This window comes from Mycobacterium saskatchewanense, from assembly GCF_010729105.1.
In the GTDB taxonomy this organism is placed as follows: Bacteria; Actinomycetota; Actinomycetes; order Mycobacteriales; family Mycobacteriaceae; genus Mycobacterium; species Mycobacterium saskatchewanense.
The window spans coordinates 569130-626800 of the sequence record NZ_AP022573.1 but is presented as its reverse complement, the minus strand read 5'-3'; the positions used below and the strand labels follow the sequence as shown (position 1 = coordinate 626800).

Below are 57671 nucleotides of genomic sequence, written 5' to 3'. Positions count from 1 at the left end.
GCTTTTCGCGGAGGACACCGGTGATCACCGGCCGGGGAGCCGCTAGCCCTGGACCGTCGGCCGGACGGTGAGGTCGCCGATCTCGACGTCACCGGGTTGTTCGATCGCGAATGCGACGGCGCGCGCGACGGCGGCCGGCGGCAAGCCGAACTCGCTCATGTCCTGGCGTATCCGCTGGCGCGCCGTCGGGTCGTCGATGGAGGTGTCCAGCTCGGTGTCGACGAATCCCGGTGAGATCGACGTCGTCCGGACCGCCCCGTCGGTGGACTCTTGGCGCAGCCCCTGCGGTCGCTTCGCCGATGCCGCTGCTCGCGCCGGTGACGGCGACGACTTGACCCTCGGTCCCCGCCATTGCCCTCCCCCATTCCGAGCCGGACGCCCCGCGCCGGGCGTCGGTCCAAGATAGGGAAAGCTACTCGCGTTCGCCCGGCGGCGGGGAGACGAATCAGTCCTTGCCGCGCGGGGGCGGCTGGACGGAGACCCCGCCGGAGTCGTGCTCGGGTCCGGCCGCCGGGTGCTCGGCCGGGACGCGGTCGCGGAACCGGTCGCTCTCGCTGGGCCGCTGTTCGGGCTCCGGGCGGCGAACCTCGCTGCGGTACGGTCCGGGCTTCGGCCGGGGCTTCCCTCCCGGGAAGGCCAACCGAAAGATGCTGCGGTGCACCATGAGCCACTGCTTGGAGAACCGGCCGGAGTTGTACGGCAGGTCGTAGCGCTCGCAGATGTCCTTGACCTGCGGCGCGATCTCCGAGTACCGGCTGCTGGGCATGTCGGGGTAGAGGTGGTGCTCCACCTGATACCCGAGGTTGCCGCTGATGACGTGGAACAACGGGCTGCCCTCGATGTTCGCGGCGCCGAGCAGCTGGCGGACATACCAGCCGCCGCGCGTCTCATTCTCGGTTTCCTCCGGCGTGAACGTGTAGGTCTGGTCGGGGAAATGCCCGCAGAAGATGATGGCGTGCGCCCACACGTTGCGGATCACGTTCGCGAGCGCGTCGGCGCCCAGCGTCCTCAGGTAGGTGCTCTCGACGCCCGGCGCCACCTTGTCGAGGAAGTTCGCGGCGGAGCCGATGCGGCCGCGGTTCGACACCCGGCGCAGCCGCCGGCCGAGGCGCGACTGCGACGGCTGGTCTAGACGGCCGCGCAGCGCCAGCTGGGCGAGCGCGAACGCGCCGGCGCTGATCAGCGGCCAGCCGAGGTAGTCCTTGATGACCTGCGCGCGCGCCTTGACCCCGATGCCCTTCAGGTCCTCGCGCACCTCCGACCAGGGCTTCTGGTGCTTGCGAATGGCCTCGATGTCCATGTCGTGGACGGCCACGCCCCACTCGAAGAGCACGGTGAGCAGGAGGTTGTAGAGCGGTTGGAAGAGGTATCGCGGAGCCCACTTCTGATTGGGGTCGATCCGCATGATCTCGTAGCCGAGGTCCTTGTCCTTGCCCAGGATGTTGGTGAAGGTGTGGTGGATGTAGTTGTGGGAGTGCTTCCACGACTCCGCGGTCGACGCGGTGTCCCAGTCCCACACCGAGGAGTGGATGTCCGGGTCGTTCATCCAGTCCCACTGGCCGTGCATGACGTTGTGGCCGATCTCCATGTTCTCCAGGATCTTGGCCATGCCCAGGCAGGCGGTCCCCAGCACCCAAGCCGTCCTCGAGCGCGAGGCCAGCAGGAGCACTCGGCCCGCGACCACGATCTGCCGTTGCACCGAGATCACGGTCTTGATGTAGCGCCGGTCGCGATCGCCGAGGTCGGCGAACACCTCGTCGTGGATCGCGTCGAATTCCTTCGCGAGTTTTTCGAGCTCTTGTTCGCTCAAGCGAGACAGTGGGCTCTCCACGCCCCTCTTCACGGCAGTTGTCACGAGCCGCTCCTTTCGGTCACAGTTGGAGTTCCACGTCGCCTTCGGCGGTGTTGATGCAGATCCGCACGTCCTGACCCGTCGGCTCGGTCACGTCACCCGACCGCAGGTCGCGCAGCTTCCCCGACTTCAGCGTCCCGACGCAGGTGTGGCAGATGCCGATTCGGCAGCCGTAGGCGAGGTTGAGGCCCGCCTTCTCGCCGGCCTCCAAAATCGATGTCCCGCCGTCACATTCGACCGACTTGTCACTGTCGAGGAAGCAGACTTCGCCGCCCTCGCCGGCGTTGGCGTCGCCGCCGATCTTGGGCTGAAACCGTTCGAAGTGCAGGCGATCTTTGACCCCGTTGCTTTCCCAGTGCTCGATCAGCGCGTCGAGCATCTCCTCTGGTCCCGAGCAGAAGGCCTCGCGCTCCCGCCAGTCCGGGCACACCTCGTCGAGGTCGCCGGGCTTCAGCCGGCCTCGTTCCGACGTCAGGCGCAGGTCCAGCCGCATGCCCTCGTGGCGGCCTTCGAGCTCTTCCAGGACCGAGAGGAACATGACCTGCTCGCGGGTGCGTGCGGAGTGGATGACCAGGACGTCGCCCATCTCGTCGCGATGGTCGAGGCTGCGCAGCATGCTGATGATCGGGGTGATCCCGCTGCCGGCGCTGATGAACAGCATCTTCGGCGGTGCGGGCTCGGGAAGGGTGAACTGTCCCTCGATCTCGCTCAGGCGCACCAGGTCGCCGGGCTGTATCCGCTCGACGAGGTAAGGCGACACCGCGCCGCCGTCGACCTTCTTCGGTGTGACGCTGATCAGCCCGTCTTCGGGGCGGGGGTCCGACGTCAGCGAATACGCCCGCCAGTGGTACACGCCGTCGATGACCACCCCGAGTCGTACGTATTGACCGGGCTTGTGGCCGGGCCATTCGTACCCGGGCCGGATCAGGATGCTGGCCGCTTCCGAGCCCTGCTGCTCGACCCGCTCGACCTTGCCGCGCAGCTCCTTGGTGGTCCACAGAGGGTTGATCATCTCGAGGTAGTCGTCGGGCTGCAGCGGGCTGAACAGCCGCCGGATGGCTCGCAGGAACAACCGGCGCCCGCGTGGGACCTGTGGTTCGGCACCTCGTTCCGCCATGTTCGTCAGAGTACACAGATGTACACCGAGTTTAAACAATTCGACGAACTACGTTGTTAATTAGGTGTTTTAACGGGATCAGCAGTGCGCTTAAAAGTCTTATGCGTTCACTCAAACGACCGGAGGGCGCTTTCTAAGCACTCGCCCAAACGCGTATGTGACTTGCCCCACACGCACCGTTCCCAAACATCCAGTTTTTCGCTGGTCGCCGGGCCGCGACCTATTGTCGGTATGTGCTGGTCGGCTTCTTCCTCGCGCTGGGATGCTCGGTGTGTTACGGCGCCGCGTCCGTCTTGCAGGCCGCGGCGACACGATCGGTCGAGGCGGGCAGCGGCTCGGGCGTCGACACGGTGCTGCTGATGCGCGCCGCCCGGCAATGGCGGTACGTGGCCGGTGTCGGTCTTGACGGCGTCGGCTTTGCGTTGCAGGTGGCGGCGCTACGCCTGGTGCCGATCTACGTCGTTGCGGCGGCGTTGGCGGCCTCGATCGCGGTCACCGGCGTCGTCGCCGCCTGGATGCTGTCGGCCCGGCTGACGCCGGCCGAGTGGACGGCCGTGGGCGTGGTCTGTACCAGCCTCGTCGTCCTCGCCCTCGCCGCGGGCCCAGGGCATTTTCGGCGGGCGCCGGCGGGACTGGGCTGGGCGCTGTTGGGCGTGGTGGCCGTCATTTTCGTCGCCGGTGCTGCCGCGGGCCGGCTGCCGGACCGGCCCCGCGCGCTCGCGCTGGGCCTGGGCGCCGGAAGCGGGTTCGGCGTGGTCGAGATCGGCGTGCGACTGCTCGAGGTGATCGACCCCACCAAGCGGTCCTTTTACACCACCCCCGCCCTGTACGCGGCGGCCGCGGGCGGGGCCGCGGGCTTCCTGTTGCTCACCTCGGCCCTGCATCGCGGGTCGGTGACCACGGCCGTCGCCGGGATGGTCGTCGGCGAGACGATCGCGCCCGCCTTCGTCGGGGTGGTGTGGCTCGGGGATCGGGCGCGCGACGGCCTCGGCTGGCTCGTCGTGCTCGGATTCGTCGTCGCGGTGGCGGCGACCCTGGTGCTGGCGCGTTTTGGCGAAGCCCCTCAACCGGAAGCCTGAACCGCGCGCCGGTACGTGGTGCCGCGCGCCCGCTTGAGGATCTTGTTGGTCGCCGTCGCCGGCAGCTCGTCGTTGATGCGCACGGGATCGCGATCGTGTGCGGCGCCAGCCTGATCGTCCAGTACGACATCACGGCCGACGAAGTCCGCTACCCGTCGCTGTTCCATTCCAACGGAATTGCCGCCGACTGGCCGCCATCGGCAGCGGTGCCGCCATGGCCCCGGCCCGGTTCTCGCCGTCCCGCTTCCTCGACGACGTGCGACGGCACCGCGTGACGTACCTGAACTACGTGGACAAGCCGCTGGCGCTCATCCTGTCCACACCCGAGCGGCCCGACGACGCGGACAAAACCCCGCGGGTGGCGATCGTGAACGGTTTCGATTATCGCGTCGTCAGAACCAGCCCGGCGTAGCCTTGCCGTGCCACCTCGTCGCAGTGGCGCCGGTAGGTGCCGAACCCGCCGGCGTAGGGCATGAAGGTCCGCTTCTTGCCTTCGATGTTGGCGCCCAGGTACCACGACGAGGCCGCCTTGAGGTACAGCGTCCGTTCGGCCGCCTGCGCGACATGGTCGGTCCAAGCCTGGGCGGCGTCGCGGCGCGGTTCCACCTCCGTCACCCCCCGGCGCCGGGCGGTCAGCATCAGTTCCATCACCCAGTCGACCTGTACCTCGGCGTGCAGCACCATGTTGGCCAGCACCGACGGGCTGCCGGGGCCGCTGATGGTGAACATGTTCGGCAGGCCGGGCACCATCAGCCCGAGGAAGGTCAGGGGGCCGTCGGCCCAGATGTCGCGCAGCCGCGCTCCCCCGGGCCCCTCGGGATCGATCCGCGTCAGCGCGCCGGTCAGCGCGTCGAACCCGGTGGCGAAGATGAGCACTTCGCACGGGTAGGTCGCGGCGCTGGTTCGCACGCCGTCGGCGGTGATCGCCTCGATGGGCTCGCGGCGCAGGTTGACCAGCCGCACGTTGTCGCGATTGAAGGTGGCGTAATAGCCTGCGTCGGTACAGATTCGCTTCGTGCCGATCGGATGGTCGACGGGAATGAGGTCGGCGGCGACGGCGGGGTCGTCGACGATCTCGCGGATGCGTTCCTCGGCGAACTCCCGGGCGATGTGGTTGGCGGCGAGGTCGGAATTCTGGTCGGGGAACGTCTTGGCGAACAGCACGCCGCCCTCGCGCCAGCGCCGCCACAGCGCATCGTCGCGCTCCTGCGGTTCGGTGTCGACCGCCTTCTTGTGATAGGTGCCGTGCGGTGTGCCCGACGTCGCGTAGGCCGAGGCGCGGCGGCGCTCGGGATACCGCTCCTGGATCTCTCGCTGCTCCTCGGGCGTCCAGGGGCGGTTGGGCATCGGGATGCTGTAGTTCGGCGAGCGTTGGAACACCACCAGGGCGTCCGCCTGGGCGGCGACGATCGGAACGGCTTGGATGCCAGACGATCCGGTGCCGATCAGGCCGACCCGCTTGCCGCGCAGGTCGGGTTCCTCGCGGGGCCACTCGGCGGTGAAGTACACCTCGCCGGCGAAGTCGTCGGCGCCGCCGATGGCGGGGCGATTGACCACGGACAGGCAACCCGTCGCGCAGATCAGGAACTGGGCGGCGTGGGTCCGGCCGTCCCCGGTGCGCACCCGCCACCGGCCGCGGTCGAAGGCGGCGCCGACGACGTCGACCCCGAACCGGTAATGGCGCCGCAGGTCGAACCGGTCGGCGACGTGGCGCAGGTAGGCGAGAATCTCGGCTTGGGCGGCGAAGCGTTCGGTCCATGTCCAGGTCTGCTGGAGTTCTTCGTCGAAAGAGTAGGAGTAGTCGACGCTCTCGACGTCGCACCGCGCGCCCGGGTACCGGTTCCAGTACCAGGTGCCGCCGACGTCGGGCGCGGCCTCGACGCCGATCACCGACAGTCCGGCGGACGCGGCCCGGTGCACCGCGTAAAGCCCGGCGAAGCCCGCGCCGATCACGATCACGTCGGCATCGGTCGGGGCTGTCATGGCGCCTCGCAGCGGGTCGGCTCCAGCAGGGCCCGCAGGTCCGCGTAGATCAGGTCGCGCGCCGAGGCCGCCGGCGGGAAGGACGCGATGGTGAGGAAACCGTGGAACAAGCCGGGGAAATCGCGGTGCACCACGGGAACGCCCGCGTCGCGCAGCCGGCGGGCGTAATCACAGCCCTCGCTGTGCAGGGGATCCAGGCCCGCGGTGACGATGACGGCCGGCGGCAGGTCCGCGTGTGACGCCGCGCGTGCCGGCGCGACCAGGTGCTGGTCGAAAGATGTTTTGCCGGAGAGGTATTGGCGCCAGTACCACCGCATGGCGGCGGCGGTGAGGAAGTAGCCGGTGCCGCAGTTCCGGTAGCTGTCGGTGTCGAAGGTGGGGTCGATCACCGGATAGATGAGGAGTTGCGCGGCGGGCCCGGCGACGCCGTGTTCGCGGCAGAGGATCGCGGTGACCGCGGCGAGGTTGCCGCCGGCGCTGTCTCCGGCGACGGCGGTGCGCGCCGGGTCGATGCCGAGCTCGGCGGCGTGGTCGGTCACCCACCGGAACGCGGCGCGGGCGTCCAGCGCGGCCGCCGGCGCGGGGTGCTCGGGTGCGAGGCGGTAGCCGACGGACACGACGACTGCGTCGGTACCGCGGGCCAGGGCGCGACAGAAGCCGTCGTGGGATTCGATGTCGCACAGCACGAACCCGCCGCCGTGGTAGAAGACGATCCCGGGCCGGTCGCGGCCGGCCTCGCCGTGCGGGTGGTAGACCCGCACCGGGATGGCCCCCTCGGGGCCCGGCACCGCGGCGTCGACGGTGCCGCGGACGTCGTCGGCGTTCGTGACCGGCACGCGGCGCTGGGCCACCGCGGCCCGGGCCTGCGCGCCGGTCATCGTCTCGATGCGCGGGAAGCCGGCATCGAGCTCGCGCAACAACGCCCGGACGGCGCCACCAATCGGGTCGTCCACGTCGTCCACGGCGGCCTCCGTCGGGTGCGTCGTTGCGGCCGGTACCTCAGCAGGGTGATTCCCGCGTCCGGCAGATCGTAGAACACCGGCGCCACCCGCATTCCGATCCGGATGTCGGTCGGATCGACGCCGACCAACTCGGTGCTGACCTTCGGACCCGCATCCCACCGCAGCACGGCGAGGAGCCGAGGGGTGGCGTCGGCCCTTCGGAGTCCGCGCCCTCAACGGCAGTTGCCTCCTCGGGCCAAACGTGCTGGCGATTTGTCGACTGCTTTGCCGGCCCCGTCTGGTTCGCCTATGTGACATAACCGGCTACTCGCCGGCCCAATCCGCGTGCTGTCCCCAGAGAGTGCACAAGTGCCGAGCGGTGAGGGTCTGCTCGTGCTCGGGCCCGAAGACCTTGCCCAACAACGGGACCAGCGTCGCCGCCTCTTCGGCGGCCGCGCGGGTGTCGCCGGCTTCACCGCGCCACGTTGCCAGCGCCAACCGACTCGCGAGTGTGTCCGGATGGTCGCGCCCCACGAGCCGCGCGCGCGACTCCACGACCTGTCCCATCTCGTCGACCGCGCCGACGATGTCACCTGCCCGCCGCCGCCAGATCGCCACGTTATGGCGCGCGCCCATTGTCAGTGCGTGCCCTGGGCCCAGGGTGCGTTGCTCGTCGGCGAACAACCGAAACCAGGTGGCCGCGGTTGCGGCGGGGTCCCCCTCACCTCCGGGCGAGCTCGCCAGCAGGTGGCGCGCGGTCACCGTGTCGGGATGGTCGCGCCCCAACTCGGCCTCCAAAAGCGGCACCAGCCAAGCCAATTCGTCGGCCGCCGCAACCACGTCGCCGAGGTGTTGTCGCCAGTTGGCAGCCGCGAGGGCCAGCGCCAGGCTGTCGGGATGGCGTGGCCCCAATGTCTGGCGGCTCTCGTCGAGGAGTTCCTCAGCGATGGCCAGCGCGCCGGCCAGATCGCCGGCCTCGCGACGCTCGGTCATCTGTTCGCGCAGCGCCGCGTTCGAGGCCATACCCCGATGAAAGGCCAGCGCGGCCCGCAAGGCAACTCACCCTCGAGGTCCACGGGGACGCCGGAACTGTAAATATGCTGTCAAACTCCCGTTAAATGACTCCCGCACCGTCGCCAACGGATGGGGGGACTGCGAAGATTTTGCCATCGACTGGCCGAGAGGTCGGGCGTCGTGTTCAGCCAAGAGCATCGGGAGACGTCATGGCAACCATCGAGACACGCCTACGCCAGCATCTGCGCGACTGCGCCATCGAGTTGCGGCAGCTGGCGTACACCATGCCCAACGGCGTGGGAGAGCACGGTCTGCTCCAGTTGTCGGACCGCATGCGCGCCGCCGCCGACGAGGCGATGCGCAAGGGAGCCTGACGGGGGTCAGCCGCCCTTGAGGCGGATCTTCCAACGCACGAATCCGAGATAGACGACGCTGAGCACCAGCAGCATCCCGACGTCGAACCACCAGGCGCCGGCGGTGTGACGCCAATGGGAGTCCTTCGGATTCACCGGGCCCGGCACCAACATCGTGAGATCGGCGGTGGACGCCGATGCGGCAAAACCCCATCGCGCCGGGGTGGCCCAGGACATCTGGTCGAGCCCGAGCCGGTTGGTGACGGGGATCATCCCGCCGGAGAACACCAGCTGCGACATCACCGCCACCACCAGCAGCGGCATGATCTGTTCGTTGGACCGGGCGATCGCCGACAGCACCAGCCCCAGCATCGCCGACGTGACGCAGGTCAGCGCGACGTCGGCGAACAGCTCCAGCGCCGGGCTGCCCAGCGCCACGGCGCCCTGGGTGGGTGCGCCCTTGCCGAGCACCGCGATCACCGTCACGATCGCCGACTGCACGACCGCGAAGATCGTGTAGACACACACCTTGGCCAGCAGGTACGCCGACGTGGACAGGCCGACCGCCTGTTCGCGCAGGAAGATGGGGCGCTCACCGATCAGGTCGCGGATGGTCAACGCCGTGCCCATGAAGACGGCGCCGACGTTGAGCAGCACCAGGATCTGCCCGGGCTCGTTCGGCGCGTCCCCCAGGGGGTTGGGGATCCCGAATCCGGCGTCCCCAGGCACCGACATCGACAGCGACCCCATGATGAACGGCAACACCGCGAGGAAGACGAAGTAACCGCGGTCCGAGACGATCAGCCGCACCTGCCGGCGCGCGATCGTGGAGAACTGCCGCAGCAGGCTGGTGTGGGACGGGTCGCCCAGGTCGGCGGGCGCTTCCGCCGGTGGTGGCGGCGGGGGCGGGCCGGTGCGCGCCAGGTACCGTGCCTTCGCCCCGTCGGGGTCGTTGGCCACCGTGCTGAAGATGTCGGCCCAGTTGGTCGTGCCCATCGCCGGGCCGATCTGGCTCGGTGGCCCGCAGAACGCGGTCTTGCCGCCCGGCGCCAGCAGCAGAACCTGGTCGCAGACGTCCAGGTAGGTCAGTGAGTGGGTGACCACGAGCACCACGCGGCCGGCGTCGGCCAGCTGCCGCAGCATGGTCATCACCTGCCGGTCCAGCGCCGGGTCCAGCCCGGAGGTCGGCTCGTCGAGGATCAGCAGCGACGGCCCGGTCAGCAGCTCGAGAGCCACCGACGCGCGCTTGCGCTGACCGCCCGACAGCTTGTCGACGCGGGTGTGCAGGTGCTGCGTCATCTCGAGTTCCTCGAGCACCCGGGCCACCACCTGCTCGCGGTCTTCCTTGGTGGTGTCCGGCGGCAGCCGCAGTTCGGCGGCGTACATCAGCGCCTGCTGCACCGTCAGCTGGCCGTGCACCACGTCGTCCTGCGGCACCATCCCAATCCTGCTGCGCAGCGACGCGTACTCGGCGTGGACGTTGTGGCCCTCGAACGACACCGTGCCCTTGGTCGGGTGGGTGTAACCGGCGACCAACCGGGCGAACGTCGACTTCCCGGCGCCCGACGGGCCGATGACCGCGGTCAGCGTGCCCGGTTGCGCGCCGAGCGAGATGTCGTCCAGCAGGACCTTGTTGTTCTCGATGGTCCATGTCACCCCGCGCACGTCGAGGCCGCCGGTGCGCGTCGCCGTCGCGCTCTCGTCGCGCCGCGCCAGCGTGCCGCCGGCGAAGACCAGGTCGATGTTGCCGATGGTGACGACGTCGCCGTCGCGCAGCACGGCCGACTCGACGCGCTGGCCGTTGACGAAGGTTCCGTTGATGCTGCGGTTGTCGTGGATCTCGGTGCCGTGTGCCGTCGGGACGAGCGTGGCGTGGTGGCGCGACGCCAGCACTTCGGGGATGACGATGTCGTTGTCGTTGGCCCGGCCGATCTTGATCGCGCCCGGCGCCGACTCCGCCGCCTTGCCCGGGCGCAGGATCTTCATCATCGACGTGGCGATGTTCGACGAGTCCCCGGAGACGCGGCCCGTCTCCGGTTCGTGCGGGATCGGCGGCACGTGCGCCGGTGGCGCCCGGTAGATCTGTGGCGCGTGCTGGGGTCCGCTGGGCGGGCCGGTGGGATGGCCTCCGGTCGGGTAGTGCGGCTGCGGCCCGGACGGCGGGGCCGGCGCCTGGCCGGTGGGCGGATGGCCCACGTGCGGCGCGCCCGGGTGCGAGGGCTGGCGGAATGACGCGGTGGACGGCTGCGGAGGCTGGGCCGGCCAGTGCGCGCCGGGCTGGGGCTGCCCGTGCGGCACCTGAGCACTCGGTCCGCTGGGCGGATTGAGGATCGGGATCGACGTCGTCAACGGGGGCCGCCCCGCGACGCCCTGGTGTCGGCCGACCTCGAACGTCACCGCGGGACCGTCCGGGTTGCCGATGTTGACCCGCAGGCCGTCCTGGATCTCGACGACCGGCACGCGCCGGTTGTTGACATACAGCCCGTTGAGGCTTCCGTTGTCGATCGCGATCCAGCGCCCCTGGTCGAAGCGCACGATGAGGTGCGTCCGGGAGATCAGCGGGTGCGCGACACGAACGTCCGCACGAAGATCACGCCCGATGACGACGTCGTTGCCCGCAGCGAAAGTCCTCTCCGATCCCTCGTACCGGACGGTCAGCACAGGGGGGGCTGGTCGGCTCACGAGGAGTAACTGTATCGGCCGCACCGCGATATGGGCGGCATGTCGCCCGGGCGAGTGGCATCGCCGGCAACGGGTAGCCTGCGGCCCTCGAGACCCCGCGAACAGACGCAAAATCGCATGAAACCTTGCAATCTGATGCGATTCTGCGTCTGCTCGCGCAGTCCGGGAGGCGTCAGCAAGCTACCCCGCCGCGGCGGCGAGTTGCCGCGGGGCCCGCCCGGCCGCTGCGGTCACCTGCTTGATGAAGTCGCCGATGTACCGGATCGCGCGACGTCCCTCGGGCAAAACGTCGGCGGCCAACGGGAAGTCGTGGATCTGCTTGTCCCAGAGGTGAAGCTCGCAGCGCACGCCGCTGGCCTCCAGCCGTTGCGCCATCAGCTCGGCGTCGGGCAGCAGCAGTTCGTCGGAGCTGGCGTGGATGGTCACCGGCGGCAACGCCGAAAGGTCGGCGTCGACGGGCGAGACGACGCGGCGCTCGGTGCCCTCGCCCGGAAGGTGCACTTTGCTGAGGTACTGCGCGAACATCGACAACGCCCCGCGGGTGAACATCGAGCACTTGCGCGCGTTGCGGTGCCTCAGCTTTCGGGCGGGATCGGCGTCGGTGAACGGCGAGATGGTGGCGACGCCGGCCGGCCTGGCAACCCCGTTGCGGATGGCGGCCAACGTGGTCATGAATGCCAGGTATCCCCCGGCCGAGTCCCCGGCGACGACGATCTGGTCACCGTCGTAGCCGAGGTCCTGCAGCCAGCGAATCCCGCTCAGGCCGTCTTCGATCGCGTCCGCGATCTGGTGAGTCGGCAGCTTGCGATATCCGACTGTGAGCACCGCGGCGTCCGCTGCGTGCGACAGGCGGGTCACCATCGACCGGTGGGTGTTGAGGCCGCATGTCAGGAAGGCGCCGCCGTGTAGGTAAAGCACGGCGCGTTGCGTCGACGCGCCGGATGCGCGGACCCATTCGGCGGCACAGTTATCCAGCCGCACCGGCTCTATTTTCGCAGAGGAGCCAATCCGCGGGAACAATCCCGCGAACTTGTCGACGTGCTGCAAATACCAATGCAAATCAGGTTGCAGGGCCCACGCGCGCACCGCATTCTTGACGATCAACCGGCTGGCCAGCGCCACCGCGACCGACTGCGGACTGTGGCGATGGTGAATGCGCCGGCTCATTGCCTGGCTGGGCAATACCCGCATTGGGTCAGTTGTCACCATTGGCATCAGCTCCTAAGTGCGAAGCGGATACCCACTCCCGCGGCCCAAAAACGGCGGGTTAATCCGCGGGGCGACCGACAACGTCACGTTTTGCGGCCGCAAGAAATGGGTACCGCCGACCGGCGCCCGGCGGTGGCCCAAGATATGAGGCATGGAAGAGCCGGGAACCGATCAGCTGCTCGTCGACCGGGTTGCGGTGGTGACGGGCGGCGGGGGCGGCATCGGCGCGGCGACCGCGCGGCTGTTTGCCCGGCATGGCGCGCGGGTGGTGATCGCGGACATCGATCCCGAGCTGGCTCGGCGGACGGCCGGGGAGATCACGGCGGCCGGGGGGTCGGCCCGGGCCCTGGTCACCGACGTTCGGGACTCCGACCGGGTGGCGGACATGGCGCGATCGGTGCTGGACCGCCACGGCCGCATCGACGTGCTGGTTAACAACGTGGGCCACTGGCTCCGCCATCCGGGCCACTTCGTCGATACCGACCCCCAGCTGTGGGAGGAGCTGTACCGGATCAACCTGCACCACGTCTTCCTGGTGACCCGCGCTTTCCTTCCCGCGATGATCGATCGACGCGCCGGGGCCATCGTCAACGTCTCGTCGGTCGAGGGGCTGCGTGGTTATCCCGAGGACCCGGTCTATGCGGCGTTCAAGGCGGCCGTCATCCACTTCACCCGCAGCCTGGCCGTCCAGGTCGGCCGCGATGGCGTGCGGGTCAATGCGATCGGACCCGACGTCACCGAATCCCTGCAGGTGCCGTACTCGAGGTGGCTGTCGCCCGAGGAGCAGGCGCAGTGGCCGCAATGGGTGCCGGTCGGCCGGATGGGCCTGCCCGAGGACCAGGCGCGCGTGATCCTCTTCCTGGCCTCCGACCTGTCGGGGTTCGTCACCGGCCACACCATCCCCACCGACGGCGGCACCGGCGCGGCGGGCGGGTGGTTCCGCTCGTCGCGCCGGGCCGACCGGGAATGGACGAATCGACCGATCGCCCCCTGACGCCTCAGGCGTACCCGAGCGCGGCGTTCTCGGCGCGGATCCGCACCGACAGCACCGACGCATTGGCCAGGCTGAAGACGATCGCCGTGAGCCAGGCCGAGTGAACCAGCGGGAGCGCCGTCACCTCCGCCGCGACCGCGGTGTAATTGGGGTGCCGAACCCATCGGTACAGCCCGTCGCGCACCAACGGCGCACCCGGTATGACGATGAGGCGCGGGTTCCAGTGCCTGCCCAGGACGCGGACGCACCGCCAACGGACGGCGGTACTCAGCGCCACGACGGCGAGCATCGGCCAACCCAGCCACGGAACGAACGGCCGGTGCAGGGCCCACACTTCTACGACGCACGAAACCAGCAGCAGCGCGTGCATACTGACCATCACCGGGTAATGGTCACGTCCGAATTCCTTGCCGCCGTGAGCGATCGACCACTTGGCGTTCCGCTGGGCGACCACCAGCTCGACGAGACGTTCCGCGGCAATAGCGAGAATGAACAGGTAGTAGTACATGGTCTCACCTCACCACTGCAGTAAGAGTAGCTCGAAGCTGAAGCCCGGACCCATCGCCAGCATGACCCCGAGGGATCCTTCCGGCGGCGGTTCTGCGACCGTTCGGCGCAGCACATCGAGCACGGACGCCGACGAGACGTTGCCGTTGTCCCGCATGGAGTTTCGGCTGTGCACCAGTGCCTCGGGAGACAGACCCAGCGCGTTCTCGATCGCATCGAGCACCTTCGGGCCGCCGGGGTGGCACACCCACGACGAGATGTCGCCGATCGACAACCCGTGGTCGGCCAGGAAGTTGTCGACCTCGGAGCGCAGGTAATCTTCGGCCATTTTCGGGACGTCGCGCGACATGACGAGCCGGAACCCGCTGGAGCCGACGTTCCAGCCCATCACGTCGACGGTCTCCGGGATCAGGCGACTGCGCGTCGCGAACACTCGAGGTCCCCGAATTCCCTTGTCGCTCAGATCGGTCCGATCAGCACCCGCGGCGACCACTGCGGCGGCGCCGTCCCCGAACAGCGACACACCGATGAGCGCGGGAATGGACGTGTCGCCGCGCTGCAGCGTCAGTGAGCACAACTCGACGGACAGCAGCACGGCAACATCCCCCGGGTAGCCGCGCAGGTAGTCGTGGACGCGCGCCATCCCCGCGGCGCCCGCGACGCATCCGAGCCCGAAGAGCGGGACTCGCTTGACGTCCGGCCGCAGCCCCACCCGCGATATCAGCCGCGCATCGATGGTCGGCACGGCTACCCCGGTGCTCGAGACCATCACGATGGTGTCGACCTCGTGAGGCTCGACGCCCGCGGAGGCCAGTGCCGAAACTATCGCCTGCTCACCGAGGTCGACGGCGACCTCGAGGTAGGCGTCGTTCGCCTCCGTGAACCCCGACAGTTCCGGGTAGCGCGACAGCGGCAGCGCCAGGCTGCGGTGATCGACGCCCGTGGTGTGGGCGAAGCGCATGAATCCCGGTTCGGCGATGGCTGTCAGTTCACGCGCCACCTGTTCCTGGTCGTACCGGTGCGGTGTGAAGGCGACCGCCGCTCCGGCGATGTGAGGTGCGCCGCGGCCGTAGTGGGCCGCCCGCACCGGGGATCTGGAATACGTTGTTTGAGTCATGCCTTTGCCGACGAGGCGCTCGCCCCGGCGGTTCAGCCGAGGCTTCGCAGGGTGAGGCACTGCACACTTCGTAGCGGCGGGGAAACAAACGTGGTCAGCCGCCGGGCACCGACAGTGTGGCCTGTTGTTCGGTCAACAGACCCTGCTGCTCGGCCTGCCGGGCCTCCTGATTGGCCAATTCCTCTTGCTGCTCGGCTTCTTGCATCTGCTGCAGCGCCTGCTGCTGCTGCAGCAGCCGGGCTTCGTCGTCGTCGCCATTGGCGGCAAAACCGCCGCCGCCGAACGGCGTCCGCGCGAAGTCGGCCAGGCGCACCGGGGCGGCAGCGCTTCCCGTGTCGCCGGCGGGAGCGTGGTTGCCGACCGCGAGGACCGCCAAGGTCACCGATGCCGCCACGAAAAGTGTTCGCGTCAAACGTCGTTCAGGGCTGCGCAGGCCGGGAATTTCTCGTGCGCGGGAAACGGTATGCGTTGCCATCCACCAGTTGTGCGCCCCGCAGTTAGCAGCAGGCTCGACGGCGGTTATCGATCCGCTGTGAATCGCGGCGTTCAGGCGCTGGGCGCGACCCGGAACCGGGCGCGGTCGTCGATGACCGTTACCGGGATGCCGTTGAGCGCCCCGTTGCCGCAGGGCTCATCGAGGAACGTCGGCGGTGAGACCCGGACCTACCCAGCAGCACGCCCGCGCACCGGGCCAACGAAAACGAGTGTGCGAGTGGGTTACCCGTGTGGGCGGCGACCGAGCCGATCCCGTATTTCTCGATGACCGGCGTCAGCAGTTCGGTGCAGCGGCGAAACGCGGCGTCCCAGCCGACCTCCCGCGATTCCCCGTCGGCCTTGATCATCGGGCGGCGCATGCGATCCGGGTCGTCGTGCAGAGCGCCCAGGGACACGCCTTTGGGGCGGAGGCGGCCGCGGCTTCAGACGTCGTCGCGGTCGTCCCGGATCCCGGTTACCCGGCCGGCATCGGCCCACCTGGGGGCTGCCGTCGGGGTTGAGCATCACCAGGGTGGCGTCGAAACCCGTACCGATGAGCTCGCGGGCTGCGTCGTTGAGCTTCATGGACGTTTGGACGGCATCACACGGCGATTCATTTCCCGGTCGCGACACCGCGGTGGCCCGGTCACGGCCGTGACCGGGCCACCGCGCGGAAAGCTAGTCCTGTTCGGCCTTCTGGCGTGCCTCGTTCACGTCGGCCGCTTTGCGGGCGGCCTCGGCCTCGGCTTCCTTCTGTCCGGCTTCGCGTTTCGCGTCGGCCTTGTCCTGCTGGGCTTGGCCTTCACGCAACAGGTCCTCGTTGCCGGTCACCGCCCCGGCGACCTCCTTGACCTTGCCCTTCGCGCCCTCGACGAGGCCTTCGACGGCTTCCTGGGGACCACTCTTGTCGGACATCCTTCTCCTCCGTGTCAGTGGGTGTTGCCCCCGATATTCCCCGTCGCGGGCACCGGCGAAACTCCGTCGGCCAGTAGCCTGCGCCACAGTCGCGCGGCTACCGCAGGCTCACGAGCTGGTCGATTGAGTCCCGCGGCAGCTCACCGTCCACGATCGCCGTAACCGTCATGCTCTTCAGCGTGATGGCGCCCCTGTGGTTGTCCAGGAACGCGGTGTCGGCCGCGTCGCGTCCGGTGGCGATCCGGACCATGGATTGCCGCGGCGCGAGGCAGGTGGCGTCGACGACGCGCCACGAACCGTCGACGAACGCCTCCGCCACCGCGTGGAAGTCCATCGGCTGGCATCCGGGCGCGTAGACCGCCACCAGCCGGGCGGGGACATTGAGCGCGCGAAGCATGGCGATCACCAGATGGGCGTAGTCCCGGCAGACCCCGGAGCCGGCCAGCAGTGTGTCCGTGGCGCCGTCGATCGGATCACTGGACCCCGGAACGTAATTCAGGCGGGTGCCCACCCACGACGACACCTTCTCGAGGAGCGTCCTGGACGCGCCGTACTCCCGGAATTCGGTGGCGGCGAAACCGAAGAACTTGTCCGCTTCCGCGTACCGGCTCGGGCGCAGGTACGTGATCAGGTCGATGTCAGTCACCGGTGCCGGTTCGGCCTCCCCGACCACGGTGGCCGCATACGACAGGGTCACGGTGCCCTCGTCGGCCTGCAGCGTGTGAATTCGTGTCCCGTGTTCGCCGAGGATTTCCCGCGGCTCGATCTCCTTGCCGTTCAGGCGGATTGCCAACGACTCACGGAGATCGACGCCCGGCTGGCGGGCCACGGTGACCTGGAAATCCAGCGTTGTCGGTGCCTCGATGTCGACCTCGATCTCCGCGCCGATCTCACGTCTGAGGTGCCCTGCGCTGATACCCGCCCCCTACGCCCGGTCGGGCGCCGCCGGCCCTGACATACCTTGTCATCCAACACGAGATACCGCCGGCACGCAGGGCGAGCCGATCGGGCACCCGTGATCGCGCAACCCCGAACTGAGGAGGACCGACGATGGATGCATCCCCGGCGCCCGAGGACACCGACCGCGCCGTGGCCTATCTGCTGTTGCGGCTGACGATCGGCGCCAGCCTGTTCGGGCATGGCCTGGTCCGGCTGCCGAAGCTGGGCACGTTCCACGCGCAGCTGATGGGCGAGTTCAAGGCGTCCATCGTGCCCGCTTTTCTGGTCTCCGGGTGCGGGTACGCGCTGCCGTTCGTCGAGTTACTCACCGGCGTACTGCTGGTTGCCGGCGCGCTGACGCGTCCGGCCGCCGTCGCTGGCGGCCTGGTGATGATCGTCCTGGTGCTCGGCGCGACGTCGATCGAGCACTTCAACGTGATCGGCGAACAGCTCCTCCACGCGTTCGCACTCACCGGTGTGGTCGCGTTCCGTAGTCACAACAGATACTCGCTGGACCGCTTGCTCACCGACCTGAGGTCGCGGGAAGTCTCGGGAAGGTGAACAACGGAGGCGATTTCGCTTAATGTCCCGGCGAAATGTTTGCCGTGGTCCGCTCAACGGCTACAGATAGAAAGCACACCTTTGCGATTGCGGTTGGCCCTGATCGTGTCCGCCCTCGTGGCCTGGGACTGACCGTCGGTCAGGTGACCAGCGGTCATCGTCGCACAATCGAGACGAGCGGATATGCAACGACTCAGCGGACTAGACGCGTTCTTCTTATATCTGGAATCTCCGACGCAACCGTTGAACGTTTGCTGTGTCCTCGAGCTCGACCCCGGCACCGTGCCAGGCGGCTACACGTTCGACCGGTTCCGCGAGGCGCTGGCGGGACGGGCGGACGCGGTGCCCGAATTCCGCCTCAAGCTGGCCGACACCCAGCTGAACCTCGACCATCCGGTCTGGGTCGACGACGAACGATTCGACCTCGCCCGTCATCTCCACCGGGTGGCCCTGCCGGCACCGGGTGGCCCGCGGGAGTTAGCGGAGATCTGCGGGCACGTCGCGGGGCTGGCGCTGGATCGCGATCGTCCGCTGTGGGAAATGTGGGTGATCGAGGGCCTGCATGGCAACGGCGCGCTGTCGGTGATCCTCAAGGCGCACCACGCGGTGGTCGACGGTGTGGGCGGGGCGAATCTGTTGGCACAGTTGAGCAGCACCCTGCCCGACGCCCCGCCGCCGAAACCGGCGACCCGCGCGGGTTCGGCGCATCCGCTCCAGATCGCCGCATCTGGGTTGATCGGCGCCATGCTGCGCCCCTGGCGCCTGGCCAAGGTCGTGCCGGCGACCGCGCTGACGTTGGCGGAGACGGTCCTTCGCGCGCGCGGCGGGCACACGATGGCGGCCCCGTTCGCCGCGCCGCCGACCGCGTTCAACGGCCCGTTCACCCGGCACCGCAACGTCGCGCTGGCGACGCTCGACCTGGATGAGCTCAAGGCCGTCAAGAAGAGGTTCGGGGTCACCGTCAACGACGCGGTGACCGCGCTCTGCGCTGGGGCGTTACGGCAGTTCTTCCTGGATCGGGGCGAACTCCCGGGCAGCCCGATGGTGGCCAGCGTGCCGGTGTCGGTGCGGGGAAGATCTGATCGACCGGGCCGCAACCAGACCACCTGGATGCTGTGCCGGCTCGAAACGCATATCGACGAGCCGGCCCAGCGGTTGTGCCGCATCGCCGAGGGAAACGCCGCGGCCAAAGCGCACGCCGCCGCCATGGGACCGACCCTGCTGCAGGATTGGACGCAGATCGCCGGGCAGACCATGTTCGGCGCCGCGATGAGGCTGCTGCCGCGAATCCCCCTGTCGGACAAGCCGCCGCACAACCTGGTGCTGTCGAATGTCCCCGGTCCACAGGAGCAGCTGTACTTCCTGGGCTGCCGGATCGACGCCATGTATCCCCTCGGTCCGATCATCGCCGGCGCCGGGCTCAACGTCACCGTCATGTCGCTCAACGGCCGGCTGGGCATCGGCATCACCTCGTGCCCGGACCTGGTGCCCGAGCTGTGGGAGCTGGCCGACGCGTTCCCCAGGGCGCTCAAGGAGCTGCTCAACTGCGACCCGCCGGATAGCCCGTGAAACGGGCCAAAGGTACTGTCCGGTAAGGCTTGTCGGCGTCGGGCGGCAGCCGGGTACGCCATCTTGCGGACCGGTGCTCCCGCTCGCCGCGCCCGCGTGGCAGGGTGACAGGCGTGACACACACTCCTGTCGGCGAACCGGACCTGCGTGGAATCGAGACCCCGAAGGGCGCTCTGCGCTACTACGACTGCGGCTCGGACAAGGATCCGGTCGTCCTGTTTCTACACGGCTCCGGCCCAGGGGTGGCCGGGTGGCGCAACTTTCGCGGGATACTTCCCGCATTTGCTGAGCGATACCGGTGCCTGATCCTGGAATTCCCCGGCTTCGGTGTCAGCGACGACTTCGGTGGTCATCCCATGGTCGATGCGTTCGGCGCCGTGATGCCGCTGCTCGACGCCCTGGGCGTGGCGAAGGCACACATCGTCGGCAACTCAATGGGTGGCGGCGTCGGCATCAACTTCGGCATCCGCAATCCCGACCGCGTCGACCGCTTGGTCACCATCGGCGGCATCGGGACCAACATCTTCAGCCCCAGCCCCAGCGAGGGCATCCGACTGCTGCAGGAATTCGTCGAGGACCCTACGCGGCAACGGCTGATCGACTGGCTCAAGTCGATGGTCTATGACCAGGCGCTGGTCACCGACGAACTCGTCGAGGAGCGGTGGCGGTCGGCGAGCGACCCGAACACGCTGGCCGCCGCGCGCCGCATGTACGGCAAGGCGGCGTTCGCCGCCATGAACGCGGCGATGTCCGCGTCCGACCGCCCGCTGCCGTGGGCGGTGATGCACAAGCTGGCGGCGCCCACCCTGCTGACGTGGGGCCGCGACGACAGGGTGAGCCCGCCGGACATGGCGCTGATCCCGATGCGCACCATCCCCAACGCGGAACTCCACGTGTTCCCGAACTCTGGGCACTGGGCAATGATCGAGGCCAAGGCGGCGTTCGAGAGCGCCGTGCTGGCCTTCCTGTCGCGCTAGCGGTGATCGCGAGCGCGGCGAAGCCGGGTGAGGCGGGTCGCCGCCATGGGGTAAGCGGTGATCGCGAGCGCGGCGAAGCCGGGTGAGGCGGGTCGCCGCCATGGGGTAAGCGGTGTGCTGAGCCTCGAGATCTACGCCACCGCGCAAAAGTGCGAGACGCGGTCGCGGACACGTCGATTTGGGCGAACGGGTCAACCCGATGACGGATCCACTCACCCGAACGCCTTCTGGTCAGGCACCGACTGCGGTACACCATTAGTACGCCGACAGAAGGTAGAGGACGGCAGCATGAGTGAGCGGGTTATTGACCGGGTCTCGGCGATGGCCGACCAGTTGCGTGAGCAGGCCGCCGATGCCGAACGGCTCGGCCGCCTCACCGACGAAACCGTGAAGCTGATGAAGGCGGCCGGGCTGATCCGGCTGTTGCAACCGAAGAAATACCAGGGGTTCGAGGTCCATCCCCGCGACTTCGCCGAGACGGTGATGGCCACGGCCGCGCTGGATCCGGCCGCGGGTTGGATCGTCGGCGTGGTGGGCGTGCACCCCTACCAGCTGGCCTATGCGGATCCCAGGGTGGCCGCCGAAATCTGGGCCGACGACGTCGACACCTGGATGGCCTCTCCGTACGCGCCGCAGGGCGTGGCCAAGCCGGTCGACGGCGGTTATGTCTTCAACGGTCGCTGGCAGTTCAGTTCGGGCACCGACCACTGCGACTGGATCATCCTGGGCGCGATGCTCGGCGACGACAAGGGCATCCCGATCATGCCGCCGCAGATGCTGCACATGATCCTGCCCCGCAAGGACTACCAGATCGTCGAGGACTCGTGGAATGTGGTGGGGCTGCGCGGAACCGGCTCTAAGGACGTGATCGTGAAGGACGCCTTTGTCCCGGTCTACCGAACCATGGACGCGACCAAGGTGATGGACGGCACCGCTCAGCGCGAGGCCGGCATGACCGAGCCGTTGTACCTAATGCCGTGGTCGACGATGTTCCCGCTGGGCATCTCCGCGGCCACCATCGGCATCGCCGAGGGAGCGCTGGCCGCGCATCTGGACTATCAGCGCGAGCGCGTCGGCGCCACCGGGACCGCGATCAAGGACGACCCCTACGTCATGCACGCCATCGGCGAGGCGGCGGCCGACATCAACGCCGCCCGCCAGGAACTGCTGGCCAACGCCGACCGGATCTATGACATGGTCGCCGCCGGCCAGGAGGTGTCGTTCGCCGACCGCGCGGCCGGGCGACGTACCCAAGTCCGCGCGGTGTGGCGGGCGGTCGCGGCGGTCGACGAAATCTTCGCCCGCTCGGGGGGCAACGCGGCGCGGATGGACAAGCCGCTGCAACGCTACTGGCGCGATGTGCACGTCGGCCATCTGCACGCCATCCACGTCCCCGGCACCACCTACCACGCGTCGGCGCTCAGTTCGCTGGGCATCGACCCGCCCGAGGGCCCGCTGCGGGCACTGATTTAGGAGAACGAGACGTGAGCGACCTGAAAAGTCTTGGCTACGTCACCATATCGACCAACCATATCGACCGGTGGCGCCAATTCGCCTTCGGCGTCCTGGGATTCGCCGAAGGGAAGGGCCCCGACCCGACGGCGCTGTATCTGCGGATGGACGAGCGCCCGGCCCGCCTCGTCGTGGTGCCCGGCGACACCGAACGGGTCCTGACGGTCGGCTGGGAGGTGCGCGACCGCGCGGCGCTGCAGCGGGTGATGGCGGCCCTCGACGGAGCGGGAGTGGCGTTCAAGCAACTGTCGGCCGACGGGGCCGAGGCCCGCCGGGTCGAAGAGGTGATCACCTTCGAGGACCCGGGCGGCCACACGCTCGAGGTATTCCACGGTGCGGTGCTCGACCACAGCCCGGTGATCACCCCGTTCGGGGCCAGGTTCGTCACCGGTGCTCAGGGCATGGGTCATGTCGTCCTGCCGAGCACCGATCCCGACTTGTTGTTCGACTTCTACACCCAAGTTTTGGGGTTCCGGTCGCGCGGCGCGTTCCGGGTGCCGTTACCCAAGGAGTTTGGTCCGGTGCGGGTGCGCTTCCTCGGGATCAACCAGCGCCACCACAGCCTGGCGATCGTCCCGGCGGCGCACCAGCGTGATCCCCGCGTCGTGCACATCATGGTCGAGGTGGACAGTCTCGACGCGGTGGGCCAGGCCCTGGACCGCGTCAATGCCGAGGGGTTCCAGCTGTCATCCACGCTGGGCCGGCATACCAACGACAAGATGGTGTCGTTTTACGTCCGCGCGCCCGGCGACTGGGACATCGAATTCGGCACCGACGGCATGCGCGTCGACGAAACATATTACACCGCAGAGGAAATCACCGCCGACAGCTACTGGGGACATCAGTGGGTCGGCGAGATGCCGGCCGCCATGCGGCTGTGATTGCTCAGGGGTGTGTCAGATTGAGGTTTATGCCGCCTCGCAACGCTGTCCCTCTGGCGGCCCGTATCCCGAATCGCACGGGACAAGTCACGAATTCGCCGCATGCGTTGCCGCGGGATAGGTGAGTTCGAGTTCGCCCAAGTTGGCGGCGGCCGTGACCAAGGGCAGGACTGAGTCGACGGCGTCACCCCGGGTCTCCCCGGAGCGCAACGCCGGCACGAATTCGTCGATGATCGACCGCCGCGTCTGTTCCGATCCGTCGCGCAGTCTGGCCGACACGAGTCGGGCGTGGGTCTCCAGCACGGTCCGTGCGCGCAAGTACGCCGACCGTGGCTGGGCCGCTTGCAGTTCGGCTATCACGTCGGCGGTCATGCGCAGGTGCGTGATGCGGTTGGCCGCCTGCACCGCCGGGGTGCGCAGATTGGCTTCGCTGCCTGTTTCGGAAAGATATTGTCGGACAGCGTCGTCGACCGCCCGATCGGCGGCCATCGCGGTGTATGCGAGGACGTCGACCGGGTAATCGGGGACAGTCGGGGCGCCGCCGGTGACGTGCAGCACCGCGGCGTTCAGGTATCGGGCGTTGGCCTGAAGGGCCGTCCGGATCACCTCCGATATCGCCGCGGTCGCCCCTCGCGGCCACAGCAGGAGGGAGGCGACTATCCCCACCGTCGCCCCCAGGGCGACGTCCTCAATGCGCAGCAGCCCGATTCGCCACCCAGAGGGCGCAATGAGATTGAGGATGACCAGTGCGGTCATGGTGACCGCGGCTTGCCCCGCGGCGAACGACCGCTGCGGCAGGTAGGTCGCGCCGAACACCGAGACGGGGAGCAGGGACCACAGCATTCTGGGGTCCACCCCGAAGGCGGCGATGAGCGCACCCCCCACCGCGACGCCGACCGCCGTGCCGATCACGGCGCGGACCACTTTGGTGCCAGTGCTCAACGCACTGCTGCCGAGGACGATCATGGCGCCCATAACGACCCAGAAGCCGTGCTGGACGGGAAAGAGATGACTGACGGCCACCGCGAGCGCCAGGCCGACTCCGGTGCGAAAGCTGTTGCGTGCGGCCACCGACCGGGTCGCCAAGAAGGCGGTGGGAATGGCGGCGAGCGCCACCGGTTCGGGTAGGAGCCGTGCGCCGCTGGCCGTTTTCGGCATCCGCAGCCCGAGGGCGCGGGCCCACACCGGCCGTGCGTCGGCCGCGGCCGACGCCGCGACGACGGAGCCGGTGAGGGCGACTGCTGTGGTGATCGTTCGCCGGTTCAACACCTTGCGGCCGATCGCGACTGCGGTGGCGTCGTCGGTTTCGCCCAGGATCTGGGTCACCTCCACGCGGTAGCGGCCGCCCTCCAGGGAACGCAAGTCGGTGACCGCCCGGTCCAGCGCCGCGCGGTCGAGATCGCGCTGCGCGGGTGACGACCGGAGCAGGACTTTGGCGGAGCCTTCCAATACGGCGATGACGGGTTGCGTCATCGGCCCAAGCGCCGCGCAAGTGACGTCCGCGACGCGGTCGCGCATCAGTTGCAGGTTGTCGACGGCCCGTATGAGCGCCTGGCTGCCCGCCGTGAGTCCCGCCGGGCGCACATTGGTGGCAAGGTAATTGGCGTGCAGCGCGTCCATCGCGCCGATCACGTCGTTCACGGAGCCGTTGCCGCGCAGCCGAGCTGCCAGCGCGGCGCAGACTGCGGCCGCGTGATCGCGTAACCGTCCGCGGTGGCGCGCGGGCAGTAGGAACAACGCGGCCGGCACGCAGATCGCCAGTGCGATCGCCCACCCCAGTAGCCGCTGGCCGACCGGCCCCGTCGGCGTGGAGGCCGGCCACAGATAGAGCAGCAGGGTGGCGCGCTGTCCGGCGGAGACCGTCTCGCTCACAACCCCGGCCAGGGTGACCGCCGCCCCGAGGACGAAGGTCAATGCCACCGCGAGCCACGGGGCCGACGAGACGGCCGAACCCGCGGCGATCAACACGAACCCGTTGATTCCCAGCCCCAGGTATCCGACCGCGCGGTTTTGCCGGTTGCCGGGAAAGTCGGTGACGACCATCAACCAGAATGCGCCCAGCAGCGCATACAGCGGCGCCTCGGTCCCGCCCGCGGTCACCAGGCTCAGCGCCGGGGCGACGGGTACGGTGATGCCGGCGCGGGCGGCCCGGCGCAGCGTGTCGCGCTGCGCGTCTCGTTGGCAGGCTTGCTTTCCCGGTCGCTTGATCGGGCGCAGTGGCGATCCCACCGCCGTAACGGCAGGGCCGATTCGTGGCATTCCGGCCCCTATCCGATGACGCGGTCGGGTCGCGTGTAGACGTTCATGGATTCGCCGCGCAGGAACGCGACCAGGGTGACTTGGGCTTGGTCGGCGAGGTCGACCGCCAACGATGATGGCGCAGACACCGCCGCCAACACGGGTACGCCTGCCATCACGGATTTCTGGGTCAGTTCGAACGATGCCCGTCCGCTCACCAGCAACACCGCACCCCCGAGGGGAATCCGGTCGCGTTCGACTGCCCAACCGATCACCTTGTCCACCGCGTTGTGGCGGCCGATGTCCTCGCGGGCAACCAGCATGGTGCCGTCGGGTTCAAACAACGCCGCGCCGTGCAATCCGCCGGTGGCGGAGAACACCTTCTGCGCCGCCCGTAGTTGGCGCGGCATGGCGCAAAGAGCCGTCGCGGCCACACTCGGACCGGAGTCCGTGATCGGGTGGCGGCTGTTCAAGCGCACCGCGTCGAGGGACGCCTTGCCGCACACCCCGCACGACGACGTCGCGTAGAAGTTGCGGGTGATGTCGACGACGGGCGGTGGGACGTGTGCGGCCAGCGTCACGTCGAGCACGTTGTAAGTGTTGGAACGGTCGCCGGCCGCGCCACCGGCGCAGTAACGCACCGCCAGCACATCGTCGCGACGCGCTATGACGCCCTCGGTCAGCAAGAAGCCCTGCGCCAGTTCGATGTCCGCTCCCGGGGTTCGCATCGTCACCGTGACGGGCCGGCCGTCGATGCGGATTTCGAGGGGCTCCTCGACGACCAGCGTTTCGGCCCGGGAGGTGTCGGCCTCTGCGGTGAGCCGCCGCGCCAGGCAACGCGTCGTTATCCGGCCCATCAGAACGTCGCCCCACAGCCGCGGGACCCAGCGCCGCGGCGACGTGAATTCCGCACTCCCGCCCCTACTGCGTGTGGACGCGGGCTCGACGGGCCACAAGTACCGGGGCCCGTACGTATCTGAGCACCGCGCAGGTCAGCGGCCCGAGACGCAGGCCCGAAAACTCCTGCGCCGCACGGTCGCAGATCACGACCAGTTGCGCTGACCGGGAATACCCGCCCCATCGGCCTTCGTCGGACGCACGACGCGGCAACGAAAGTACGGGGACGTCGGGATAGCGGGCTCGGTGCGTTGCCAAACTTTCAGCGACGGCGTCTTCCGCCGGAAACGACGCACGCTCGGCCGGTCCGCTCGCGTTGTGGACGGTGATCAGGTCGACGCCGCGACGGGAGGCTTCCTGGAAACCGAGGTCGATCGCCACCTCGCAACTCGGGCAGGATTCGACGGCGACCAGCACGGGCAGATTCGGGCGCCACCGGTCGAGGTCGTGAACCACCAACACCGGGCAGCGGGCATGCTCCACCAGCCGGGCGGGGGCCGAGCGCAGCAAGCTGTCCGCGGCTTGGCGCTGAAAGCCCGCGCCCAGGATCAGAAGTTCGGAGCAGTTCGAAAGGCCGAGGAGCACCCAGATCACCAGGCCGTCGACGATTTCCAGATCGATGCGGCTGCTGCACTGTCCCTCGATAGCGTCCGCGGCCGCCACCAACGCCGCCGTTGCGACGTCCCGCCGCATTCCGGGCTTCCGGATGGCGACCAGCGTGAGGGTGACGTCGCGTAGCGACGCTTCGCGCGCCCCCCATTCGACTGCCGCCGGTGAGGACAGGGGGCCGTTGACGACGACGACGACACCTCGGGGATGCGTTGACACGTTCAACTCGGATCACCTCTTTTGTGGATCAGCCACGGCGCCGGGCGTCGCGGTGAGCCGAAACAGCGCCACCAACGCCGGCAGCACCAAAACGCCTGCGGCGCAGGCCACGGCGACGAGAACGCCGAGGGTGGCGCGCGGGGCGGCGGCATCCTGGATCGTCATGTGCGTCCCCAACAGGTACGGATACTGCGAAACCCCCCACCCGGCCACCACGGCCGCGACCGCCGCAGCAGCCGTCTCCCGCACGCCGACAAAGCGCTTGCGCGCCAGCATGCCGATCGCGGTGATGCCGCAGAGGGCGGCCAAAGTGACCACCGCCAGCCCCGCATGGGTGAGGCTGTGAAAGAGCCGCGGTGCATCGATCCGCAATACCGCAATACCGGCCATACCCACCGCGCCGGTTGCAGCGCCCGCGGCGATCCCCCGATGCCGGAAGTAGCCGGCCAACGTTTCGTCACCGCCGCGACGGGCCGCGACCGTCAAATAGGTGGCCGCCAAGAATCCGCATGCCAGCACCGCCAGTACACCCCCGAGTGCGCTGGAGGGATTGATCCAGCTCCCGACCGGATCACCGTAACCACCCGGTGGCACTCGCCCGGACGCCAGCGCGCCGGCGATCGCGCCGAAGCAATACGGGGTCAGGACCGACGATGCCGCGAAGACCACTCCGTAGAGCCGTTGTTCGGGGGTGAACATCGATTCCTTGCGGAAGGCGAATCCCGCGCCGCGCAGGACGATTCCCAGCGCCGCCACCATGAGCGGCAGATAGAGGGTGGTGGTGATGGCCGTGAAGGCGGTGGGAAACCCGCTCCACAACACGACGATGCAATAGATCAGCCAGATGTGGTTGGCTTCCCATACCGGCGCCACACAGGAGTCGATGAGGCCGCGGGGCGCTCGCCCGCGCTGTGCGCCGCCGGCGAGGAGATCCCAGAAGCCGGCGCCGAAGTCAGCGCCGCCGAGAACGGCGTAGGCGACGACACCGGCGAACAGCAACACCGCGACGAATCCCGCCATCAGGGCACCAACTCTTCGGTTCGGTTGTGGCCGAGGCGTTCCGGTCCGTAGGGCACGGTGATGCCCTCGTCGCCGTCGCGCTGCCAGCGTCGCGCCATCGATCGCAGGACCGCCACGGCGGCGGTCCCGACGGCGGCGTAGATCACCACCACTCCGCCGAACATGGGCCACAGGTTGCCGTGCCTGATCACCGCATCCCGCGTCAGCAGCACACCCACAACCGTCCAGGGCTGGCGCCCGACCTCGGTGACCACCCAGCCACTTTCCATCGAGACGATGGAGATGACGCCGCAGACGGATGCGGTACGCAGAAAACATCGGTTGGTGCTCAGACTAGTTCGGCGGCGCCACCACAGCCACGCGAACCAGACGGCCGAGCCCAGCAACAAGAACGTCGTGGCGACCATGGTGTCGAACGCCAGATGCACGACGTTGACCAGGTGATCCGGGGGCCGGACATCCACCGGAATCGCGTCGAGACCCTTGATGACCGTGGACGATCGGAATCCGGCCAACTGCGAGGCCATATCGGGAATCGGCACGCCGGCTTCGACTTTCCCGTCGGCCAGCACGCCGCCCAGCGTCTCCGGGACGTGGCTTGCGGTGGTCGGCAGCAACTCGATGGCCGCGAATTTGGCCGGCTCGTCGTTGTAGACGTGCCGGGCGATCATGTCGCCCAGCAGCACCTGCACCGGCAGGCTGCCGGCGGCCGTCACGAAGCCGATCAGCAGGCCCAGCTGGTGATAGCGCGTGCGGCGGCCGCGCAGAATTCCGGTGGCGTAGACACCGGCGACTACGAAGCCGGCGACGATATAGGCGGCCGTGAGCATGTGCAGGAATTCCAGCCAGAAGGCGTTGTTGAAGAAGACCAGCGCGGGGTCGACGGCGACGAGTTTGCCGTCGCGCATGGTGATCCCGCCCGGTCGGTTCATCCAGCCGTTGGCGGCTACGACGGCGGCGGCGCCGCCCGCGCTGGCGATCGAGACGACCACGCCGGAGGCGAAGTGCAGCCGGGTGCCCAGCCGGCCCCACCCGTAGATGTAGATGGACACGAAGATGGCCTCGAGGAAAAAGAACAGGCCCTCGATCGCGAACGGGAAGCCGAAGGCCGGGCCGTACTGCTTCATCAGGCCGGGCCACAGGATACCCATCTCGAACTGCAACACGGTTCCCGAGACGGCTCCGACCGCGAACAACACCGCGGCGACCTTCGACCAGCGTCGGGCGAGCAGCAGTGCCGCGCCGTCGTTGTGGCGTACGCCCCGATAGTGGGCGATCAGCATCAGCGTGGTCAACGCGACCCCAAATGGCACCAAGATGATGTGGAATCCAAGGGTGAAGGCCATCTGCTCGCGGGCGGGCAGCAGCTGCTGAGGGTCCCCGGCCGCGAACCACACGCGCGCGGCAAGACTGGGCGCTGTCACGGGGTCCTCAGTTCGGGTCCGGGGGCGGGCTGGGCGCGACACGCACTTTGATGTTTTTCATCAACGGTTGGTCGCTCTGGGTGCTGTAGTCGCTGGCGGCGATCAGAGCGTTCATCTCAGGCATATAGCCGGCCGCGCAGCCCCGCGGCATGTCGTAATCGATGGCCCGGTAGCGCTCCAGCGTTCGCCGGCTGCCGTCGCGAGCGGTGGCGACGATGTCCACCGGGCCGCCCGGCTTGATGCGGCGGGAGCGCATGTCGTCGGGATTCATCAGGATCAGGGTGCGCAGGTTGGCGATTCCGCGGTAACGGTCGTTGTCGGAGTAGATCGTGGTGTTCCACTGGTCGTGGCTGCGCATGGTCTGCAGGATCAACACGTCGTCGCGCGGGGGCGCATCCGGCATTGGGGCGCTGGAGAATTCGGCGCGGCCCGACGGCGTCAGGAAGACCAGCTCACGGGCCGGCTGACGGATTCGGAATCCCAGAGGTAGGCGCACGCGGCGGTTGAAGTCCTCGAACCCGTCGAGGACTTGGGCCATCGTGTCGCGGATGCGGTCATAGTCTTCGATGTAGGACTCCCACGGCGTCTTGCTGTCGGGCAAGGTGGCGCGGGCGATACCGGCGATGATGGCCGGCTCGGACAACAGGTGCGGGGAGGCCGGCTTCTTCATTCCCACCGACAGGTGCACCATGCTCATGGAGTCCTCGACGGATGTCGCTTGCACGCCCCGTTTTTGGTGGTCCTTCTCGGTGCGGCCCAGGCACGGCAGGATGAGGGCATGCCGCCCGTGAACGAGGTGGCTTCGGTTGAGCTTGGTGCTGACGTGCACGGTCATCGCGCAGCGCTGCAGCCCGCGGAACGTGTATTCGGTGTCGGGGGCGGCCAGCGCGAAATTGCCGCCCATGCCGACGAACACCTTGACCCGATCCTCGTTCATCGCGGCGATGGTGTCGACGGTGTCCATGCCGTGTTCGCGGGCCGGGTCGATGTGGCAGACGTCGGCCAGCCGGTCCAAAAACTCCGGGGACGGACGGTGGTCGATTCCGCAGGTTCGGTTGCCCTGCACATTGCTGTGCCCCCGCACCGGCGACGGGCCGGCACCCTCGCGGCCCAGATTGCCCCGCAGCAGCAGAACGTTGACGATCTCGCGGATGGCGTCGACGCCGTGCTCGTGCTGGGTGACCCCCAGGCACCAACTGATCAGGGTCCGGTCCGAGCGGGAGTACACGTCCGCGGCTTTCAGGATGTCGGCGCGGCTCAACCCCGATTGGTGTTCGAGTTCGGCCCAACTGGTGGACTCGCAGACGGCGCGGTACTCCTCGAAGCCGTGCGTGTACCGGGCGATGAACTCGTGATCAAGCGCCTTGGGGTTGCTCCGGCTTTCCTCCAGCACCGCTTTGGCGATCCCACGCATCAGCGCCATGTCTCCCCCGGCCCGCACCTGGAGGTTCAGCGTGCTGGTGCGGGTCGCCTTGAACAACGCCATCTGGCCTATTTCGTGAGGGACGATGGTGCGCGTCGCCGCGGCCTCGACAAGCGGATTGACGTGGACGATCTGGGCACCCCGGCGATACGCCTCGGCGAGCGCGGTCAGCATCCGCGGAGCGTTCGACGCCGCGTTGACGCCCATGATGAACAGGGCGTCTGCGGTCTGCCAGTCCGCGAGGTCGGCCGTCCCCTTGCCGGTTCCGAGCGCGGCCTGCAGCGCGCGCCCGGAGGCTTCGTGGCACATGTTTGAGCAGTCGGGCAGGTTGTTCGTGCCGAATTCCCGCGCGAACAGTTGGTAGAGGAACGTGGCCTCGTTGCCCAGCCGGCCGGAGGTGTAGAACGCGGCCTGGTTGGGGCTGTCCAGGGCGCGCAGTTCCCGGCCGACCAGATCGAAGGCGCCACGCCAGCTGATCGGGCGGTAGCGATCGCTCGAGGCGTCGTAGGCCAGGGGTTCGGTGAGCCGACCCTGGTCTTCGAGGGCGAAGTCCGACCACCGGGACAGCTCCGTCACGGTGTGTTGCGCGAAGAACTCGGCGGTCACCCGCTTTGAAGTCATCTCCCAGGTGACGTGTTTGATGCCGTTCTCGCAGATGTCGAGGCGCAGTCCCTTGGTGTCGTCCGGCCAGGCGCAGCCGGGGCAGTCGAATCCGCCGTTTTCGTGGTTCATTCGGTGGATGGCACGCGCACCGTCGAGCAGGGCGTGTTCCCGGAGCAGGAACTGGGTGACGCTCTTGGCCGCCCCCCACCCGGCGGCCGGATGGTGGTAGGCACGGTGGCTGGGCGGTTTGGCGGCCGCCGGACCGTCTCCCCCGAGAGGTGTTGGGGCCGTGCCCGATTCGTCATCGTGCGTGGACTTTCCACTCACCGGTGCAGTCATCGTCACCGCTCCTTCCCGCGGTTCCCACGGGTCGACGCGGCGGCAAGCGCCGGTATGTCGGGGAACCGCACTGACAATGGTTCAGCAAACGCCGCAGCGGTTAATAGAGTCGTTTGACTCGGACGCGACGTGACTGGTTGGGCGTGGGATCTGCGGATGTCCGCCGACGGCCGCAAGCGCACGGACGCGCCGACACGGGTGAATGGCCCGCGGCCGGCGCGAGCCGGATCAGTCATTCAGCGGGTGGACTCGATGGCCTTCGCGGCGAAGTCCGCTGCTTGATCGGTCATCCCGTTGAACCGGTAAGCGCTGTGCGCGGCGCGGTTGAAGCCCGCGCCCGAGCAAACCGGATCGTCGGGTGCGCACAGGTCAATCGTCTTGCCGGCGTATAAGTTTCCGATGGAGATGGGCGGGGCGTCGTGGTCGACGAGATTCAGGAAACCGTCGGAAGGCTTGCCGAACAGGACGACGGCGGCCACGTGCTTGGCCACGGTTGGCGGCATCGGGCCGGTGATGCCCGCCGGCAACGCGTACCCGGGCGGGACGCTGTCGGCAGTGATGTAGGCGGCGACCGCCGCGCCCTGCGAGTAGCCGCCCAGCACGATTTTGGTGTTGGGGCAGGCACCGACGATTTCGCCAACCCTGGCGGATGCGTCGACGACCCCGTCGGAGGCCTGCGAAAAGTCAAGCGAGGCGGGGTAATTGACCCCGTAGCTGGAGATCGAGGTGCCGGGCAGCCGCGCGGTGAGGGCATCGGCGAAGGCCTGGCCCGTCGCTCCCAGCCCGGGCGGTTCAAAAGTGCCGCGGGCGAAGATCAGCTCGACGTCGGGACATTTGTCGTCACCGGCCGCGCTGCTCACCGCGGTTGAGGCGCTTACCAGCCCGAAGGCGACGACGATCACGGCCAGCAGCCGGGCGACGGTGGAGGTGGGCTGCACTGTGACATCCTGTCTGGACGGTGGACCGCGGGGTGACATTAACAACCGGGTGCCGTGTCGCCGGGGGTCACGTGGTGGGAACGCCCCATGATCACGCCCCGTCTCGGACGCTGTCCAAGAGCGCTTTGCTATGGCGACATACATTGCGCTTATCAAAGCGCCGCCGGCCCGGCGCGCCGGCGGTGTGCGCGGCCGGCTAGGTATTCGCCGCCCGTGGCGGGGCGCGGCGGTTCGGCGGCCCGCAGCCAGCGCAATGGCGTTAACGCCCGAGGGGTCGCCACGGTGTTTGCGCCGACGGACCCGTAAGCACAACGCCCGATTAGGGTTTGCTACAGAAATGGATCAGGGGACCCGAACATTTTGATCAAACCGCCCAACAGCGGCGATGAGTTTTTACATGTTCGTTACGCGGATTCTGCGCAAGTTGCTGGACCCCTTGCCCAAGGGATAGGTTGGTCAGGTTTGTGGCCGCGACCAACGCCGATCGGCGGCCTCCTCCGCGAATAACCGCGAAGCAACCAATCGAGATGGGCCGGAAAGGGGTTGCGCGTGCGACAGCTTTCGCCGCTGCGGGCGGTGTCGATGGGGCTCGAGACCGCCGCGGGACTTGGCGGCGCGGCCGGCAAGTTGACGACCGCCGGCCTTGATCTCGCCGCTCTGCCCGTCCGGATGGGCGCGAAGGTGCTGTCGGGTGAGATTTCGCGCTCGACGCTGACCCGGCGCTGCGGACGCGGCGACGGCCGCATCTGGATCGAGGTTCGCGGCCTCGATGGCACGCGTGGGGCGGCGCGTGGCCGCGCCGTCGTGAAAGCACTGCGCGCGCAACCCGGTGTCACGGATGCCGTTGTGAACCGCCCGCTGTCGCGGGTGGTTGTCGAGGTCGACGACGACGAGGTGTCGCTGAACGACCTGTGTTCGGTGCTCGATGACACCGAAAGGGGTTCTGGTGTAGGCGATTCCCCGCGTTCGGACAGCTTGCCCGGGGATGGGTTGCTGCTGGCCGCCCGCGGCGCGATGGTAGCGGTTAATGCCGCCGGATTCGCGGTCGCAATCGCCGGTCGCGCGTTGCGCTTGCCGGCGGCCCCGGTCGCGGTCGAGGCGGTGTCGGCGATCGCGAATCATCAACCGTGGCTGCGCAGGGCGCTCGAGGGCGGGATCGGCCCTGGCGCGACCGACACCGCATTGTCGGTGTTCGGCACCTCCGCCCACGTTGTCACGTTCTCGCCGGCGAAGCTGGCGGTCGACCTGGCGACACAGGCTTTCAAGGCCGCCGAGTGCCGGGCCGCCGCGCGGGCGTGGGCCCGCTACGAGCCGGAACTGGCCCGGCATGCCGACGAGTCGGAAATGCAGCGGCTGCCACGCCCGGTGCCCGCACCGGCGGGCCCGATCGAACGTCACGGCAAGCGCGTCGCGTGGGTGCAGCTGATTGGTGTCGGCCTGGCCGGGGGCCTCACCCGCAACGTCACGATGGCTTCGAACGCGGCTTTGGCGGCCTCGCCGAAGGCGATGCGCACCACACATGAGGCGTTCGCGACCACATTAGGACGGGGCTTGGCGGACCGGCACGCGGTCCTGCCACTGCGGCCGGAGAGCTTGCGCCGGCTCGACCGGGTGGACGCACTGCTGATCGATCCGCGCGTGCTCTGCAGCGAACGAATGCGGGTGGTGCGCGTCCGCGGTGCACGCGACGGCGAATTACCGAAAGCCTGGGCCCTTGCCCAAGAACTGCTCGACGGGTGCCCGGCACCGGGCTGGCACCGCGTCGACCCGGCGTCGCGCGATGACTCCGACGGCGCCGCCGAGGCGCTTTTCGCCCCGGCCCCGCACCCGCTGGCGTCGGCGGTGATCGCCCAGGCGCGCGACTCCGGCGCGCGGCTGGTGTCGGTCGACACCGATTTGCTCGGCGACCTGCGTCCGGCGTTCGACGACATCCTCCCGGTCGGCACGGGCGGCATCGACGGCGCACTCGCCGACGCGGTGTCCGACCTGCAGCGCGACGGTCACGTCGTCGCCGCGCTGTCGTCGGCCGCCGGCCATGCGCTTTCGGCTGCCGACGTGGCGCTGGGCGTCAGACCGACGGCCGACGGCGCGCCGCCCTGGAACGCGGACCTGATGCTGGGCGACCTGGCCGGCGCGTGGCGAGTGTTCCATGCGATGCCCGCGGCCAGGAGGGCCAGCCAGCAGGGCATCGCGATATCGGCGGGCGCTTCGGCCCTGGGCGCACTGTTCATGGTGCCCGGGGTGCGCAGGTTCCGCGGGCCAGGTCCGGTGACCATCGGCGCCGTCGCGGGGTTGCTATCGGGATATTTGCTGGCCCGTAGCACCATCCAGATGCCGATTCCCCGCCCGGCGCCGGCGTACGAGTGGCACGCGATGTCGGCCGAACAGGTTCGCGACGTGCTGGCGGCGCTCCGCGACCCCGACGAGGATGCCACGACCCAATCTGACGGCGCCGAAGGCGGACGGCGCGCCGCGGCGTGGGAGTTCGCCAGGGCCGCGGCCGCCGAGCTGACCGGTGACCCGTTGACCCCGCTGCTCGGATTATGTTCGGCGGCCACCGCGGTGTTGGGGTCACCGACCGACGCGATGCTGGTCGGCACGGTGCTGACCGGAAACGCGCTGCTGTCGACCGCCCAACAGCTTCGGGCCGAGAACCGGCTGAACCGCCTGTTGGCCCAGCAGGCCCCGCCGGCGCGGCTGGTCATCGAGGGGCCGGACGCTGTGCGCAGCCACCGCGAAGTCCTCGTCGAGCGGTTGCGGCCCGGTGACGTGATCGAGGTGCGCAGCGACGAGGTGGTGCCCGCGGACGCCCGCGTGATCGAGGCACACGACCTCGAGGTCGACGAATCGTCGCTGACCGGCGAGTCCCTGTCGGTGCAGAAGCAGACCGCGGCCACACCGGGGGCGGAATTGGCCGAGCGTCGCTGCATGATCTATGCCGGCACCACGGTCGTGGCGGGTACCGCGGTCGCGTTGGTCACCGCGGTGGGGGCCGACACCCAGACGCGTCGCGCGGCCGAACTGGCCTCCGGTGAGCTGCCGACCGTCGGGCTCCATCATCAACTCAGCCACCTGATGAGCCGGGCGTTCCCCTTCAGCGCGGGCGGCGGCGTCCTGGTCGGTGCACTCGGCCTGTTGCGCGCCGGCGGCCTGCGCCAAGCCCTGGGTAGCGCGATCGCGGTCGCCGTGGCGGCCATCCCCGAGGGAATGCCCTTGATGGCGACGCTCGCGCAGTCCGCGTCGGCGCAGCGGTTGGGCGAAGTGGGGGCGCTGGTGCGGGTGCCCCGGGCGGCCGAGGCGCTGGGTCGCGTCGAGGTGGTCTGCTTCGACAAGACCGGGACACTGAGCGAAAACCGACTTCGAGTCGCCGAGGTGCGTCCGGTGGCGGAACATTCCCGCGGTGACGTCCTGCGGTACGCCGCCCAGGCCGCGCCGGCCGACGACGGCAACCCGCACGTGCATGCCACCGACGAGGCCATCATCAAAGCGGCGGACGAGGCGGCGGGTCCCGATCGGCGTCCCGAACCGGATGCTCATCTGCCGTTCCGTTCCGGCAGAGCGTTGTCGGCGTCGATGACGGGCACGGAGTTGACCGTCAAGGGCGCACCGGAGGTGGTGTTGGCGGCCTGCGGGTCCGTCGGCCCGGAGGTCGATGACGCGGTCTCCGCCCTGACGACCGCGGGGCTGCGGACGATCGCCGTGGCTCAGCGGCGCTTGAGCGCACAACAGGCGCGCTCGGTGCGGAAAGACCCCGACCGCATCGAAGCGCTGTGCGGCACGGGGTTGACGCTGACCGGGTTCCTCGGGCTCTCGGACACACCGCGCCCCCAGGCGCCGCAGTTGCTGGCCGACCTGGCCGACCGTGGCGTGTCCATCCGGCTCATCACCGGCGACCATCCCGTCACCGCCGCCGCGATCGCCCGCGAGCTGGGCGTGCCGGTGAGTGCGGAGCAGGTGATCACCGGGTCGGAATGGAACGCCCTGTCCCGCCAGGATCAGCAGCGTGCGGTATCCGAACGAGTGATCTTTGCCCGGATGTCACCGGAGAACAAGGTGCAGGTGGTTCAGACGCTCGAACGGTCCGGGCGGGTCTGCGCCATGGTGGGTGACGGCGCCAACGACGCGGCGGCGATCCGGGCCGCGAGCGTCGGCGTCGGCGTGGTCGCACGCGGCAGCGACTCCGCCCATACGACCGCCGACCTCGTGCTGACTGACGGTCGCATCGAGACTCTCGTGGCCGCCATCGATGAGGGACGGCGACTGTGGCGGGGGGTGCAGGCCGCCGTGACCGGCCTGCTCGGCGGCAACGCCGGCGAGGTGGTCTTCTCCGTCATCGGCACGGCACTGACGGGGATGTCGCCACTGAACACCCGCCAGTTGTTGCTGATCAACATGCTCACCGACGCGTTACCCGCCACCGCCGTCGCCGTCAGCACGCCCGCCGGGCAGGTGCAGCGCGTCGGTCGCGGCATCGACGAACGCGCGCTACGGCGAGCCGTTGTGACGCGCGGGACGCTCACGGCCGCCGCCGCGACGACGGCCTGGCTGATGGCGTCGGTCACCGGGCTGCCGCAGCGGGCCTCCACCGTCGCGTTGATCTCGCTGGTGGCCGTCGAGCTCGGCCAGACTGTGGTCGACTCACATGCGCCGTTGGTGTTGCTCACGGCCACCGGGTCCTTCGCCGCGTTCACGGCGTTGATCACCACCCCGGGGGTCAGCCAGCTCCTGGGCTGCACACCGGTCGGCCCGGTGGGCTGGGCCCAAGGGCTGGGCACCGCCGCGGCCGCGGTCCTCGCCGTCGCCGCCACCAATCGGTTGCGGTCGGGGCACCGCGACGCGGAGTCACCCCTCCACGAGGCCCAGGCACCCGACGAACAGCCGACCGGCGCAGCCTCCGAGCCGCAGCACAAACGCTCCCGTGCGCCGCATGCTGCAGTCCTGACGGCCCCGGCAAAGGCCGCGCGTGCGCTGAAATTGCTGGACCAACATCAACACCAACATCGCGCCGCGCCGGAGGTCGTCAAAGATCATCCGTGAGCCGCTCGCGGAGAAGGAGCGACGTTAGACCTTGGCAGTTCGATCGCGGGCGTAACCGGTTAGGCGTCGTCCACGATCGACAGGGCGCCCCGCCGCACCGCGTCCACAATCGACTCGCTCAGCGCCGAGCACACCACGAACACCGCCCGGCCGGCGTGCGGGGAGATCTTGCGCGCCTCGGCGAGCTCGGCGCACCGGGCGGTCGCCTCGGCGTTCCATTGCACGCTGGTCTGGTTCCAGCTGCTTTTGCGGGCCAGCACTTGGGCGCCGCAATTGCGGCATGCCACCGGGGCCATGGGCATCTTGTCGAGCCGGTTGTCCGTCCTGACCGGGGAATGCAGCGTCATCACGCCGGACCTACCCCGGCCGGGTGGGTCGCCATGTTGTCCTGGACCTCTTTCATCCAGGCCTCGTAGGGCCGGCTGGTGTCGAGCTCGAATTCGAAGCGGTCCACCATATCCGGCGTCACGTCGGCGGCGTCGACGTAGAACTGTTCATACCAGCGGCGCAGCTGGTAGACCGGCCCGTCCTCCTCGACCAGCAGTGGATTGTCGATGCGTGCCTTGTGTCGCCAGATCTGCACGTCCTGTTCGAATCCCAGCTTGATGTAGTCGCCGAGTTTGATCGCGGTCTGCATGGCCTGGTCCGCGGGCATGCCCTCCGACTTCTTCACGATGATGCCGTATTGCAGCACAAAGGAATTCGCGTCGATCGGGTAATGGCAATTGATCAGGATCGAGTGCGCATCACCGGTGCGGTAGTGGTAGGTCAGGTCGTCGATCATGAAGGACGGGCCGTAGTAAGAGGCGACCGAGGTGGTGCCGAGCATCTCGGCACCCACCGTGCCCCCCAGATCGGGCCGGCCCTCGCCGTTCATGTATTGCGTCGCCACATGCCCCTCGAAGATGTTCTTGAAATAGGTGGGCAGCGAGCCGTGGATGTAGAAGAAGTGCGCCATATCGACCACGTTGTCGATGATTTCGCGGCAGTTGCTTCGCACGACGGTGGTGTACCAGTGCCAGTCGGTCCACCCGTCGCTCGTCGCGCCCTGGATGCGCGGGATGGTGATCTCCGGCGGCGGCGCGTTGCCCTCCGGGTCGTTCCACAGGAACAACATGCCGTCCTGTTGCAGCGTGGTCCAGGCTCGGGTGCGGGCCAGCCGCGGGGTGCGCCGGGCGTACGGCACCTGCTTGCACCGCCCGTCGCCGCTCCAGCGCCAGTCGTGGAAGGGACAGGCGATCTCGTTGCCCTTGACCTCGCCCTCGGACAGGTCCCCTCCCATGTGCCGGCAGTACCCGTCGAGCACGTTGATGTCGCCGTCCGACCCGCGAAAGACGACCAGTTTCTGGCCGAAGGCGTTGATTGGGTGCGGCTTGCCGTCACCGAAGTCCCGGGCCAGGCCCAGGCAGTGCCAGCCTCGGGCGAACCGCGTCGGCACGGGCCGCGCTTCGATGTGTCGGACCTCGACATCTGACTGCGCTGTCATAGGGATGATTTAACCCCTGCCCCTCCGATTCCGGGAGCGGCTTCTTCCCCTTCCTCGCAAGCCCTTCCTCGCAAGCACTGCCCCGACATACCGTTCTCACCGTGCACACCACGATCCCCGCCGGGCTTCCGGTGTCCGATACCGCCGTGGACCTGCTGGTGGTCGGATCGGGCACCGGCACGGCCGCCGCGTTAGCCGCCCATGAAGCCGGGCTTTCGGTGCTGATCGTCGAGAAGTCCTCTTACGTCGGCGGATCGACCGCACGTTCCGGCGGCGCGCTGTGGCTGCCAGCGTCCCCGGTGTTGCGCGACGCCGGTGCCAACGACACCGCCGAGCGCGCCGGCATCTACCTGGACTCCGTGGTCGCGGGCTCGGCGCCGCACCAACGATCGGCCACATTCCTCGCCCAGGTCCCCGCGACGGTCGCGATGCTGCGCCGGACGACCTCGCTGCGCCTGTTCTGGGCTCGCGACTACTCCGACTACCATCCGGAGGAACCGGGCGGCAGCGCCGCGGGCCGGACGTGCGAGTGTCGCCCGCTGGACCTGTCGATCCTCGGGGAACACCGCAGCCGGCTGCGGCCGGGTGTGCTGGAGGCGGGCGTCTCGATACCGACGACGGGGGCGGACTACCGCTGGATGAACCTGGTGACACGGGTGCCGCGCAAGGGGATTCCGACGTTCGCCAGGCGCGTCGCGCAGGGCGTGGGCGGGCAGCTGCTGGGCCGGCGCTACGCGGCGGGCGGTCAGGCCTTGATGGCCGGCCTCTTCGCGGGCGTGCTGCGGGCCGGCATTCCGGTGTGGACGGACACCACGCTGCTTCGCCTCGCCGGCGGCGCAGACCGCGTGACTGGAGCCGTCGTCGACCACGGCGGCCGCGACGTGACCATCACCGCGCGGCGCGGGGTGGTGCTGGCCACCGGCGGGTTCGACCACAACATGGACATGCGGTGGAAATTCCAGTCGGAGTCGCTGGGCGCCAACCTGAGCCTCGGCGCCGAGACGAACACCGGCGAGGGGATCCGCGCGGCGCAGGAACGGGGCGCCGGCACCGATCTGATGAACCAGGCGTGGTGGTTCCCCGCCGTCGCGCCACTCCCCGGCAAGCCGCCCGCGGTGATGCTGGCCGAACGGTCGCTGCCCGGCTGCCTGATCGTCGACCAGAGCGGCCGCCGGTTCGCCAACGAGTCCGCGGACTACATGTCCTTCGGCCAGCGGCTGCTCGAGCTGGAACGGTCGGGCAGCCCGGTCGAGGCGATGTGGATCGTCTTCGACCAGCAATACCGCAACAGTTACGTCTTCGGTGCCCAACTCTTTCCGCGCATGAAGGTCCCGCAGCCCTGGTACGACGCTGGCATCGCGGCGCGGGCCGACAGCTTCGCCGGGCTGGCCGCGGCGATCGGTGTGCCGGTGCCGGAGTTCACCGCGACCATGACTCGGTTCAACGAAAGCGCCTGCGCCGGACAGGATCCCGATTTCGGCCGGGGCCGCAGCGCTTACGACCGCTACTACGGCGACCCGACCGTCACGCCCAACCCCAATCTGCGTCCGCTGCGCAAAGGCCCGTTCTATGCGGTCAAGGTGGTGCTCAGCGACCTCGGCACCTGCGGCGGGCTCAAGGCCGACGAGCGCGCGCGGGTATTGCGCGAGGACGGCGGCCCCGTCGCCGGCCTGTACGCGATCGGCAACACCGCCGCCAATGCATTCGGAACGACGTATCCCGGAGCGGGCGCGACGATCGCGCAGGGGCTGGTGTACGGCTACATCGCTGGGCGGGACGCGGCGGCCCGATAGTCGGCGCCGGGCCCGAGCCTCACTGAATTTCCAGGCCCCGCCGCCGGACCCACCACAGCGCCGCCACGGTCCCTCCCAGCCACACCCCCACGGCAATCGCGAGGTGCACGAAACTCTTCGTGTCGCGCCCGAACACCGGCCAGATCATGGCGGGTACCTGATTCCACAACACCCGGTGCTCCACGCCGTTCATCGGATCGGCGACGTAGTACAGCGCGTAGGGCAGGGTCAGGGCCAGCAGCCACCCGACGGTGCGCCGCCGGTCGCGCCGCTGACGCCAGCGGCGGATCAGCGGCTCGACCCCCACCGGGTGCAACACGGAAATGAAGTTGCCCACCCCGACCCACGAGATGATGGGCACCGCCACGGTGGGCACGGTGATGGCCAGCCGAGCGGGGTTTTCCAGCCACAGCGTCAGCGCCATCGCCGCCGCCAGGGTCGGCAGCCCAACGATCACCAGCAGGGCCAGGTTCTTGACCAGGAGCACCCGCCAGAACGGCACGCCGTCGGCCATCGCCTGGCGGACGCGGTAGTGGTCGGCACCCAGGAAATTCGTCGTGGTCACGTCGGCGAGCACCCACGAGGAGAAGTACGTGCCGACCAGGACCACCCAATCGTTGTGGTGGGGGCCGAGCGGGGCCAGCGGCTGCACCAGCAACCACGCCGCGGCGAAAAAGATGTTGGCGAGCACGCCCATCAGCCAGGTCCGTGGCGGGGTGAACGCCCAGCGGATCTCGGAGCGCACCGCGGGCACCAGTGGTTGCTGAAAGTCCTTGGCGGCCCGCCTGGCCGCGGTGGGGCGGGGGGCCGAAGCGCGCACCGCGGCGCGCAATACGGTGTGCACGCGTGGGTTCATCGACGTCTGGAAATCGACCATGAGCTCCGTGCGACCATACCTGTGCCGGCGGCACCGTCGGCAACCTTTCGCCAACTCGCCCGCGTGTCGGGCGCGGCCACAACGCAGGATAGGGCCATGAACCGCAAACGCGTCGTGATTGCGGGGCTGGGCGATGTGGGTGTCCTGACGGCCATCCGCCTGTCCCCGCACGCCGACGTCGTCGGCGTATCCGCCAAACCCGCGCTCGTCAGCGGCCAGGAACTCGGCCTGCGGCTGTCCCGCCCGCGCGACTGGGCCCGCGACTATTGGGTTCCCTTCGACCGGTTCCGCCGCCTCGACGGCGTCCGAATCGTTCAGGCCGAGCTGACCGGCGTGGACCTGCCCACCCGGACGGTGTTCGCCCGCCGCAGCGACGGGGCAACCGTCGCCGAGCCCTACGACGCTCTGGTCATCTCCACCGGGGTCAGCAGCGGCTTCTGGCGCCGGCCGACCCTGCAGTCACCCGCCGAGATCGGCACGGACCTCAACGCGGCCCATGAGCGCCTCGCCGCGGCCGGATCGGTGATCGTCGTAGGCGGCGGCGCGGCGGCGGTCAGCAGCGCCTTCAACATGGCCGTCACGTGGCCCGACAAACGGATCGACCTCTACTTCCCAGGCCCCGACGCCCTGATCGGGTATCACCCGCGCACCTGGCAACGCATCCGGCACCGGCTCACGGACCTGGGTGTGGGGATCCATCCGAGGCACCGCGCAGCGCTGCCCGACGGCGTCCCGTGCGACGAGGTGACCGGCGAGCCGGTGCACTGGAGCACCGGGCAGGCGCCGGCGCGCGCCGAGGCCGTGCTGTGGGCGATCGGCCGGGTCCGGCCGAACACCGAGTGGCTGCCGCCGGACCTACTAGACGAGCGGGGATTCGTGCCAGTCACCCCGGACCTGCGGGTGCCCGGTCAGCGAGGCGTCTTCGCGGTCGGGGACGTCGCGGCGACCGACCCGCTGCGCAGCTCCGCCCGTAACGGCGGGGACGCGCTGGTTGCCCGCAACGTGCTCGCCGAGTTCGCCGGGCGACCGATGCGCTCCTACCGTGCGCCGGTGCGGCGGTGGGGCTCGTTGCTCGGCGTCCAGCGCAACGGCCTAGAGGTCTTCCTGCCGACCGGCCATGCGTTCCGATTTCCGGCATGGTCCGTCGAACGGGTCGTCATGCCGTGGGTCGTCCGGTGGGGCATGTATCGCGGGGTGCGGCACAACGACCCGTTCGGGTACGCAGGTGTGTCGACGTCAAGCGCCGACGAATCGTGAGGGACCAGCACGCCGACGTCGACCTCATCTGGCGGGTCGCTTCAGCCCCTGATGGACCCGGTCTTCTTGGACTTGAACGTCGCGATGCAGGCTATGTCGCGGTCGCCCTGCCTCCAGGAGTCCCGCGAGGGCGGCATCACGGCCAGGTCGACGCTCGGGTCCTGTACCGCCGTGGACGAATACGACGCCAGCGAGTCCCGGCACCGCTGGTCGTAGTCACCGAATACCGACTCGTCGGGAAACTGCCCGTCGGGCATGGTCAGCACCGCGACGACCTCGCCGAGGTGTGGGTGTTCGCAGCCGATCGTGTTGACGAACTTGACCCGATTGCCAGTGGGGATGTCCGCCAGGCAGTCCCCGGCCTTGACATTTCGGGCGCTCACCGTGTCGGTCGGCGACAAGACGGCGACCACGACGGCCGCGGCGATCGCCGCCACCCACACCGCGGACAGGACCAGCCCAGCGATTGCCATGCCGCGACCGCGCTGGCGACCGGGCTTGGTCCGCCCGAGGGCGATGATCCCGAAGATGACGCTGAACAGGACACCGCCCAGGAGGCCGAACACCAGGGACGCGACGGCGAACCCGCTCGTCGTCGGCGGTTGTGGCGCCGGCGGCACGTAATAGGGCGGCGGATAGGGACTTTGGTACGAGGGCGGCGGCGGGTAGCCGCCACCTTGGTACGGCGGCGACGGGTAGGAGGGTGGCGGCGGGTAGCCGCCCGCCGGGGGTTGCGGGGGCGGCGCGTCGGGGCCCGGTGTGTACGACATGCCTCACTGTAGGACCCTCCCGCGGGCCCGGATGGACGAATCCGCGTTTCGCCGCCGCGGCCGCTAAGTTGGAGACGGGCCTGCACCGGGGCCCAGGCAAGGAGTCAGTGCATGGACTGCAGGATCTTCACCGACCCCAGCAACGGTGCGACCTACGATGACCTGCAGGAATCCGCCAGCCTGGCAGAGGAATTCGGCTTCACCGGATTCTTCCTCTCCGACCACTACCTGCCCTTCGCCGGCGACGGCCGGCCCGGGCCCACGGACGCGTGGACGACGCTGGCCGGGCTGGCGCGCGACACTTCGCGCATCCGTCTCGGTTCACTGGTGACGGCCGTCACCTTCCGACACCCCGGGCCGCTGGCGATCGTCGTGGCGCAGGTGGACGCAATGAGCCGGGGCCGAATCGAATTTGGCTTAGGCGCGGGCTATTTCGAGCCGGAGCACGCCGCGCTCGGCATCCCCTTTCCGCCAGTCGGGGAACGTTTCGACCGGCTGGAAGAGGCCCTGGAGCTCATCACGGGGCTCTGGCGCACTCCCACCGAACAGCGATATTCGTTCAGCGGCAAGCGTTTCGAGCTGCTCGACGCCCCGGCGCTCCCCAAGCCCTGGCAAGATCCGGGTCCGCCGATCATCCTCGGCGGCACCGGAACGCGGCGCACGCCCGCCCTGGCGGCCCGCTTCGCCAACGAATTCAACCTGCAGACGAGCCGCCGCCGCGCACCGCTCGAGCACCACCGAAGCGAGCTGAAAAGCGACGATGTCGCGGGACAGATCGCCCGGGTGCGCGCCGCGGCGCGGGAAATCGGTCGAGATCCGGCCGAGATCACATTCTCCATGACGGCCCTCGTCGGGGTCGGCCGCACCGACGACAGCGCCGCGGCCTGGCTCGATCCCGAGCACTATGGCTCCCAAAGCTTCGACGGGACCACGCTGTCCGGAACGCCGGCGCGCATCGTCGACCAGGTGGCGCCCTACGCGGAACTGGGCATCTCGCGGCTGTACGTCCGTACGCCGGCGAGGATGCGGACCCTGGCGGGCAATTTCGAATTGTTCGCGTCCGACGTGCTGCCCCGGCTCGCGGCGATGTCGGCGGCCTAATCCCCGGTGCCCCGAAAGGTTTCGCGGCCACGTAGTCCATCGAAATCCAGAACCTGGTCAGCTGCTATTGATCAACAACATGAGGCCGTAGTCCATGTGAATCTGCTGATGGCAGTGCAGCAGCGACAGGCCGGGCTGGTCGGCGACGAAGTCGACCTCCATGCTCTGGTAGCCGCCCAGCATCGCGACGTCCTTGCGCACCCCGGCGGTCGGCGTGCCTGCGACGTGGGTGATCTCGAAGGTGTGCCGGTGTAGGTGCATCGGGTGCAAGTCGTCGGTGGCGTTGCGGAACCGCAAGCGGTAGCGCCCATTTCGCCGCACGTCGAGCACCGGCCGATTGGCGCTCATCGAGAACGGGGTGGCGTTCATCGTCCAGACGTTGAAGCCGTTGTCCGCGGCGTTGCGCTTCTCGATCAGCATCTCGAGGGTGCGGTCGGGCGGCGGGGCGGGTGCGGGATTGGGTGTGGCGAACAACCGGTAGTCCCAGGTGAACGGCGGCGGCGCCGCCCACTGCGGATCCCCGCCGCGCCCGGCGTATTCGACGACGATTCCCATGCCGTGCGCCCGGTCGTCGTCGTCGAGATCTCCGAACACCCAAACCCCGGGGTTGTCCATCGTGACCACCGCCGAGACCCGTTCCGCCGCCCCCACCCACAACACCGGGACCGTCGCGGTGTTGGGCACCGGGTTGCCGTCCAGCGCCACCACTCTGAGCGAGTGGCCAGGCAGCGCCAGGCTGCGGGTCTCGGTGGCGCTGCCGTTGAGCACGTGCAGGAGCACCCGATCGCCTTGACGGACCCGGATGGGATCACCATGGCCGAGCATGCGCCCGTTGACGGCAAACGCCCCGTAACTCACCTCGAAGCCGTGCGGCTCGCCGCGGGCGAGCGAGGCCCGCATCGACGACTCGCCCTTCTCCCTGAGGTCGGCGTCCGGTTCGCCGGCCAGGAAGTCCTTGGCCATGTCGCCGCCCCGGCTGAAGGCGGGCTGGAATTCCTTGAGCGTCAGGAAGATCTCCTGGTCGTAGGCCCCGGGATTCTCCTTCGGTTCGATGTAGACGGGGCCGACCAGGCCGGCGTACTGACCGCGGGACAGGTCGTCGCGCGGGACCACGTGGGAGTGGTAGAAGCGAAACCCCGCGGGGCCGGAGAGGAACGAGATGCGCCGCGTGCCATGGGCGGGGATGTAAGGGGTGCCCTCCTCGGCGGAGCCGTCGACGTCGATGCCCACGTGCTGGCCGTGCCAGTGCAGTTGTTCCGGCGCGTCGGTGTCGTTGACGATGTCCACCCACGTTCGTCGGCCCTCTTTGAACCGCAGCAGCGGGCCCGGGAACTGGCCGTTGTAGGTGAGGGTCGACACGACCATGTCCGGCGCGAGTTCCACGGTGCCGGTCCCGATCCGCAGCGTGTGATCGGCCTTGCCGCCGGGCGGGCCCGGGGGCGTGGTCTTGGAGCATGCCGCGACGGCGCCGGCACCGCCGCCGGCGGCAAGCAACGCCAGCGCACCGCCTCTCAAGAAGCCCCGCCGGTCGACCACGATCAGGGCCCATCCGGGGAGGCGGCGAGCGCCGGCAGCAAGAACCCGATGCGGCTGTCCAATTCCCCTGCCAATTGCCGGAATTCACGGGGGCCGCCGCCGTCGGCCGCCGGGTCGGGCAGGCTCCAGTGCATCGCCGTGGGCAGGTTCTGGGCGGCCGCGTATTCGCGGACCTTATCGCATAGGGTGATCACGCGATCGAAGCGCCGACGGGCAACCACGGCCAGGGCCTGCGGTCTGCTGCCACGAAGGTCGATCCCGTACTCGTCGCGCATGATTCGCACGGCGTCCGGATGCAGCACCGGCTTGGGGTGGCTGCCGGCGCTCGCCACCCGGACGCGGCCCTGGCCCCGTTCGCGCAGCAGCGCCTCGGCCATGGGCGAACGCGCGCTGTTGCCCGTACACAAGAACAACACCGACCGCGCGGGCGGCTTGCGGTCCGAGACCGGCGGCGTGCCGAGCGCCGGATGCAGCGCGGTGGCCGCCTCGGCGAACGCACCGGCACACCGCTCCAGATCGAGGTGGTAGTAGCTGTCGCGGCCGTCGAAGCTGCTGCGCCGGGCCGCCACCAGCCCGGCCGCGCGCAACAGGCGGAGGTGGTAGGACACCAGGTTCTGCGGCTCGTCGACAGCGGTGGCCAATTCCCGCACCCGGCGGTCGCCGACCGCGAGTTCCGTCAGCAGCGCCCAGCGCAGCGGGTGGGACGCCATCCGCATCAGCTGCGGAACCTCGGCCCGGCCGGTGGTCACCATGCTCGGGACGATACATCAAATGAATTTGATATGTTGGCCCCGGCGACGTGGCGTCAGGTGTGTGATCGGCGATCCGAGGAGACCGAGTGTCCGAGAGCAAACACGTGGACGCCACGTCCGCCGGCGGGGATCTCCGCCGCAGCCTGGGACTCTTCGACGCGGTGGTGATCGGGCTCGGGTCGATGATCGGCGCCGGAATCTTCGCCGCACTCGGGCCCGCCGCGCGTGCCGCGGGTGCGGGCCTGCTCTGGGGCCTCGCACTGGCGGCGGTGGTGGCCTACTGCAATGCCACCTCGTCCGCGCGGCTGGCGGCCCGCTATCCCGCCTCCGGTGGCACCTACGTCTACGGGCGGGAACGGCTCGGCGATTTCTGGGGGTATCTGGCCGGGTGGGGCTTCGTCGTCGGCAAGACGGCGTCGTGCGCGGCGATGGCTTTGACCTTCGGCGCCTACGCCTTTCCGGGGCACGCGCCCCCCGCGGCGGTCGCCGCCGTGGTGGGGCTGACCGCGGTGAACTACGCCGGCGTCCACAAGTCCGCCTGGGTCACGCGGCTGATCGTCGCGGTGGTGCTCGGCGTGCTGGCCGCCGTGGTGGCCGCCGTCTTCACCTCGGGGACCGCCTCCGCGGAGGCGCTGCGCCCCGTGAGCGCCCACCCGGCCGGCGTCATCCAGGCCGCCGGGTTGCTGTTCTTCGCCTTCGCCGGATACGCGCGCATCGCCACCCTGGGCGAAGAGGTGCGCGACCCGGCCCGAACCGTGCCCAGGGCCATCTCCCTCGGGCTCGGCATCACCCTGGCCGTCTACGCGCTGGTGGCCGTCGCGGCGCTGGCGGCATTGGGGCCGCGGCGCTTGGCCTCTGCGTCCGCGCCGCTGTCCGAGGCGGTGCGGGCGGCCGGCACCACCTGGCTGGTGCCGGTCGTGCAGGTGGGTGCTGCGGTCGCCGCGTTGGGCTCGCTGTTGGCGTTGGTACTCGGCGTCTCGCGCACCACCTTCGCAATGGCTCGCGACCGGCACCTCCCCCGTCCGCTGGCCGCCGTGCACCCGCGATTCCGGGTGCCGCACCGTGCCGAGCTCGCCATCGGCGTCGTCGTGGCGGTACTGGCCGCGACCGTCGACCTTCGCGGCGCGATCAGCTTCTCGTCGTTCGCCGTGCTGATCTATTACGCGATCGCCAATGCCTCGGCGCTCCGCCTCGGACATGACGAAGGCCGGCCCTACCGCGTGATCCCGCTGACGGGGCTTCTCGGTTGCGTCGTGCTGGCGTTCGCGATGCCGCTGTCCGCGGTGCTCTCCGGCGTGGCGGTGCTCGGAATCGGCGTCGCGGCGTATGCGATTCGGCGACTCGGCGCCCGGAGATTCTGACTTTTTACGTTGTCACCGGGATACATAGCGGAGTCCAAGCTTCTGTCCCGCGATTCGTCCTACTCTGGATGCAGTGGAAATCCACAACCATCAGCTCAATCGCAGGACCTTCGTGGGGGGCTCGGTCGCGTTGGGTGGCGCTGTCGCCGCCGCAACGACGGTCGCGGGGTCCGACCGCGCCGGTCCCGACCCCCGCGAGGAACAGTCCGCCTTCGTGCGTGCCCGCATCAACGGCGAGCACCGCGAAATCGCCGTCGACAACCGCACATCCCTGCTCGACATGCTGCGCGAGCGCGCGGGACTGCCCGGCACCAAGAAGGGGTGCGACCAGGGCGCCTGCGGCGCCTGCACGGTCCTCGTGGACGGTCGCCGGATCAACTCCTGCCTGACCCTGGCGGTGATGCACGACGGAGCGGAGATCACCACCATCGAGGGCCTGGCCGACGCCACGAACGGTGGCCGGCTCCATCCGCTGCAACGGGCGTTCATCGAAGAGGACGCGTTGCAGTGCGGCTACTGCACCGCGGGCCAGATCATGTCCGGCGTCGGATGTATCGCCGAGGGGCACGCCGGCTCGCCGGCGGAGATCCGAGAGTGGATGAGCGGCAACATCTGCCGGTGCGGCGCGTACACCAACATCGTCAATGCCGTCGCGACTGTGGCCCGGGCCGACTAGCGCGTGTTTCCCTTCCGCTACACCAAAGCCGCCGACGAGCGTTCCGCGCTGACGGCCGCAGCAGCCGGCGCCCGGTACATCGCCGGCGGCACCACGCTGGTCGACCTGATGCGCGAGACCGTCGAACGCCCCGACTTGCTGGTTGACATCAACGCCCTGCCCTACTGGTCGATCGACCTACGGCCGGGCGGGATCTCCGTCGGTTCCCTGGTCCGGATGGCCGACTTCGCCGCGCATCCCGCTGTGCGCCGACAGGTTCCGATGCTCAGTCAGGCCCTCGAGCTCAGCGCCTCCGCGCAGCTGCGCAACATGGCGTCCATCGGCGGAAACCTGCTGCAGCGCACCAGGTGCCTGTATTTCCGCGACATGTCGGCCGCCTGTAACCGGCGCGCACCGGGAGCGGGCTGCTCGGCGATCGGGGGCCGCAACCGCGGGCACGCGATCCTCGGCACCAGCCCGCGGTGCGTGGCGACGCACCCGTCGGACCTCGCGGTGGCCCTCGTTGCGCTGGACGCCGTCATCGTGGCGCGGGATGTGTCCGGGCACCGGCGATTCGGGGTCGCCGAGCTGTTCCGGCAGCCGGGCGACAACCCGGCCCGCGAGCACAACCTGCGCCCGGGGGAATTGATCACCGCGGTCGAGATCCCGATCGGGCCCGAGTGCCGCCGGTCGGGCTACCTCAAGGTGCGCGACCGCGAATCATACGAGTTCGCCTTGACTTCCGCGGCTGTGGCGCTCGACATCGGCGCCGGTGTCGTCCACGCCGCCCGGGTGGCGGTAGGCGGGGTGGGCACCGTACCGTGGCGCCTGCCGGCGGTCGAGGCCGCGCTTACCGGCAAACCGGCTAACGCCGACGTCTTCCGCGCCGCCGCCGCCCTCGCCGGCGACGGCGCGCAGCCGTTGAGCGAGAACGGTTTCAAGGTGGAGCTGGTCAAGCGCACGGTGGAGAGGCAGCTGGTCACGGTGGCGGCCCTGGCATGACGCGCCCACTGCCCGCCGCGCGAATCGTCTCCGGTGAACCGGTCACCCGGGTCGACGGGGAACTCAAGGTCACCGGAAAGGCTGCCTACGCGGCCGACAACCAGCTTCCCGGCCTGGTCTACGCCGCGCTGGTGTGCAGCACGGTCGGGCGCGGCCGCGTGGAGCGGGTATCGTCCGATGCGGCCCTGCGCCGGCCCGGCGTGCTGCGGGTGCTGTCCGACTTCGCCGGTGTCAAACTGCCGTTCGACCCCCGCGCCGTCGCCTTCTTCGGGCAACCGGTCGCCGTGGTGGTCGCCGCCACCCTCGAAGCGGCCCTGCACGCGGCGACGCTCGTGGACGTCCACTATTCGACCAGGCCTTCACTGACCGATGTCGATGCGCCACAGGCGGTTCCGCAGCCGGGCCGCAACACCCGCGACTATGCCCGCGGCGACGCGGACGGCGCGATGCGCGACGCGGCGGTGGTGACCGACCTGCAGTTCAGCATCGCCCGCAACAACCACAACGCGATGGAACTGCCCGCGACCGTTGCCAAGTGGGACGGTGACCGGCTCACGGTGTGGGACAAGGTGCAGAGCATCAGTTCGGCGCAACGCGCGTATGCCGAGGCGATGGGCGTGCCCGCCGACCACGTCCGCGTGATCTCACCGTTCGTCGGCGGCGCGTTCGGCAGCGCCGGGCAGACCTGGCCGCATCAGCTGCTGGCGGCGTTCGTGGCCCGCCGGACGCAACGGCCGGCCAAGCTGGTGCTGAGCCGCGCGCAGATGTACAGCGGGATCGGATATCGGCCGACCAGCCGCCAGCGCATGGCGATCGGCGCCGACCGCTCCGGGCAGCTCGGTGCCATGATCCACGAGGGGCGCACCGAGACCGCGAGATACGGCACGTACGAGGACGGGCTGGTCGGCAACCCCCGGTTCCTGTACCGCGTGCCCAACGTGCGCTCGACATACCGGGTGGTGCCGCTCGACGTCAACCTGCCGACGTATATGCGCGGCCCCGGCGCGGTGACCGGGATGTTCGCGCTCGAATGCGGCATGGACGACCTCGCGCATCGGCTGGGCAGGGACCCGGTCGAGCTGCGGTTGCGCAACGAACCCACGCTCGACCAGACGAGCGGCACGCCGTTCTCCACGCGGCGATTCGCCGACTGCCTGCGGCACGGCGCGGCAAGTTTCGGCTGGAATCGGCGGAATCCGGTGCCCGGTGCGGCGCGCGACGGGGACCAGCTGGTCGGCCTGGGTGTGGCCGGGGCGGCCTATCACACCTCGCGCGGCGAATGCAGCGCCCTGGCAAGGATTCTCGCCGACGGCAGCGTCGAGGTGCAGAGCGCGACCAGCGACATGGGGCCCGGCACGTACACGTCGATGACGCAGGTCGCCGCGGATGCCCTCGGCGTGCCGCTGGGCCGAGTGCGATTTGCCCTCGGCGACAGCCGTTATCCGCCCGCCCCGCCGCACTCGGGCTCACGCACCATGGCAAGCGTCGGCTCGGCGGTATCGACCGCGGCGAACATGCTGCGCGACAGGCTGATTCGCACGTCCGTCACCGATCCCGGTTCGCCGCTGAGCGGGCTGCGCCCGCAGGACGTCGCGGTGGCCGAGGGCCGCATGTATGCGACGAACGCACCGGAGCGCGGCGAGTCCTACCGGGACCTGTTGCGCCGCCGCGGCTGGCGCGACCTGGATTCCCGGCAGACATGGACGCCCGACGACGCCGACAAGCGCTACTCCATGTATGCCTACGGCGCCGTCTTCGCCGAGGTCGCGGTCGACGCGTTGCTTGCGACCGTGCGAATCCGCCGCATCTACGCGTGCTACGACGCGGGACGAGTGATCAATCCCCGACTCGCACACAGCCAGGCGATCGGTGGCATGGTCGGCGGCATCGGGATGGCGCTGTTGGAGGGGACGCAGCTGGACCACCGCGACGGCAGGATCGTCAACGCCAACATGTCGGATTACCTGGTACCCGTCAACGCGGACGTTCCCGCGCTCGACGCGGCCTTCCTGGCGGCCGAAGACACGATCGCCGACCCGATCGGCGTCAAGGGGCTCGGCGAACTGGTGATCGTCGGGGTGCCGGCGGCCATCGCCAACGCGGTGTTCAACGCCACCGGCAAACGCGTCACGGATCTGCCGATCACGGTGGAGAAGCTGCTCTGACGGCGTCGCCGGGATCGCCGCGATACGATTCCCCTTCAGCCGAAGGGAAGGCCGGATTGCGTGGCGGAGCCGGGGATCGAGCCGTTTGAAGAGCTGGTGGCGCTGCTGAACTACCCGATGTTCGTCGTGACCACGCAGTCCCACGGCGTCCCGTCGGGCTGTCTGGTCGGCTTCGCCAGCCAGACCAGCATCCACCCGCCCCGCTTCCTGGTGGGCTTGTCCAAGCGCAACCACACGTTCCGCGTGGCCGCCGACGCCGATCACCTCGCGGTGCACGTCTTCGAGCGCGACCACCTCGACGTCGTGGAGCTGTTCGGCAGCCAGACCAGCGACAAGATCGACAAGTTCGAACGCTGCTCCTGGCATGCCGGCCCCGAGGGCCTGCCCATCCTCGACGACGCGGCCGCGTGGTTCGCCGGCAAGATCGTCGACCGCTTCACCCTCGGAGATCACGTCGGCCACCTGCTCGCGCCGATCGACGGCAAGCCACCGGAGAAGCTGCGGGAATGGGTCTCCTTCGGCGACGTGCACCACCTGCAACCCGGCCACGAGGCCTGACCAGTGCCGCCGACCCAGGTCGGTGCCGTCGACGGCATCGCCGAACTGGAGGAGTTCTACACCGACGCGCCGGACGGGGTGCGGGCCAACATGATCTTCAGCGCCGACGGCGCCGCCGCGTTCGGCGGTCGCGCCGGCCCGCTGTCGGATCCCACCGACCAGCGGCTGCTGCGGACGCTGCGCTGTTTCGCCGACGTCGTGCTGGTCGGCGCCGGCACCGCGCGCGCCGAGAACTACGGGCCGGTGTGGCTCACCGACGCGCAGCGCGCGTGGCGGCGTGCCGAGGGTCGGCCCGCGCCGCCCCCGATCGCCGTGGTCACCCGCACCGGCGAGGTTCCCGCCCGGCTCTTCACTGACCCGGACCAACCACCGATCCTCGTGACCTGCGCCGCGGCGGCGGGGCGGCGCCGGTTCGACGACGACCGACGGGTCCTCGTGGCCGGGGAGGAATCCGTCGACGTGGCCGGCGCAGTGGCGTCGCTGCGCGCGCAGGGCATGCCCCGCATCCTGTGCGAGGGCGGCCCCACCCTCCTCGACGAGTTGGTGGAGGCCGACGCCATCGCCGAGATCTGCGTGACGCTCGCGCCCAAGCTGGCCGGGAGCCAGCCCGTCGGGCGCCGGTTGGACCCGGCCCGGCTGTCCGCGCCCCACACGATGCGGCTCGAGCACGTGCTGGCCCACGACGACTACCTGTTTCTGCGGTATCGGCGCTGAGCGCGCCCGCCGCTCGGCATGCACCGAGTCCGGCTGCTTCCTATGATGAGAGTTTGGGGAGACGCCTAATCGAATTGCCTGCGCGACATGCCCAGTCCGTGCCTTCAGTCCGTCGTCGCACCCTTGTCGCACACACAGGAGGACCATCGGCCACGTGAGCGATCCAACCGGCGAGGACGAATACCGCAACCTGGCGGTGAACCGGCTGCGGCCCGGCGAGCTGCACTGGGCCCTGAACAACGATGCCGTACATGGAATTGCGTACGCCTTCAAGAACCCGGTGGCCGTCGCCGAATCGCTCGACGACCCGCAAGACGACCGCAAGACCTACCTGATCCGGGTCAGGCGTGACGACCTGGCCAACGCCCTGACGAAGATCAACGACTGGATCGTCAAGAATCCCGGCCCCGCCGGAATGCAGGCGTACGGCTTCGTCAGGGCGCTGTCGCGTGAAGGGCTCGGCGAACGCCGCAGCGGTGACGAGGAACGCCGCTGAGCGGCTCGCCCCGCCGAGGAGCCCGTCTCCCCCGCTGACCGGATTAGCTGGCTTTCCCGATTCACCATGCCCGCCGGTCGCCGTAACCATTAGCCTTATGCCTGGCATGCCACCACGTACTCGCGTCCGGCGTCGCGCCGGCCGGTAGGGCGAGGACGCTTCCGATCGGTTTGCGGCACGCGGCCGGCGGGGTGAGGAGTCGGGCGATGGGTGACACGACCGCGGGTCCGCGGGAAGGCTCGCAGTTCGGGCCGTATCTGCTGCGGCGGCTGGTGGGACGCGGCGGCATGGGCGACGTCTACGAAGCCGAGGACACGGTGCGGGAGCGCATCGTCGCGCTGAAGCTGATGTCGCCGACCCTGTCCAACGACCCGGTGTTCCGCTCGCGGATGCAGCGCGAGGCCCGCACCGCGGGGCGGCTGCACGAACCGCACGTCGTACCGATCCACGACTTCGGCGAGATCGACGGCCAGCTCTACGTGGACATGCGGCTGATCGACGGCAAAGACCTGGCCGGCACGCTCAAGCGTTACGGGCCGCTGTCGCCGCCGCGGGCGGTGGCCATCGTCCGCCAGATTGGCTCCGCGCTCGACGCCGCGCACGCGGCCGGGGTGCTACACAGGGACGTCAAGCCCGAGAACATCCTGGTGAGCAAGGACGACTTCGCCTACCTCGTCGACTTCGGGATCGCCAGCGCCACTTCGGACGAGAAGCTCACCCAATTCGGGACGACCGTGGGCACGGTCAAGTACATGGCCCCCGAACGGTTCCGGGAGGCCGAGGTCAGTCACCGGGCCGACATCTACGCACTCGCCTGTGTGCTCTACGAATGCCTGACCGGGTCGCCGCCCTACAGCGGTGATCAGTTCAGCGTGATGGGCGGGCACCTCAACGAACCGATCCCGCGGCCCAGCGCCGCGCGCCCGAGCATCCCCGCAGCCTTCGACGGGGTGATCGCCCGCGGGATGGCGAAGGATCCCGCCGACCGGTACGCCACCTGCGGCGACCTGTCGGCGGCCGCGTACGCAGCATTAGCCAGCCCCGACCAGGACCGCGCCACCGACATCCTGCAGCGCAGCCAGGTTGCCGGGCTGCCCGCCGCGCTCGCCGGCCAGCCGCCCGGTGGTTTTGCGGCCGTGCCGCCCGCGCTGGCAGCGCACGCTCCGCCGTCGGTCCAAAGCTGGCCCGCCCCGCCGTTGGGTTCCGGCGTACCGGCGCACCAGCCGACCGGGTGGGCTGGCCCCACCGGCTGGGCGACCGGCGATGCGGGAAGTGCCGGACCGCCGCCGTGGGGGCAGCCACCACCGCGCCGACGCAGCCCCTGGCTGTGGGTGGGGATCGCCGCCACCGCGATGGTGGCCGTCGTGGGACTGGTCCTGGCCCTGGTGCGTCCGTGGCAGTCGGACTCCGCCGAGACGACGCCCGCGTCGCCCCCGCCGCCACCGGACGCCGTCGCGCTGCGGGTCCTCGATGACGGCGTGTATGTCGGCAGCTCGGCGGCGTCCACCACCATCGACATCTTCAACGAACCCATCTGCCCGCCGTGTGGGAGTTTCATCCGGTCGAACTCCGCGGACATCGACACGGCCGTGAACAACAAGAAGCTCGCCGTGCGCTATCACCTGCTGGACTTCCTCGATGACAAGTCGCACAGCAAGACCTATTCGACGAGGGCGGTGGCGGCCTCGTATTGCGTTGCGGCGCAGAATGATCCGAAATTGTACGCCGGCTTCTACTCCGGCCTGTTCGCGAGCAGCTTCCAGCCGCAGGAGGGCGCCGCGGAGGATCGCACCGACGGCGAGCTGGCCCAACTGGCCAAGACCGTCGGTGTTGACCCCGGCGTGATCACCTGCATCAAGTCCGGGGACGACGTCGGCACCGCCAAGGCGAAGGCGGCCAACGGGTATACGACGCTGTCCGGACTCAACGCCAATGCGACGCCGTTCGTGTGGGACGGCACGTCCGCGGTGAACTACCAGGACGCGACCTGGCTCACCAAGCTGGTCGGCTGAACATTGGGGCGGCGCTTGCGCCTCGGTGCCGCTTGCGTTCGCCGAAGTTGCCGATACGGTCGCGGTTCGAGCGCCAATCGCCGACGATCGGCATCCCGTCCGGGCAATGCTCGCGCAGCACCCGCCCGGCGTCGGTGCGGGCCACGTAGTCCATCGAGATCCTCGAATACGCCGCGGCCGTGGACGCGCACGATATGGGGATGCGACAGTCCTCACGCGGCAACCGCGGGTGCGCCGCGAGACAGACCTGGCCCATGCCGCCCGAGCCGAGCACACGCAGGACGCGGTAGCCCGCGAACACCTGGCCCACAGCCCGAAGGGGGCCCGCGTCTTTAGAGGATGTAGAGCATCTCCTGGTAGGTAGGCAGCGGCCACAGGTCGTCGGCCACAACGCTTTCCAGCGCATCCGCGGCGGTGCGCACCGCTGCCATGGCCGGCAGCAGCGCATCCTGGGCGTGCTTGGCCTCGTCGAGCGCCGACTCGGCGGAGTGGTCCGACAGCGCCGCCTTCAGCGCCGACAGGCCCGCTTCGAGATCGGTGATAGGAGCCGAAACCGCTTCCAGCGCAGCCATGCTGGGCTCCAGACCAGCGGCCTTGAGGGTCGCGACGTTCTGCGCAAGCTCGGTCTGGTAGCGCAGCGCCGCCGGCAGGATCACCGTCGTGCCGAGCTCGAGCGCCAGCTTGGCCTCCACGCCGATGGTCAGCGCGTACTGCTCCAGCCGGACCTCGTAGCGGCTGTGCAGTTCGCGTTCGTTGAACACGCCGTATTTCGCGAACAGCTCGACCGCCTCGGGCTTGATCAGCTCGGGGATGGCGTCCAGCGTCGTCTTGAGGTTGGGCAGGCCCCGCTCGGCCGCCTCGATCTGCCAGTTGTCCGAGTAGCCGTCACCGTTGAAGACCACCGCGCCGTGTTCGGTGATCACGTCGGTCAGCAGCTTCTGCACGGCCACGTCGAAGTCCTCACCTGCCTCCACGGCCTGCTCGAGCATCGTGGCCATGTAGTCGAACGAATCCGCCATGATCGTGTTGAGGACGATCATCGGCACGGCCACGGTCTGCCCCGAGCCGGGCGCGCGGAACTCGAACCTGTTGCCGGTGAACGCGAACGGGCTGGTGCGGTTGCGGTCGCCCGCGTCGGTCGGCAGCGGGGGCAGCGTGTCGACACCGATGATCATGGTGCCCTTGCCCTTTGAGGACGTGGCCGCGCCCTTGGCGATCTGCTCGAAGACGTCGGCGAGCTGTTCGCCGAGGAAGATCGAGATGATCGCCGGCGGCGCCTCATTGGCGCCCAGCCGGTGGTCATTGGTGGCCGACGCCACCGACACCCGCAGGAGGCCGGCGAACTTGTGCACGGCGCGGATCACCGCGGCGCAGAACACCAGGAACTGGGCGTTCTCGTGGGGGGTGTCGCCCGGAACCAGCAGCGAGCCCAGTTCGGAGTTGCCCATCGAGAAGTTGACGTGCTTGCCCGACCCGTTGACGCCGGCGAACGGCTTTTCATGGAACAGGCACTCCATGCCGTGCTTCTTGGCCACCCCTTTGAACACCGTCATCAGCAGTTGCTGGTGGTCGGAGGAGATGTTGGCCCGCTCGAACATGGGCGCCACCTCGAACTGGCCTGGCGCAACCTCGTTGTGCCGGGTCTTTGCCGGGATGCCGAGCTTGAACAGCTCCCGCTCGGTGTCCATCATGAAGCCCAGCACGCGTTCGGGC

Annotated in this window: 48 protein-coding genes and 5 pseudogenes (2 of these 53 cut by a window edge); 22 read left to right on the top strand and 31 right to left on the bottom strand. The window is 69.1% G+C overall.

Translation table 11 applies throughout. From position 1 onward, the window contains the following. Positions 1 to 46, top strand: partial view of a hypothetical protein gene (locus tag G6N56_RS02795; protein WP_085256789.1) — the 3' end only. 269 nt of this gene lie to the left of the window's left edge; only the last 46 of its 315 coding nucleotides appear in the window; its start codon lies beyond the left edge, outside the window; it ends in the stop codon at positions 44 to 46. Here G6N56_RS02795 and G6N56_RS02790 read toward each other — a convergent pair. The 3 genes and pseudogenes from G6N56_RS02790 to G6N56_RS02780 form a co-directional block, all read right to left on the bottom strand. Then, positions 43 to 285 (bottom strand): annotated as a pseudogene (locus G6N56_RS02790) (oxidoreductase); the annotation flags it as partial. The gene G6N56_RS02795 and the pseudogene G6N56_RS02790 sit on opposite strands and share 4 nt — an antisense overlap. A gap of 160 nt (positions 286 to 445) precedes the next feature. Continuing rightward, a complete protein-coding gene (locus tag G6N56_RS02785) occupies positions 446 to 1843 on the bottom strand; it encodes a fatty acid desaturase family protein (protein ID WP_408632682.1) in 1398 nt (465 codons plus the stop codon). 28 nt (positions 1844 to 1871) lie between these two features. Next, the gene (locus tag G6N56_RS02780; RefSeq protein ID WP_085256791.1) at positions 1872 to 2969 is read right to left on the bottom strand and encodes a ferredoxin reductase; all 1098 of its coding nucleotides are present in this window, start codon (positions 2967 to 2969) and stop codon (positions 1872 to 1874) included. 233 nt (positions 2970 to 3202) lie between these two features. Between G6N56_RS02780 and G6N56_RS02775 the strand changes: the two genes are divergently transcribed. Beyond that, positions 3203 to 4048, top strand: a complete 846-nt coding sequence (locus G6N56_RS02775) for a DMT family transporter (RefSeq protein ID WP_085256792.1) — start codon at positions 3203 to 3205, stop codon at positions 4046 to 4048. Between the two features lie 77 nt (positions 4049 to 4125). Beyond that, positions 4126 to 4421, top strand: a pseudogene (locus G6N56_RS02770) (acyl-CoA synthetase); the annotation flags it as partial. An 8-nt stretch (positions 4422 to 4429) separates the two neighbouring features. Here the strand turns inward: G6N56_RS02770 and G6N56_RS02765 are convergent. The 4 genes and pseudogenes from G6N56_RS02765 to G6N56_RS02750 all read right to left on the bottom strand — a co-directional run bounded on the left by G6N56_RS02765 (position 4430) and on the right by G6N56_RS02750 (position 7995). Further along, the gene (locus G6N56_RS02765) at positions 4430 to 6031 is read right to left on the bottom strand and encodes a flavin-containing monooxygenase (protein ID WP_085256793.1); all 1602 of its coding nucleotides are present in this window, start codon (positions 6029 to 6031) and stop codon (positions 4430 to 4432) included. Further along, positions 6028 to 6984: an alpha/beta hydrolase gene (locus G6N56_RS02760; RefSeq protein ID WP_085256794.1), complete on the bottom strand. Its 957-nt coding sequence runs from the start codon at positions 6982 to 6984 to the stop codon at positions 6028 to 6030. The genes G6N56_RS02765 and G6N56_RS02760 overlap by 4 nt, the downstream gene beginning before the upstream one ends. Positions 6985 to 7019: 35 nt before the next feature. Next, positions 7020 to 7187: pseudogene (locus G6N56_RS28740) on the bottom strand (Zn-ribbon domain-containing OB-fold protein); the annotation flags it as partial. A 109-nt stretch (positions 7188 to 7296) separates the two neighbouring features. Then, entirely contained in the window at positions 7297 to 7995 is a 699-nt protein-coding gene (locus tag G6N56_RS02750; protein ID WP_085256796.1) for a tetratricopeptide repeat protein, read from the bottom strand. A gap of 200 nt (positions 7996 to 8195) precedes the next feature. On the opposite strand from G6N56_RS02750, the gene G6N56_RS28390 reads away from it, so the two are divergent. Then, the gene (locus G6N56_RS28390) at positions 8196 to 8360 is read left to right on the top strand and encodes a hypothetical protein (RefSeq protein WP_169717534.1); all 165 of its coding nucleotides are present in this window, start codon (positions 8196 to 8198) and stop codon (positions 8358 to 8360) included. A gap of 6 nt (positions 8361 to 8366) precedes the next feature. Here G6N56_RS28390 and G6N56_RS02745 read toward each other — a convergent pair whose 3' ends face one another. Next, a complete protein-coding gene (locus G6N56_RS02745; protein ID WP_408632658.1) occupies positions 8367 to 11021 on the bottom strand; it encodes an FHA domain-containing protein in 2655 nt (884 codons plus the stop codon). 180 nt (positions 11022 to 11201) lie between these two features. Continuing rightward, the gene (locus G6N56_RS02740; protein WP_085256798.1) at positions 11202 to 12230 is read right to left on the bottom strand and encodes an alpha/beta hydrolase; all 1029 of its coding nucleotides are present in this window, start codon (positions 12228 to 12230) and stop codon (positions 11202 to 11204) included. 151 nt (positions 12231 to 12381) lie between these two features. On the opposite strand from G6N56_RS02740, the gene G6N56_RS02735 reads away from it, so the two are divergent. Continuing rightward, positions 12382 to 13224 carry an SDR family NAD(P)-dependent oxidoreductase gene (locus tag G6N56_RS02735; protein ID WP_085256799.1) on the top strand — a complete coding sequence of 281 codons (843 nt, stop codon included), beginning with the start codon at positions 12382 to 12384 and terminating at the stop codon, positions 13222 to 13224. Between the two features lie 4 nt (positions 13225 to 13228). On the opposite strand, the gene G6N56_RS02730 is transcribed toward G6N56_RS02735, so the two are convergent. From G6N56_RS02730 to G6N56_RS02700, 7 genes and pseudogenes are all read right to left on the bottom strand, one after another. Next, on the bottom strand, positions 13229 to 13732 hold the full coding sequence (locus tag G6N56_RS02730; protein WP_085256800.1) for an isoprenylcysteine carboxyl methyltransferase family protein: 504 nt from the start codon (positions 13730 to 13732) through the stop codon (positions 13229 to 13231). 9 nt (positions 13733 to 13741) lie between these two features. Next, positions 13742 to 14848, bottom strand: a complete 1107-nt coding sequence (locus G6N56_RS02725; protein ID WP_085256801.1) for a type III polyketide synthase — start codon at positions 14846 to 14848, stop codon at positions 13742 to 13744. A gap of 94 nt (positions 14849 to 14942) precedes the next feature. Beyond that, complete coding sequence (locus tag G6N56_RS02720) at positions 14943 to 15323, bottom strand: hypothetical protein (protein WP_142280691.1); 381 nt, start codon at positions 15321 to 15323, stop codon at positions 14943 to 14945. Positions 15324 to 15504: 181 nt separating this feature from the next. Then, positions 15505 to 15792, bottom strand: a pseudogene (locus G6N56_RS02715) (molybdopterin-dependent oxidoreductase); the annotation flags it as partial. Positions 15793 to 15817: 25 nt separating this feature from the next. Continuing rightward, positions 15818 to 15907, bottom strand: a pseudogene (locus tag G6N56_RS28735) (PPOX class F420-dependent enzyme); the annotation flags it as partial. 93 nt (positions 15908 to 16000) lie between these two features. Further along, positions 16001 to 16237 carry a microaggregate-binding protein 1 gene (gene mbp1 / locus G6N56_RS02705; protein ID WP_085256803.1) on the bottom strand — a complete coding sequence of 79 codons (237 nt, stop codon included), beginning with the start codon at positions 16235 to 16237 and terminating at the stop codon, positions 16001 to 16003. A gap of 97 nt (positions 16238 to 16334) precedes the next feature. Then, entirely contained in the window at positions 16335 to 17153 is an 819-nt protein-coding gene (locus G6N56_RS02700; protein WP_085256804.1) for a transglutaminase-like domain-containing protein, read from the bottom strand. Positions 17154 to 17287: 134 nt separating this feature from the next. Between G6N56_RS02700 and G6N56_RS02695 the strand changes: the two genes are divergently transcribed. From G6N56_RS02695 to G6N56_RS02675, 5 genes are all read left to right on the top strand, one after another. Beyond that, positions 17288 to 17737 carry a DoxX family protein gene (locus tag G6N56_RS02695; RefSeq protein ID WP_085256805.1) on the top strand — a complete coding sequence of 150 codons (450 nt, stop codon included), beginning with the start codon at positions 17288 to 17290 and terminating at the stop codon, positions 17735 to 17737. A gap of 183 nt (positions 17738 to 17920) precedes the next feature. Continuing rightward, positions 17921 to 19306 (top strand): WS/DGAT/MGAT family O-acyltransferase, encoded by a 1386-nt coding sequence (locus tag G6N56_RS02690; protein WP_085256806.1) that lies wholly within the window; start codon positions 17921 to 17923, stop codon positions 19304 to 19306. A gap of 113 nt (positions 19307 to 19419) precedes the next feature. Continuing rightward, entirely contained in the window at positions 19420 to 20283 is an 864-nt protein-coding gene (locus G6N56_RS02685; RefSeq protein WP_142280692.1) for an alpha/beta fold hydrolase, read from the top strand. 288 nt (positions 20284 to 20571) lie between these two features. Beyond that, on the top strand, positions 20572 to 21756 hold the full coding sequence (locus tag G6N56_RS02680; RefSeq protein WP_085256807.1) for an acyl-CoA dehydrogenase family protein: 1185 nt from the start codon (positions 20572 to 20574) through the stop codon (positions 21754 to 21756). Between the two features lie 11 nt (positions 21757 to 21767). After that, positions 21768 to 22676, top strand: coding sequence for a VOC family protein (locus tag G6N56_RS02675; RefSeq protein ID WP_085256808.1), 909 nt, complete (start codon positions 21768 to 21770; stop codon positions 22674 to 22676). Positions 22677 to 22763: 87 nt separating this feature from the next. Here the strand turns inward: G6N56_RS02675 and G6N56_RS02670 are convergent, their stop codons facing one another. The 7 genes from G6N56_RS02670 to G6N56_RS02640 form a co-directional block, all read right to left on the bottom strand. After that, entirely contained in the window at positions 22764 to 24905 is a 2142-nt protein-coding gene (locus G6N56_RS02670; RefSeq protein WP_232069197.1) for an FUSC family protein, read from the bottom strand. 38 nt (positions 24906 to 24943) lie between these two features. Next, on the bottom strand, positions 24944 to 25771 hold the full coding sequence (gene fdhD / locus G6N56_RS02665) for a formate dehydrogenase accessory sulfurtransferase FdhD (RefSeq protein WP_085256810.1): 828 nt from the start codon (positions 25769 to 25771) through the stop codon (positions 24944 to 24946). A 64-nt stretch (positions 25772 to 25835) separates the two neighbouring features. Further along, entirely contained in the window at positions 25836 to 26645 is an 810-nt protein-coding gene (locus G6N56_RS02660) for an adenine nucleotide alpha hydrolase family protein (RefSeq protein WP_142280693.1), read from the bottom strand. A gap of 6 nt (positions 26646 to 26651) precedes the next feature. Continuing rightward, positions 26652 to 27659: a cytochrome d ubiquinol oxidase subunit II gene (locus G6N56_RS02655; protein WP_085256812.1), complete on the bottom strand. Its 1008-nt coding sequence runs from the start codon at positions 27657 to 27659 to the stop codon at positions 26652 to 26654. After that, positions 27659 to 29083 carry a cytochrome ubiquinol oxidase subunit I gene (locus G6N56_RS02650; RefSeq protein ID WP_232069196.1) on the bottom strand — a complete coding sequence of 475 codons (1425 nt, stop codon included), beginning with the start codon at positions 29081 to 29083 and terminating at the stop codon, positions 27659 to 27661. Before G6N56_RS02650 ends, G6N56_RS02655 begins: the two co-directional genes overlap by 1 nt. A 7-nt stretch (positions 29084 to 29090) precedes the next feature. Further along, positions 29091 to 31448: an FdhF/YdeP family oxidoreductase gene (locus G6N56_RS02645; RefSeq protein ID WP_085256813.1), complete on the bottom strand. Its 2358-nt coding sequence runs from the start codon at positions 31446 to 31448 to the stop codon at positions 29091 to 29093. Between the two features lie 236 nt (positions 31449 to 31684). After that, a complete protein-coding gene (locus G6N56_RS02640) occupies positions 31685 to 32386 on the bottom strand; it encodes a cutinase family protein (protein ID WP_408632657.1) in 702 nt (233 codons plus the stop codon). A 582-nt stretch (positions 32387 to 32968) separates the two neighbouring features. On the opposite strand from G6N56_RS02640, the gene G6N56_RS02635 reads away from it, so the two are divergent. Beyond that, a complete protein-coding gene (locus tag G6N56_RS02635; RefSeq protein WP_170294985.1) occupies positions 32969 to 37423 on the top strand; it encodes a cation-translocating P-type ATPase in 4455 nt (1484 codons plus the stop codon). A 59-nt stretch (positions 37424 to 37482) separates the two neighbouring features. Here the strand turns inward: G6N56_RS02635 and G6N56_RS02630 are convergent, their stop codons facing one another. Both G6N56_RS02630 and G6N56_RS02625 read right to left on the bottom strand, forming a co-directional pair. Further along, positions 37483 to 37770: a ferredoxin gene (locus G6N56_RS02630; RefSeq protein WP_085256815.1), complete on the bottom strand. Its 288-nt coding sequence runs from the start codon at positions 37768 to 37770 to the stop codon at positions 37483 to 37485. Next, positions 37770 to 38909 carry a 3-ketosteroid-9-alpha-monooxygenase, oxygenase component gene (locus G6N56_RS02625; protein ID WP_085256816.1) on the bottom strand — a complete coding sequence of 380 codons (1140 nt, stop codon included), beginning with the start codon at positions 38907 to 38909 and terminating at the stop codon, positions 37770 to 37772. Before G6N56_RS02625 ends, G6N56_RS02630 begins: the two co-directional genes overlap by 1 nt. A 101-nt stretch (positions 38910 to 39010) precedes the next feature. Here G6N56_RS02625 and G6N56_RS02620 point away from each other — a divergent pair, with 101 nt between their 5' ends. After that, positions 39011 to 40702 (top strand): 3-ketosteroid-delta-1-dehydrogenase, encoded by a 1692-nt coding sequence (locus tag G6N56_RS02620; protein WP_264019377.1) that lies wholly within the window; start codon positions 39011 to 39013, stop codon positions 40700 to 40702. 19 nt (positions 40703 to 40721) lie between these two features. Here the strand turns inward: G6N56_RS02620 and G6N56_RS02615 are convergent, their stop codons facing one another. Next, on the bottom strand, positions 40722 to 41579 hold the full coding sequence (locus tag G6N56_RS02615) for a hypothetical protein (protein ID WP_180150464.1): 858 nt from the start codon (positions 41577 to 41579) through the stop codon (positions 40722 to 40724). Positions 41580 to 41675: 96 nt separating this feature from the next. Between G6N56_RS02615 and G6N56_RS02610 the strand changes: the two genes are divergently transcribed. Further along, positions 41676 to 42836: an FAD-dependent oxidoreductase gene (locus G6N56_RS02610; protein WP_085256917.1), complete on the top strand. Its 1161-nt coding sequence runs from the start codon at positions 41676 to 41678 to the stop codon at positions 42834 to 42836. A 41-nt stretch (positions 42837 to 42877) separates the two neighbouring features. Here G6N56_RS02610 and G6N56_RS02605 read toward each other — a convergent pair whose 3' ends face one another. Then, positions 42878 to 43606 (bottom strand): DUF4190 domain-containing protein, encoded by a 729-nt coding sequence (locus G6N56_RS02605; protein WP_085256818.1) that lies wholly within the window; start codon positions 43604 to 43606, stop codon positions 42878 to 42880. Positions 43607 to 43717: 111 nt separating this feature from the next. On the opposite strand from G6N56_RS02605, the gene G6N56_RS02600 reads away from it, so the two are divergent. Beyond that, positions 43718 to 44707 carry an LLM class F420-dependent oxidoreductase gene (locus G6N56_RS02600; protein WP_085256819.1) on the top strand — a complete coding sequence of 330 codons (990 nt, stop codon included), beginning with the start codon at positions 43718 to 43720 and terminating at the stop codon, positions 44705 to 44707. A 57-nt stretch (positions 44708 to 44764) separates the two neighbouring features. Here G6N56_RS02600 and G6N56_RS02595 read toward each other — a convergent pair whose 3' ends face one another. Continuing rightward, a complete protein-coding gene (locus G6N56_RS02595; RefSeq protein WP_232069195.1) occupies positions 44765 to 46243 on the bottom strand; it encodes a multicopper oxidase family protein in 1479 nt (492 codons plus the stop codon). 2 nt (positions 46244 to 46245) lie between these two features. Beyond that, positions 46246 to 46995: an arsenate reductase/protein-tyrosine-phosphatase family protein gene (locus G6N56_RS02590; RefSeq protein ID WP_085256821.1), complete on the bottom strand. Its 750-nt coding sequence runs from the start codon at positions 46993 to 46995 to the stop codon at positions 46246 to 46248. Between the two features lie 104 nt (positions 46996 to 47099). On the opposite strand from G6N56_RS02590, the gene G6N56_RS02585 reads away from it, so the two are divergent. From G6N56_RS02585 to G6N56_RS02550, 8 genes are all read left to right on the top strand, one after another. Further along, a complete protein-coding gene (locus tag G6N56_RS02585; RefSeq protein ID WP_085256918.1) occupies positions 47100 to 48356 on the top strand; it encodes an APC family permease in 1257 nt (418 codons plus the stop codon). Between the two features lie 73 nt (positions 48357 to 48429). Next, positions 48430 to 49032 (top strand): (2Fe-2S)-binding protein, encoded by a 603-nt coding sequence (locus G6N56_RS02580; RefSeq protein WP_180150462.1) that lies wholly within the window; start codon positions 48430 to 48432, stop codon positions 49030 to 49032. A gap of 3 nt (positions 49033 to 49035) precedes the next feature. Next, positions 49036 to 50013 carry an FAD binding domain-containing protein gene (locus G6N56_RS02575; RefSeq protein WP_085256822.1) on the top strand — a complete coding sequence of 326 codons (978 nt, stop codon included), beginning with the start codon at positions 49036 to 49038 and terminating at the stop codon, positions 50011 to 50013. Continuing rightward, positions 50010 to 52178 (top strand): xanthine dehydrogenase family protein molybdopterin-binding subunit, encoded by a 2169-nt coding sequence (locus G6N56_RS02570; RefSeq protein ID WP_085256823.1) that lies wholly within the window; start codon positions 50010 to 50012, stop codon positions 52176 to 52178. The genes G6N56_RS02575 and G6N56_RS02570 overlap by 4 nt, the downstream gene beginning before the upstream one ends. Positions 52179 to 52295: 117 nt before the next feature. Beyond that, on the top strand, positions 52296 to 52736 hold the full coding sequence (locus G6N56_RS02565; RefSeq protein ID WP_408632681.1) for a flavin reductase family protein: 441 nt from the start codon (positions 52296 to 52298) through the stop codon (positions 52734 to 52736). 3 nt (positions 52737 to 52739) lie between these two features. Then, positions 52740 to 53450 (top strand): pyrimidine reductase family protein, encoded by a 711-nt coding sequence (locus G6N56_RS02560; protein ID WP_085256825.1) that lies wholly within the window; start codon positions 52740 to 52742, stop codon positions 53448 to 53450. 196 nt (positions 53451 to 53646) lie between these two features. Then, on the top strand, positions 53647 to 53946 hold the full coding sequence (locus tag G6N56_RS02555) for a hypothetical protein (RefSeq protein ID WP_085256920.1): 300 nt from the start codon (positions 53647 to 53649) through the stop codon (positions 53944 to 53946). A 206-nt stretch (positions 53947 to 54152) separates the two neighbouring features. Continuing rightward, on the top strand, positions 54153 to 55958 hold the full coding sequence (locus G6N56_RS02550; RefSeq protein ID WP_085256826.1) for a serine/threonine protein kinase PknE: 1806 nt from the start codon (positions 54153 to 54155) through the stop codon (positions 55956 to 55958). Here the strand turns inward: G6N56_RS02550 and G6N56_RS02545 are convergent. Continuing rightward, on the bottom strand, positions 55939 to 56112 hold the full coding sequence (locus tag G6N56_RS02545) for a hypothetical protein (protein WP_158090737.1): 174 nt from the start codon (positions 56110 to 56112) through the stop codon (positions 55939 to 55941). The two genes, G6N56_RS02550 and G6N56_RS02545, sit on opposite strands and share 20 nt — an antisense overlap. A 178-nt stretch (positions 56113 to 56290) precedes the next feature. Continuing rightward, a protein-coding gene (locus G6N56_RS02540) for a glutamine synthetase III family protein (RefSeq protein ID WP_085256828.1) crosses the window boundary here: on the bottom strand, positions 56291 to 57671 show its 3' portion. The gene runs 797 nt beyond the window's last position; only the last 1381 of its 2178 coding nucleotides appear in the window; its start codon lies beyond the right edge, outside the window; its stop codon occupies positions 56291 to 56293.

What these genes read in the sequence shown, in the direction of transcription:
- mbp1 (WP_085256803.1), bottom strand. Translation starts at nt 16,237, where the DNA reads ATGTCCGACAAGAGTGGTCCCCAGGAAGCCGTCGAAGGCCTCGTCGAG.
- G6N56_RS02635 (WP_170294985.1), top strand. Translation starts at nt 32,969, where the DNA reads ATGGGGCTCGAGACCGCCGCGGGACTTGGCGGCGCGGCCGGCAAGTTG.
- G6N56_RS02750 (WP_085256796.1), bottom strand. Translation starts at nt 7,995, where the DNA reads ATGGCCTCGAACGCGGCGCTGCGCGAACAGATGACCGAGCGTCGCGAG.
- G6N56_RS02570 (WP_085256823.1), top strand. Translation starts at nt 50,010, where the DNA reads ATGACGCGCCCACTGCCCGCCGCGCGAATCGTCTCCGGTGAACCGGTC.
- G6N56_RS02765 (WP_085256793.1), bottom strand. Translation starts at nt 6,031, where the DNA reads ATGACAGCCCCGACCGATGCCGACGTGATCGTGATCGGCGCGGGCTTC.
- G6N56_RS02630 (WP_085256815.1), bottom strand. Translation starts at nt 37,770, where the DNA reads ATGACGCTGCATTCCCCGGTCAGGACGGACAACCGGCTCGACAAGATG.
- G6N56_RS02680 (WP_085256807.1), top strand. Translation starts at nt 20,572, where the DNA reads ATGAGTGAGCGGGTTATTGACCGGGTCTCGGCGATGGCCGACCAGTTG.
- G6N56_RS02605 (WP_085256818.1), bottom strand. Translation starts at nt 43,606, where the DNA reads ATGTCGTACACACCGGGCCCCGACGCGCCGCCCCCGCAACCCCCGGCG.
- G6N56_RS02730 (WP_085256800.1), bottom strand. Translation starts at nt 13,732, where the DNA reads ATGTACTACTACCTGTTCATTCTCGCTATTGCCGCGGAACGTCTCGTC.
- fdhD (WP_085256810.1), bottom strand. Translation starts at nt 25,771, where the DNA reads ATGGGCCGGATAACGACGCGTTGCCTGGCGCGGCGGCTCACCGCAGAG.
- G6N56_RS02780 (WP_085256791.1), bottom strand. Translation starts at nt 2,969, where the DNA reads ATGGCGGAACGAGGTGCCGAACCACAGGTCCCACGCGGGCGCCGGTTG.
- G6N56_RS02645 (WP_085256813.1), bottom strand. Translation starts at nt 31,448, where the DNA reads ATGACTGCACCGGTGAGTGGAAAGTCCACGCACGATGACGAATCGGGC.
- G6N56_RS02720 (WP_142280691.1), bottom strand. Translation starts at nt 15,323, where the DNA reads ATGGCAACGCATACCGTTTCCCGCGCACGAGAAATTCCCGGCCTGCGC.
- G6N56_RS02625 (WP_085256816.1), bottom strand. Translation starts at nt 38,909, where the DNA reads ATGACAGCGCAGTCAGATGTCGAGGTCCGACACATCGAAGCGCGGCCC.
- G6N56_RS02615 (WP_180150464.1), bottom strand. Translation starts at nt 41,579, where the DNA reads ATGGTCGATTTCCAGACGTCGATGAACCCACGCGTGCACACCGTATTG.
- G6N56_RS02690 (WP_085256806.1), top strand. Translation starts at nt 17,921, where the DNA reads ATGCAACGACTCAGCGGACTAGACGCGTTCTTCTTATATCTGGAATCT.
- G6N56_RS02600 (WP_085256819.1), top strand. Translation starts at nt 43,718, where the DNA reads ATGGACTGCAGGATCTTCACCGACCCCAGCAACGGTGCGACCTACGAT.
- G6N56_RS02655 (WP_085256812.1), bottom strand. Translation starts at nt 27,659, where the DNA reads ATGGCGGGATTCGTCGCGGTGTTGCTGTTCGCCGGTGTCGTCGCCTAC.
- G6N56_RS02735 (WP_085256799.1), top strand. Translation starts at nt 12,382, where the DNA reads ATGGAAGAGCCGGGAACCGATCAGCTGCTCGTCGACCGGGTTGCGGTG.
- G6N56_RS02695 (WP_085256805.1), top strand. Translation starts at nt 17,288, where the DNA reads ATGGATGCATCCCCGGCGCCCGAGGACACCGACCGCGCCGTGGCCTAT.
- G6N56_RS02725 (WP_085256801.1), bottom strand. Translation starts at nt 14,848, where the DNA reads ATGACTCAAACAACGTATTCCAGATCCCCGGTGCGGGCGGCCCACTAC.
- G6N56_RS02740 (WP_085256798.1), bottom strand. Translation starts at nt 12,230, where the DNA reads ATGGTGACAACTGACCCAATGCGGGTATTGCCCAGCCAGGCAATGAGC.
- G6N56_RS28390 (WP_169717534.1), top strand. Translation starts at nt 8,196, where the DNA reads ATGGCAACCATCGAGACACGCCTACGCCAGCATCTGCGCGACTGCGCC.
- G6N56_RS02590 (WP_085256821.1), bottom strand. Translation starts at nt 46,995, where the DNA reads ATGGTGACCACCGGCCGGGCCGAGGTTCCGCAGCTGATGCGGATGGCG.
- G6N56_RS02550 (WP_085256826.1), top strand. Translation starts at nt 54,153, where the DNA reads ATGGGTGACACGACCGCGGGTCCGCGGGAAGGCTCGCAGTTCGGGCCG.
- G6N56_RS02565 (WP_408632681.1), top strand. Translation starts at nt 52,296, where the DNA reads ATGTTCGTCGTGACCACGCAGTCCCACGGCGTCCCGTCGGGCTGTCTG.
- G6N56_RS02610 (WP_085256917.1), top strand. Translation starts at nt 41,676, where the DNA reads ATGAACCGCAAACGCGTCGTGATTGCGGGGCTGGGCGATGTGGGTGTC.
- G6N56_RS02545 (WP_158090737.1), bottom strand. Translation starts at nt 56,112, where the DNA reads ATGGACTACGTGGCCCGCACCGACGCCGGGCGGGTGCTGCGCGAGCAT.